Origin of the sequence: Hydrogenophaga sp. NFH-34, assembly GCF_021401345.1 — a bacterium.
Taxonomy (GTDB): Bacteria; Pseudomonadota; Gammaproteobacteria; order Burkholderiales; family Burkholderiaceae_C; genus Hydrogenophaga; species Hydrogenophaga electricum.
Genome location: NZ_JACBGE010000014.1, coordinates 56,058 through 111,439, shown reverse-complemented (window position 1 = coordinate 111,439; position 55,382 = coordinate 56,058). Strand labels below are relative to the sequence as shown.

The following is a 55,382-nucleotide window of genomic DNA, read 5'->3' as shown; positions in this document are numbered from 1 at the left end:
AGGCCGCGATCCAGGCGCTGGTGCTCCAGGCCTTCCGCACACTCGACTGCCGGGGCTGGGCGCGCGCCGACGTGATGATCGACGCCACCACGCGCAAGCCCTGGTTGCTCGAAATCAACACCTCGCCCGGCATGACCGGGCATTCGCTGGTGCCGATGTCGGCCCGCGCCACGGGCGTGTCCTACGAGGACCTGTGCCTGCAGGTGCTGGCCACCGCCGCGCTGGACAACCCGGCTTCCCTGAAGGCCTGACCCCCGCCATGGCTGCCACCGACCTCGACCTGCCCCTGGACGTCCGGCTGATGGCCGTGGCGACACGCGCCCTGGTGGCGCTGTTCGCCGCGCTGGCCGTGGGCGTGATCGGGCTGTGGGCGGTGCGGCACCCGGCGTGGTCGGTGCAGTCGGTGCTGGTGCAGGGCGACGTGGCGCACCAGAACGCGGTGTCCATCCGTTCGCAACTGGCGGCGCCTTTGCGCAATGCGCTGGCCAGCGGCTTCCTGGCGCTGGACCTGCGCCAGGTGCAGCGGCTGTTCGAGTCGGTGCCCTGGGTGCGCAAGGCGGTGGTGCAGCGCGAATTCCCCAACCGCCTGCGTGTGACGATCGAAGAGCACCAGCCGGTGGCTTGGTGGGGCGGCGCCGGCGGCGGTCACCTCGTCAATCACCTGGGCGAAGTGTTCGAGGCCACGCCGGACGAACTGGAGGGGCTGCCGGAGCTGTCGGGGCCGGAGCACCAGTCGGCGCAGGTCTGGGCGCTGTTCCAGCCGCTGAAGGCCGAATTTGCGCGCCACCAGCTGGTGCTGCTGAAGCTGCAGCTCAACGAGCGCGGTGGCTGGCGCGCCGAACTCGAAGGCGGTGCCGTGGTGGAGCTTGGCCGCGGCACGCCCGAAGCCTTGCAGGCGCGTGTCGCCCGGTTCATAGGCTCGCTGGGCCAGATCCAGCAACGCTACCCCGGTCCGCTGCAATACGCCGACCTGCGCTACCCCAACGGTTACGCCCTGCGTGTGCGCGGCGTGACCACCCTCGTCGAAGCCCCCAACACCCCACCGAAAACCCGGTAATCGAAGCAACGCATCATGGCCAAGGAATACAAGGATCTGGTCGTCGGACTCGACATAGGCACCGCCAAGATCATGGTGGTGGTGGCGGAGGTCCTGCCCCAAGGCGAGCTCAAGCTGGCCGGGCTGGGTGTCGCCCCCAGCCACGGCCTCAAGCGCGGGGTGGTGGTCAATATCGACGCGACCGTGCAGAGCATCCAGCAGGCGCTCAAGGAGGCCGAGCTGATGGCCGACTGCCGCATCGCCCGCGTCTACACCGGCATCACCGGCAGCCACATCCGCGGCATCAACTCCAGCGGGATGGTCGCGATCAAGGACCGCGAGGTCACGCCGGCCGACGTGGCGCGCGTGATCGAGACCGCCAAGGCGATCAACATCTCGACCGACCAGCGCCTGCTGTTGGTGGAGCCGCAGGAGTTCGTGATCGACGGCCAGGAGGTCAAGGAGCCGATCGGCATGAGCGGCATCCGGCTCGAAGCCAAGGTGCACATCGTCACCGGTGCGCAGAGCGCGGCGGAAAACATCATCAAGTGCGTGCGCCGCTGCGGTCTGGAGGTCGACCAGCTCATGCTCAACCCGCTGGCCAGCAGCCAGGCCATCCTGACCGACGACGAGAAGGAGTTGGGCGTGGCGTTGGTGGACATCGGCGCCGGCACCACCGACGTGGCGATCTTCGCGGGCGGCGCGATCCGCCACACGGCGGTGATTCCGATCGCCGGTGACCTGATCACCAGCGACATCGCCATGGCGCTGCGCACACCGACCAAGGACGCCGAGGACATCAAGGTCGAGAGCGGTTGCGCCAAGCAATTGCTGGCCGACCCGGACCAGCAGGTCGAGGTGCCGGGTCTGGGCGATCGCGGCCCGCGCATGCTCAGCCGCCAGGCGCTGGCCGGCGTGATCGAACCCCGGGTGGAGGAGATCTTCTCGCTGGTGCAGCAGGTCATCCGCGACTCGGGCCACGAAGAGGTGCTGTCCTCGGGCATCGTGCTCACGGGCGGCAGCGCCGTCATGCCCGGCATGGTTGAACTCGGGGAGGACATCTTCCTCAAACCCGTGCGCCGAGGCATCCCGCAGTACGCCAGCGCCTTGTCGGACATGGTGGCGCAACCCCGCGCGGCCACGGTCATGGGCTTGCTGGAAGAGGCCCGTCAGGCCCGTCTGCGCGGCCACAAGGTGGCGCAGAAGAGCGGCTCCATGCAAGGCGCCTTCGACCGCCTGAAGAACTGGTTTCTGGGGACGTTCTGACATGACCTCGACGCCATCGTCCGCCCCCTGGTCGCCCCGGACCCGCCCGCGATCCCCGTTCCGATGTCGGGACGGCACCGGGCCGCCTGGCTGAACGACCGAATCCCGTTTTCCGCATTTCCCGTCTTACCGTTTTATCTGAATCACCCCGCGCCCCCCCAGGCGCAACCCAGGAGGCCAACATGAGCATCGAAATGATCGAAGTCGAAGAATTCCACATGGGCACGCAAATCAAGGTCATTGGCGTCGGCGGCGGCGGCGGCAACGCCGTCGAGCACATGATCATGCGCAACGTGCAGGGGGTGGAGTTCATCTGCGCCAACACCGATGCGCAGGCGCTGGCCCGCAGCTCGGCCACCCGCACCATCCAGCTCGGCAACACCGGCCTGGGCGCCGGCAGCAAGCCCGAAAAAGCCCGTGACGCGGCCGAGGCGGCCGTGGAGGAAATCCGCACCGCCATCGATGGCGCCCACATGCTGTTCATCACGGCCGGCATGGGCGGCGGCACCGGCACCGGCGCCGCCCCGGTGATCGCCCGCGTGGCCAAGGAAATGGGCATCCTGACGGTGGGTGTGGTCACCAAGCCGTTCGACTGGGAGGGCGGGCGCCGCATGGCCAATGCCGACGGCGGCCTGACCGAACTGGAAGCCAACGTCGACTCGCTGATCGTGGTGCTCAACGAGAAGCTGCAGGACGTGCTGGGCGATGACATCACCCAGGACGAAGCCTTTGCCCACGCCAACGATGTGCTGAAGAACGCCGTCGGCGGGATCGCCGAGATCATCAACGAGTACGGCAACGTCAACGTCGACTTCGAAGACGTGCGCACCGTGATGGGCGAGCCCGGCAAGGCCATGATGGGCACCGCCACCGCCGAAGGCCCCGACCGCGCCCGCATCGCCGCCGAGCAGGCCGTGGCCTGTCCGCTGCTGGAAGGCGTGGACCTCTCCGGCGCCAAGGGCGTGCTGGTGCTGGTGACGGCCTCCAAGGGCAGCCTGAAGCTGAAGGAGTCGAAGGAAGCGATGAACGCCATCAAGGCCTACGCCGCGCCGGACGCCCACGTCATCTACGGTGCCGCCTACGACGAAAGCCTGGGCGACGAGATGCGCGTGACCGTGGTCGCCACCGGCCTGTCGCGCCAGGGCGCTGCCCGCCGCACCGCGCCGCCCCTGCAGGTGCTGCGCACCGGCACCGACAACGTGCCGTTCAACGTGCCCACCGTCAATACCGTGGTCGGCGGAGCCGGCAACGGGGCGGCCACCGGGGCTGCACAACCTGCGTACGACGCCATGGCGGTGCCCAGCGTCTGGCGTACCAACCGCACCCAGGCCGCGGCCAAGGTCGACGCCCTGGCTTCCGGCGGCATGGACGACTTCGAGATCCCGGCTTTCCTGCGCAAGCAGGCCGACTGATTCGGCACCCCCCCTGCGCCGCTGACGCGGCTTCCCCCCTCTGTGGCGCGCCTTTGGCGCTTCGAGGGAGGACGGCAGCTTGGGCCGGCGGAGCCGGACCCTTGCTGCCCTGGTGTCGGGGGGCTTCGCTCTCCGGAGGCTCGTCAATCGCCGGCATAGCCATTTCCACCGGCGGGAGACGGCAGCCAAACTTAAAATCGCAGGATGCTCGCTCAACGAACGCTCAAATCCCTGACCAAGGCGGTCGGTGTCGGCCTGCACAGTGGCCAGCGGGTGGAGCTGACGCTGCGGCCGGCGGCGCCCGACACCGGCATCGTGTTCCGGCGGGTCGATCTGCCGGAGCCGGTGGAGATCCCGGTGAACGCCGAGGCGGTGACCGATACGCGCCTGGCCTCCACCATCTCCAGCGGTGGTGCCAAGGTGCACACCATCGAGCACCTGATGAGCGCCTGCTGCGGCCTCGGGCTGGACAACCTCTACGTGGACATCACGGCCGAGGAAGTGCCCATTCTCGATGGCTCCTCGGCGTCTTTTGTCTACCTGCTGCAAAGCGCGGGCATCGTGGCCCAGAACGCGCCCAAGCGCTTCATCCGCGTCAAAAAGCCGGTGGAAGTGCGCGAAGGCGAGGGGCGTCAGCTCAAATGGGCGCGGCTGGAGCCGTACCACGGCTTCAAGCTGTCGTTCGAAATCGAGTTCAACCACCCGGCGGTGACGGCCACCGGCCAGCGCGTCGAGTTTGACCTCGGCAGCGGCCAGTACACGCGCGAAATCGCCCGGGCACGCACCTTCGGCTTCACACGCGACGTCGAAATGATGCGCTCGCACGGACTCGCGCTGGGGGGTGGTCTAGACAACGCCATCGTGATGGACGACTACAAGGTGCTCAACAGCGACGGGTTGCGCTACCAGGACGAGTTCGTCAAGCACAAGATCCTCGACGCCATCGGTGACCTGTACGTGGTGGGCCACCCGCTGCTGGCCGCCTACAGCGCCTTCCGGTCGGGCCACGCCATGAACAACCAGTTGCTGCGCGCCTTGCAGGCCCAGCCCGAGGCGTGGGATCTGGTCAGCTTCAGCAGCGAGCGCGAGGCGCCCCAGGGTTTCGCGCAACTGGTGCCGGCCTGGTAAGCCGCCGCCATGCTGCTGTTCCGCTGGACCCTGTTCTTCCTGCTGCTGGCGGCAGGCGTGTGTTTCGCCTTCTACATCGGGACCGGGCAGGCGCGTTACCGGCAGTGGGGGCTGATCGTCCTGAAGTGGACGGTGCTGGCTGCGCTGGGCTTTTTCGGCGTGCTGGTGCTCGAACGCATCGTCTGAAGGCGCGGCGCGGGCCCGCGGCCCGGGATCAGTAGACCCGCCCCGACTTGTACGCCGCGTGGGTTCGTGCCTGCAGCGTGGTCACGCGGTTCATGGCCGCCGTGGTGCGGCTGACCTGGGCGTGGGTGATGCCCAGGCCGAGCGCGTCGGCCGCGTCCTTGCCGGGCAGGCCGGGCAATTGCAGCAGGCGGCGCACCATTTCCTGCATCTGGGGTTTGGTGGCGCGGCCGTGGCCGACCACCGCCTTCTTCAGCTGCAGGGCGGTGTATTCGGCCACCGGCAGGCCATTGGCCACCAGCGCTGTCAGGCAGCAGCCGCGCGCCTGGCCCAGCAGCAGGGTGGCCTGCGGGTTCACGTTGACGAACACGATCTCGCACACGGCCACGTCGGGCTGGTAGCGGCGCACGACCTCCGTGATGCCGTCAAAGATGGTCTTCAGGCGCTCGGGCAGCAGCGCACCGTCCCGGGGGCTGGTCTGGATGGTGCCGCTGGCCACGTAGCGCAGGGCCGCACCTTCGGTGTCGATGACGCCAAAGCCGGTGCACTGCAGGCCAGGGTCGATGCCGAGAATGCGCATGGTGGCGGCCTCAGGGCAGCGTCACCGCGCCCATGCGGGCAACGATGGTGGCGGTGCGGCGGGACAGGTAGGCCGAGCCCGGGCGCTTTTCGAAAAACTTGGGGCTGGGCAGCATGACGGCCAGCCGGGCAGCTTCTGCGGGAGCGAGCTTGGCAGCCGGTTTGTTGAAGTAGCGCTGGGCGGCGGCTTCGGCGCCGAAGACGCCTTCCCCCCACTCCACGCTGTTGAGGTAGATCTCGAGAATGCGCTGCTTGGACAGCAGGGCTTCGAGCATCAGGGTCAGCACCAGCTCCTGACCTTTGCGCAGCAGGGTGCGCTCGCCCGAAAGCAGCAGGTTCTTGGCCAGTTGCTGGGAGATGGTGGAGCCGCCGATGATGCGGGCCGGGCGCAGCGCTTTGAGGGCCGCTTCGGCGGCTTCGGGCTTGTGGCCCAGCCGGCGCTCGATCTGCTCGGCCTTCTTCTGCACCTGGGCCTGCCGTTTTTCATTGCGGTTCCAGGCGGCTTCGATGGCGCCCCAGTCGACCCCGCCGTGGGTCGCGAAACCGTCGTCTTCCGAGGCCATGACCGCGCGTTTGAGGTGGGGGCTGATCTGCTCGTAGTCCACCCACCGGGCCGACCAGGTCCAGGGGGTGTCGCCCGTCAGGCTGGCCTGGGCAATGCGCCAGGCCTCCGAGCGCATGAACGCGGTGCTCTGCGGGTCGACCACCAGCATCAGCGCGATGCGCAGCAGGAAGAACAGCTGCAGCGCCACACCGGCCAACAGCAACCACAAGATCCAGCGTCCCAGGGCTTTCATGCGTCTTCAGGGGCTGGCGCTGAGCTGTGTCTGCAGCGTCTCTTCGCGCGTGAAACGAAAGCGCGAGACCACCACGATCTGGTCGGCTCGGCGGCGCATGCCGTCGGAAAAGCGGCCGAATCCCAGGCTGCGAACGATGGACTGGGCACGCCGGTCCAGCGTGGGGTTGCCCGACGTTTCCACCACCTCGGTGTCGAGCACCTGGCCGGTGTGGTTGACCGTGATGATCATGGTCAGCGCGCCGTAGAGCTTGCGCCCACCGGCTTCGGGGAAGTTGCTGGTGCCGCGCTCCTCGATCTTGCGCCGCAGCTCGTCGTAGTAGACGGCGTAGACCTCTTCGCGGGTGGCCGGGCTGATGTAGCGTTTTCGCGGTCGCGCGTTTTCCTCGTTGATGCGGCGCTCGATCTCGCCCAGGATCTTGAGCAGGGCCTTGCGCTTCTCTTCGCGCTCGATGGTGTCGGGGCTGGGGTTGACCGCCTGCAGATCGGGTGGCGGCATCGAAGCCAGGGCCTTGCGCACCTGGGTGAGCAACTGGTTCTGCTGCTGTTTGAGGGCCTCGATCCGGCGCTCTTCGTCTTCGGCCGCATCGCCCACGCGGGTCTGGCCCGAATAGGGCAGGAAGGTGGTGGCGCGGGTCTGGCGTTCAGCCTCGCCACCGCCGGCCAGCGTGGCCTGGGCGATGGCGGCCGCCTTGTCCGGGCGCTCTTCGCTGCGGGCGTTGACCAGGATCACTTCCAGCGGCGTGTCCTTGAAGGCCCGGTTGAAACTTTCCGGGTCGACAAAGCGCACCGTCAGCAGGGCGGCATGCGCGAGCACCGAGACCGCCAGCGCGATCTGCAGGGTGCTGAGCTGCTTGACGAAGGCCAGGAAGGATTTCACGCCGGCATTATCCCCGCTGGTATCAGCCGGCGCCGTCCGCGGCGGCCCCGTCGGGGGTTTCGTTCACGTCGATCGCCAGGGCCAGTGGCGCAGCCGCCAGCGCATCGTCGTCGCTGCCTTCATCGTCGCCGGCCTCGGCGGCCGGGTCGGTGGCGAGATCGAGGCGTTCGATGACGGTGCCCGAGACTTCCAGGCTGATCTCGTCGACGGCGCCCAGGCGCACCCGCACCTGCGCACCGCGCGGCAGCCCTTCGGCGCCCAGCACCGGCAACACCAGGGGCAGCGTGTCGGCGCGCACCAGGTTGTCCTTGATCAGCGTGGCGGTCAGTTCGGTGATGCCGGCTTGCTGCAGGTGGCGCAGCGTCCAGAAGCGTTCCATGCCGTTCTGGAAACCGTTGTAGGCGGTGTAGGCGGCGTCGAAGGCACTGATCACCGCCATCAGGTTGGCGTCCTTGGGCTTGAACGGTGCCACCAGCGCGGCAGTCGCGCCGTGGCGCGCGCAGGCAATGATCTGCCACTGGTTGACCAGGTCGACATAGCGGCGCAGCGGCGAGGTGCTCCAGGCATAGGCGGGCACGCCGATGCCGGCGTGTGGCTGGGCCTTGGTGCCCATGCGGACCTTGATTCCCGGGGCCATGCTGGCCTGGCTGCGGTAGATGCCGGGCACGCCGCAGCCGGCCAGCCACTGGCCCCAGGTGCTGTTGGCGACGATCATGGCTTCGGCGACCATCAGGTCCAGCGGGGCGCCGCGCGAGCGGGTGCCGATGCGCACGGTTTCGCTGCCATCGGGTTCGTCACCGCTGCCGCCTTCCAGCCGGAAGGTGTAGTCCGGGCGGTTGAAGTTTTCCGGCTTGCCGCGCACCACTTCGCGCTGGGCCTTGAGGTGCCGGGCCAGGCGCCAGAGGAAGGCCAGTTGCGGGTGCAGCGCCGCGATCTCGGCCGGGGCGGTGTCGGCAGCGGTTTCGCCATCGAGCCAGGCCGGGGTGATCACGCTGTCGAGCCGGTCGTGGCGCAGGTTGTGAGCGATGGGCACGCGCTCCAGCGTCGTGCGGCTGCCGGTCGCGGCCAGGGTGGCTTCGTCGTAGGTGACGTAGAGCGACACCGCCGGGCAGTCGCGGCCCGCTTCCAGCGTATAGGCCTGCACCACCGCGTCGGGCAGCATGGTGATCTTGTGGCCCGGCATGTAGACGGTGGACAGGCGCGCGCGGGCCACCTGGTCGACCGCGCTGTCCGGCGCGATGGCCAGACCCGGCGCGGCGATGTGGATGCCCAGGGTCACGCTGCCGGTGCCCAGGCCCTGCAGCGAGAGCGCGTCGTCGATTTCGGTGGTGTGCGAGTCGTCGATCGAGAAAGCCTGCACGGGCGCCACGGGCAGTTCGTCGCCGATGGCCGGGGCTTCGAGCGCGGGAAAGCCCGTGCCCTTCGGGAACTGATCGAACAGGAAGCGCTGCCAGTGGAACTGGTAGGCGCTGGTGATGGCGCCGGCTTTCTGCAGCAGCGCCAGCGGATTGAGGTGGCTGCCGCGGGCGGCTTCGACCACGGCCTTGTACTCGGGCGCGTTCTTGTCGGGCCGGAACAGGATCTTGTAGAGCTGCTGGCGAACGGGCTCGGGGCACTGGCCCGCCACGAGGTCGGCGGACCAGGCATCGATCTGTGCCTGGATCTGCTTCTTTTTCTCGATCGCCGCCAGTGCCTGCGCCACGATTTCAGGCGGTGCTTTCTTGAAGCGGCCTTTGCCGGCACGCCGGAAGTAGTGCGGCGCACCCTGCAGGCAGATCAGCGCCGCGACCTGCTGGGCCACGGTGGGCGGGTCGCTGAAATAGTCGGCCGCGAGATCGGCGAAGCCGAATTCTTCTTGGGGGGCGAACTCGTGGGCCAGCGCCAGGTCCATGGTGGCGGCCAGCGTCTGTGCCTCGGGCAGCAGCGCAGCGGGGGCGGGTTTGTCAAAACGCAGCAGCGTATTGGCCAGCTTGACCTTCACGCGCTTGCCCGAGTCAAGCTCGATCTGCAGCGAGCTTTCGGCTTCGGACATCAGGCGGCCGGTCAGCAGCTTGCCGGCTTCATCGAACAGGATAAACATGGGCCGGATTGTCCCATGCGCCCGCCTGACGCTGAGGGCGGGTACCCCGTTTCAGGCCAGATGCAGGAAATCGAAGACGGCGTCGATGTGGCGATCGAAATCGCTCAGAGCGTGATCGCTGCCGTCGAGCAGGCGGATCTCGCCCCCGGCGCAGAAGGCCTGCATCTCGCGCCAGTCCAGCAGTTCGTCGCCCTGGGCCACGATGGCGAGCTGGCTGGCCGGGGTGGTGGCGTGGTCGGCGGCCAGGTGCTGGATGTCTGTTTCCAAGGTGCGCAGTTCGTCGACGAAGGCGGGCGCGAAATAGAAGCGCTGTGCCGGGTCGTGCCAGGCGGTCTGTTCACCGATATGGCGGGCCAGGTCGCGGGCCGGGAACGCGGCGGGATTGAGCAGCACCGTGCGGGCGCAAGCGGCCTGCAGCGCCAGCCAGCGGGCGTAGAAGCCGCCCAGCGACGATCCGATCACCGCCATGCGCGCCCGGGGCCAGTTTGCGGTCGCCTGCCGGATCTGCGCGGCCGCCTGCGCGGGCGAGGGGGGCAACTGCGGGCACCACCAAGTGACCGACGGATGGCTATCGGCCACCCGGGCAGCGACCTTGACCGCTTTCATGGACTGCGGCGATGAGCGGAAGCCGTGCAGGTAGATGACGTGGGTGACGGCGGGCGTGGGCGGAGCGGGAACAGCCATGGTGCGAAGGATAATCGGCACATGGCCGCCGTGTTCGACAAACCCTCTCTGCTGCAGCGCATCGCCCCGATCTTCCAGGGTTTCGATGGCCTGCTGGCGCTGGCCATCATCCTGCTGGCCGGCACCGGCCTGCTGGCCATGTATTCGGTGGGTTTCGATCACGGCACCCGTTTTTCCATGCACGCACGCAACATGCTGCTGGCGTTGGGGGTGCTGTTCGTGCTGGCGCAGATCCCGCCGCAGCGCTTGATGGCGTTTGCCATGCCGCTGTATCTGCTGGGCGTGGTGCTGCTGCTGGGCGTGGAGTTTTTCGGTATCACCAAAAAAGGCGCCACGCGCTGGATCAACCTGGGCATCGTGATCCAGCCGAGCGAGATCATGAAGATCGCCATGCCCATGATGCTGGCCTGGTGGTTTCAGCGTCGCGAAGGCCAGCTCAAGCCGTTGGATTTCCTGGTCGCGGCAGCGATCCTGGGCGGGCCGGCGGCGCTGATCCTGAAGCAGCCCGATCTGGGCACCACGCTGCTGGTGCTGGCTTCGGGCCTGTTCGTCATTTATTTGGCCGGCCTGAGCTGGAAGCTCATCATTCCGCCGGTGCTGCTGGGCGTGATCGGCGTGGTCGCGCTCGTGGTCATGGAGCCCACGCTGTGCCAGCCCGGCGTGGACTGGAAGGTGCTGCACGAGTACCAGCGCCAGCGCGTGTGCACGCTGCTGGACCCGTCCAAGGACCCGCTGGGCAAGGGCTTTCACATCATCCAGGGCATGATCGCCATCGGCTCGGGCGGCGTCTGGGGCAAGGGCTTCATGCAGGGCACGCAGACGCACTTGGAGTTCATCCCCGAACGCACCACCGACTTCATCTACGCCGCGTATTCGGAAGAATTCGGCCTCGTGGGCGTGCTGCTGCTCATGGCCGGCTTCATCTTCCTGGTGTTCCGCGGGCTGGTGATCGCGATGGACGCGCCCACGCTGTTCTCGCGATTGCTGGCCGGGGCGCTGTCGCTCAACGTCTTCGTCTACGCCTTCGTCAACATGGGCATGGTCAGCGGCGTGCTGCCGGTGGTGGGCGTGCCGCTGCCTTTCATCAGCTACGGCGGCACGGCCATGGTCACGCTGGGCGTGGCGCTGGGCATGCTGATGGCGATCGCCAAGTCCAAGCGGTTGATGCAGTCTTGACCCTGCTGGCGGCGTAGCCGCCAGCAGCTCCCTAAAATGGGGCCATGATTGCCCGCGAACCCACCCTGGCCCGTCTGGCCACCGCCGAATCCCTGTTGCTGCAGCCTTCGGGGCTGACGCCCGCCCATCTGCAAAAAGCGCTGGGCGAGATCATGTCGCACGGCGTCGACGATGCCGACCTGTATTTCCAGACCACGCGCCACGAAGGCTGGAGTCTGGAGGAGGGCATCGTCAAGACCGGCAGCTTCAGCATCGACCAGGGGGTGGGCGTGCGCGCGGTCAGCGGGGAAAAAACCGCTTTTGCCTATTCCGACGACCTGTCCTGGGACGCGCTGATCGACGCCGCGCACACCGTGCGCTCCATTTCCGGGCAGGGGCAGAGCCGCCGGGTGCGCGCCCGTGCGGCCAAAGTTTCAAAGTCGCGGTCGCTGTACCCGGAGCTGGACCCCATCGGCACGCTCGACAGTCAGGCCAAGATCGCGCTGCTGGAACAGGTCGAGCGGCTGGCCAAGGCCCGCGATCCGCGCGTGGTGCAGGTCATGGCCGGCCTGGCGGCGGAGCACGACGTGGTGCTGGTCGCGCGTGCCGATGGCACGCTGGCGGCCGATGTGCGGCCGCTGGTGCGCCTGTCCGTGACGGTGATCGTCGAGCAGAAGGGCCGGCGCGAAGTGGGCTCCTCCGGTGGCGGCGGCCGCTTCGGGCTGGCCTACTTCGACGAGGCCACGGTCGGCACCTATGTCGACGAGGCCGTGAACGCCGCGCTGACCAACCTGGAGGCCCGACCTGCGCCGGCCGGCGAAATGACGGTGGTGCTCGGCCCTGGCTGGCCGGGCGTGCTGCTGCACGAAGCGGTGGGCCATGGCCTGGAAGGTGACTTCAACCGCAAGGGCTCGAGCGCGTTTGCCGGGCGCATCGGCCAGCGGGTTGCCGCCAAGGGCGTGACGGTGCTGGACGACGGCACCATCGCCGACCGCCGGGGCTCGCTCAACGTCGACGACGAGGGTCAGGCGACACAGCAAAACGTGCTGATCGAGGATGGCATCCTCAAGGGTTACATCCAGGACGCCATGAACGCCCGCCTGATGGGCGTCAAACCCACGGGCAACGGCCGCCGTGAGAGCTATGCGCACGTGCCGATGCCGCGCATGACCAATACCTACATGCTGGGCGGCGACCGCAGCCCCGAGGAAATCGTTGCCTCCATCAAACGCGGCCTGTATGCCACCAACTTCGGTGGCGGGCAGGTGGACATCACCAGCGGCAAGTTCGTGTTCTCGGCCAGCCAAGCCTACTGGGTGGAAAACGGCCAGATTCAGTACCCGGTGAAGGGCGCGACCATCATCGGCAACGGCCCCGATGCGCTGACCCGCGTGAGCATGATCGGCAACGACCTGCGCCTGGACAGCGGCGTCGGCACCTGCGGCAAGGAAGGCCAGAGTGTGCCCGTGGGGGTGGGGCAGCCCACGCTGCGCATCGACGGGCTGACGGTCGGGGGCACGGTGTGAGCCCGGCGCTGTCCAGGACCGCTGAGCGGCCCAGGAGCCGTTTTGTGCTACATTCTTTCGCCATGCAAGCGCGTCAAGCCTTTTCCTTCGGCTTTTACTTTTGGTTCTCTGTCCCCGGCGGACGAGAGGCCTCGGTGTAAGCGCGCAGCAGAACCGAATCCCCCCAAACCGCCGGGCCCGCAGCCCGGCGGTTTTTTTTTGCCCCCTTTTTTTCCATCTCGCGAGGAGCTCATCGATGAACGCCAAAGCCACCACCGCCAGCGATGCCTGGTACGTCCGGCCTGCCGACAAGACCAGCCAGACCGACGACCAGCGCATCAAGGACATCACCGTGCTCCCGCCTCCCGAACACCTCATCCGCTTCTTCCCGATTGCCGGGACCCCGGTGGAAAAACTGATCCAGCAGACCCGCCAGCGCATCCATGACATCCTGCATGGCAAGGACGACCGGCTGCTCGTGGTGATCGGGCCCTGTTCCATCCACGACCCGGCGGCCGCACTCGACTACGCGCGGCGCCTGAAGCCGCTGCGCGAGCGGTACGCCGACACGCTGGAGATCGTGATGCGGGTCTACTTCGAAAAGCCGCGCACTACCGTCGGCTGGAAGGGACTGATCAACGATCCGTACCTCGACGAAAGCTACCGCATCGACGAGGGGCTGCGCATCGCGCGCCAGCTGCTGATCGAGATCAACCGCCAGGGCCTGCCGGCCGGCTCTGAGTTCCTGGACGTGATCAGCCCCCAGTACATCGGCGACCTGATCGCCTGGGGCGCCATCGGCGCGCGCACCACCGAAAGCCAGGTGCACCGCGAACTGGCCTCGGGCCTGTCGGCGCCCATCGGTTTCAAGAACGGCACCGATGGCAACATCAAGATCGCCACCGACGCCATCCAGGCGGCTGCGCGCGGCCACCACTTTCTGTCGGTGCACAAGAACGGCCAGGTGGCCATCGTGCAGACCCATGGGAACAAAGACTGTCACGTCATCCTGCGCGGGGGCAAGGCCCCCAATTACGACGCCGGCAGCGTGGCGGCGGCGGTCAAAGAGCTCGAAGCGGCTAAGCTCACGCCGCGCCTGATGGTCGATTGCAGCCATGCCAACAGCAGCAAGCAGCATGAGAAGCAGCTCGATGTGGCGCGCGACATCGGGGCACAGATTGCGGGCGGATCGACCAGCGTCTTCGGGGTCATGATCGAGAGCCACATCGAGGCTGGCGCCCAGAAATTCACGCCGGGCAAGGATGCCGTGGACGGGCTGGTGTACGGCCAGAGCATCACCGATGCCTGCCTGGGCTGGGGCGATTCGCTGCAGGCGCTCGAAGAGCTGGCGCAGGCGGTTCGCCGCCGCCGGGGCTGATCGGCCCCTTTTTAAGGCCCCTGTTCGTGCAATGTGTCTCGCACCCGGAGGCCGAACCCGTTGAGACGGGCCGGGAGCACCGCTATGCTGGGGTGCCACAAGCCACGTGATCGCGACAGGGGCATGGTGCCTTGCGAGGCGGGCGAAGAGGAGTCGGTGTGGAGCAGCCGGTATTGCGTCTGGGGTTGTTGGGGTTTGACCCCGCGGCACAGGCACGGCTGACGGCATGGGTGGCGCAGGTGCAGCCAGGCTGGCCGGCCTGGCTGTGTGGCGATCCGCACAGGGCAGACGCCTGGATGATCCGGGGAGGTGCCGTGGCGGTGCACGGGCGGGACGGTGTCGTCATCCACCACCCGTTCGGCAGCGGCGAGCGGTGGTTGCTCAACCGGGCCGAGGTGGATCGGCCGCTGGCCTTTGCCTGCCCGCTGCCGGTGGGCTTTGCCTCCGCCGAGTTCTTCGAGGCCGATGACGAAGCCGCCGTGCGTCAGCGTCTGCAGCGGTTCGAAGCCTGGTTGCGTCCGCTGCGCAGCCAGTTTGCGCTGGGGGGCGAAGTGGTGCGCCGCATGGGCGCCCACAAAGGGGCGGTGGTGCATCTGCTGCATGAGGAGCGCCTGCTGGCCGTGATCGATTTCCGGCGCTGGCAAGCGGGCCTGCTGGTGCCGGCACGTCCGGTGGACTTGGCCATGGCGCAGTGGGTTCGCCAGGCGCCGGGCAGTCCGGTCGAGATTCCGCCGGCCTTCATCCGGTTGCCGCTACAGCGGGTCATGTGGACCTATGCCGTGCGCACGCGGCTCGATATCCTGCCGCCGCGTTACCGGGACCGGCGGATCTACCTGCGCCGTGTGCCCCTCATGCCGGTGCGCTGGTTCGATGAACTGCATCTGGCACTGATGCGCGCCCTGCTGGCGGCGCCAGACACCCTGGATGCCTTGCGCCAGCGGGTGGACGCGCCCTTGTCGTCGGTAGCGCACCATCTGGCCGCGCTCTATTACGCCGGTGCGCTGACCACCGACAGCGACAGCGCCCGGCGGGCCGAGTTGCAGGCCCGGGAGGCCGTGGCGCAACTGACTTCAGGTGCCGAGGGCGCGCTGGCGGCGCCCTCGGCGCGGTCAGCGCCTGCCGGGTCGACCCTGCCACTTTACGATGCCGTGCATTCGCCGCTGCGCCGGCCCCTGGATCCGCCGCCGGCTTGAGCCGCTCCCTGATGGGGGTTCTGTCATGGAGCGGCTGGGGGCGGGGATGTCCCATCCGGAGGAACCCTCAAATAGTCGTGCCAGCGGCAGTCGGCGCGCGCCGCGCGGCCGACAATGGGGGCCGTTCGTTTTGACCACCAAGGATCCCGTCATGCGCAGCCAACTCACCGTGAAATGGAGCGATACCGCCGTCTACCCGTTCGACCTGGAAGAGCAGCAGCCCCTGCCGCATGACCAGGCGCGCGCTTGGCTGGACGAGCAGTTCACCTTTTTCGGGTGTGAACCGATCCGGCTGACGGGCAAGGTGCTCACGGCCGACAAGGTGCTGAGTGTGGCGCAGGCCGCCGGGGAAGCCCGTTTTCGCGACCCTGCGCACCGGGCCTGGGCCATGGCCTTTGCGCGGGCGGCCAGTGCCGCGTTGGCCAAACCCGTGGTGACCGTGGACCTGCCGGCGCTGACCGTCGGCTACTGAGGTTCGGCCCGCGGCAGGTCTCAGGCGCGAGCGAGCGCGTTCAGCAGGCGCTGGTGGATGCCGCCAAACCCCCCGTTGCTCATGCAAACGATGTGGTCGCCGGGGCGTGCCGCAGCGCGGATCTGGGTGATCAGGGTGTCGACGTCGGGCGCCACCTGGGCCCTGGCGCCCATGGGCGCCAGGGCTTCCTCGGCGTTCCAGTCGAGCCCGCCCGTGTGGCAGAAGGCCAGGTCGGCCGGCTCCAGGCTCCAGGGCAGTTGGGCCTTCATCGTGCCCAGCTTCATGGTGTTGCTGCGTGGCTCGAACACGGCGAGGATGCGCCCTGCGTCGCCGTCGGTGCCCAGCTTGCGACGCAGCCCGTCGAGCGTGGTGCGGATGGCGGTGGGGTGGTGGGCGAAGTCGTCGTAGACCGTGAGGGGGGGCTGGCCGTCCCGCGCCACGGTGCCACGGACTTCCATGCGGCGACGCACATTCTGGAAACTGCCCAGCGCCCGAGCCGCATCGGCCGGTGCCACGCCCACGTGTTCGGCCGCGGCGATGGCCGCCAGCGCATTGAGCTGGTTGTGCTGACCGGTCAGTGACCATTCGACGCGCGCCACCGGTTCGCCGCGCCGGTGCACATCGAAGGCGTGAGGCTCGCCGTGGGCCGTGAAGTCGCTGACCGCTGCGCCGAAGCTGCGCACCTCGCTCCAGCAGCCTTGGTGCAGCACGCGGTCCAGGCTCTCTTCGAGGCCGTTGGTCACCACGCGGCCGGTGCCGGGCACGGTGCGCACCAGGTGGTGGAACTGGCGCTCGATCGCGGCCAGATCCGGAAAGATGTCCGCGTGGTCGAACTCCAGGTTGTTCAGGATGGCCGTGCGCGGCCGGTAGTGCACGAACTTGCTGCGCTTGTCAAAGAACGCGGTGTCGTACTCATCGGCCTCAATGACGAACGTGGGCCCCCACGCTGCGCCACTTTGGGGCGATCCGGTGGCGAAACGGCTTTCGCTGGTCGAGGTCTGTCCACCCAGGCGCGCCGAAACGCCGAAATTCATCGGGACGCCCCCGACCAGAAAGCCCGGATGCAGGCCATTGGCTTCCAGCACCCAGGCCAGCATCGACGTGGTGGTGGTCTTGCCGTGCGTGCCGGCCACGGCCAACACATGGCGGCCTTGCAGCACGTGTTCGGCCAGCCATTGGGGGCCGCTGGTATAGGGCACACCGGCGTCGAGGATGGCCTCCATCAGCGGGAATTTGGGCGAACCATCTGGCAGGCGCGCCCGGCTGACCACGTTGCCGATGACGAACACGTCGGGGGCCAAGGCCAATTGATCGGCGTCGAACCCCTCGATGAGATCGATGCCCAGCGCCCGCAACTGGTCGCTCATGGGGGGGTAGACCCCGGCGTCGCAGCCAGTGACGCGGTGGCCGGCCTCGCGGGCCAGGGCGGCAAGGCCTCCCATGAAGGTGCCGCAGATGCCCAATATATGAATATGCATGGCCCCGGATTCTAGGGGCGACCCCAGGCGCTGGCGGGTCTGTCCGGGGTTTCTGGCGGGTGCGTGCCCGAGCCGGCACAATGGCGGGATGGTTGCTCTTCATTCGCCGGCCGACGGCCTGGCTGAAATCGCTGCAGTGGCAGCCCGCCTGGTGGTGGAAGACGGTCTGGAATACGCTGCGGCCAAGCGCCAGGCTGGCCGTCAGCTGGGGGTTTCGCCACGCGGGCCCTGGCCCGACAACGCGCAACTGGATGCCGCGGTGCGTGAGCACATTGCGGTGTTCTGCGCCGATACGCAGCCGGTGCAGTTGCAGGCGCTGCGCGAACTGGCGCTGCACTGGATGGACCGGCTGGCTGAGTTTCAGCCCCATGTGGGCGGGGCCGTCTGGCACGGCACCGCCACACAACACAGTGACATCTATCTCCAACTGTTCTGTGACGATCCGAAATCGCTCGAGTGGCGCCTGATGGATCTGCGAATCGATTACCAGCCTGGTTCGGTGACGGGCTGGAAAGGTGAGCTGGTGGACGTACTGACGGTGCGCGTCCGCAGTCAGGAGCTGGGCCCTGTGCTCATTCATCTCATGGCCCATGACCGCGATGATGTGCGCGGCGCGCTCAAGCCCGATACCCAGGGGCGCAAGCCCCGTGGCGACGCCAGGGCCCTGCGTGCGCTGATGGCGCCGCCGGGAGAGTCCGCATGACGCCGCGTCGGCGCGCCCTCGCTGGCTGGATCGCGGTGGGCGGGGCCGCAGCGGCGGCCGGTGCCGGTGTGGCCTGGTGGCGCTACCGCCCCGGGCCGGTGTTTTCCGAGGCTGAAGCCGCGTTCTGGGCGCTGCAACTGGACGACCCGCAGGGCGCGCCGGTGGCGATGTCGATGTTCCAGGGGCGCCCCTTGCTGGTCAACTTCTGGGCCACCTGGTGCCCACCCTGTGTCGAAGAGTTGCCCTTGCTGAACCGCTTCCACGAGGCCCGGTCGGGGCAGGGCTGGCAGGTGGTGGGCGTGGCGGTGGATCAACCCAGCGCCGTGCGCCAGTTCGTGCAGAAGTTGCCGCTGCGTTTTCCTGTCGCCATGGCTGGCCTGGGGGGCACCGAGCTCAGCCGGCGCCTGGGCAACCCGTCAGGCGGGCTGCCCTACACAGTGGTGTTCGGGGCCGAAGGGCGGGTTCTGCATCGAAAAATCGGCAAAGTGTCCGAGGCGGACCTGGATCAATGGGCCCAATTGGGGTGATGGTTTGCATGCGGCTACCGTTTGTCTATCACCTGCCAAAATCGGCCAAATCGCGGTAAATTCGGCACCCCCTTGCGCGACAAAATCTGTTGCGCCGGAGAGCGCACACCGCACCCCTTGGCGTTCGTGTACACTGCGGCACCCCGTCAAATGCCACTCTTTGTTTCATTTTGCTGAAAGATGCATGAAGATGAGTTGGTTTAAGGGAATTTCGTTGGAGAAATCATGGATCTGAGAAAACTCAAGACACTGATCGACCTGGTGTCCGAGTCGAACGTGTCGGAATTGGAAATCACCGAGGCGGAAGGCAAGGTGCGCATCGTCAAAGGCATGCCCGGAGGCCTGGCCGCGCCGGTGACGTACGCGATGGCTCCCGCCGCTGCGCCGGTGGCCCCGGTGCCCGCTCCGGCGGTCGAGGTGGCGGCCGTGGCGCCGGCAGCGGCCAGCGTGCCGGCTGGGCACATCGTCAAGTCGCCCATGGTGGGCACGTTCTACCGCGCATCCAGCCCCGGTGCTAAGCCGTTTGCCGAGGTGGGTGCCACGGTGAAGGAAGGCGAGACGATCTGCATCGTCGAGGCCATGAAAATCCTCAACGAAATCGAGGCCGACAAGTCCGGCACGATCACCCAGGTGCTGGTCGAAAACGGCCAGGCGGTGGAATACGGCCAGCCCCTGTTCGTCATCGAATAAGGCTTTGCTGAGCCCATGTTCAAGAAAATCCTGATCGCCAATCGAGGCGAAATCGCCCTGCGTATCCAGCGCGCCTGCCGCGAACTGGGCGTCAAGGCGGTGATGGTCTATTCGGAGGCCGACCGCGACGCCAAATACGTGCGTCTGGCGGATGAGGCGGTCTGCATCGGCCCGGCGCAGTCGGCCCAGAGCTACCTCAACATGCCGGCCATTATCTCGGCGGCCGAAGTGACGGACGCCGAGGCCATTCACCCGGGTTATGGCTTCCTGTCGGAAAACGCCGACTTTGCCGAGCGCGTGGAAAAGAGCGGTTTCACCTTCATCGGTCCCACGCCCGACTCCATCCGCCTGATGGGCGACAAGGTGTCGGCCAAGCAGGCCATGATCAAGGCCGGTGTGCCCTGCGTGCCCGGCTCCGACGGTGCCCTGCCGGACGATCCGGCCCAGATCAAGCGCATCGCCAAGTCGGTGGGTTACCCGGTGATCATCAAGGCGGCCGGCGGCGGTGGCGGACGCGGCATGCGTGTGGTTCACACGGAAGCGGCGCTGATCCATGCTGTGCAGACCACGAAGGCCGAAGCGGGGGCTGCGTTCGGCAACCCCGAGGTCTACATGGAGAAGTTTCTCCAGAACCCGCGCCACATCGAGATCCAGATCCTGGCCGATACGCACCGCAACGCGGTCTATCTGGGCGAGCGCGACTGCTCCATGCAGCGGCGCCACCAGAAAGTGATCGAAGAAGCGCCGGCGCCGGGCATTGCCCGCCGTCTGATCGAGAAGATCGGCGACCGTTGCGCCGCGGCCTGCAAGAAGATCGGCTATCGCGGCGCCGGCACTTTCGAGTTCCTCTACGAAAACGGTGAGTTCTACTTCATCGAGATGAACACGCGCGTGCAGGTCGAGCACCCGGTCACCGAGCTGATCACGGGCATTGACATCGTGCGCACGCAGATCGCGGTGGCGGCCGGTGAGAAACTGCCGTTCACCCAGCGGCAGATCCAGTTGCGTGGTCATGCCATCGAGTGCCGGGTCAACGCCGAGGATCCGTACAAGTTCGTGCCGTCGCCTGGTCGCATCACCACCTGGCACGCACCGGGTGGCCCCGGGGTGCGCGTGGACTCGCACGTCTACACCAACTATTTCGTGCCACCGAACTACGACTCGATGATCGGCAAGATCATCGTGCACGGGGACACCCGCGAGCAGGCGCTGGCGCGCATGCGCACGGCGCTGGCCGAGACGGTGGTCGAAGGCATCAAGACCAATATCCCCCTGCATCGCGAGCTGATGGTCGATGCCAGCTTCTCCGCCGGGGGAACCAACATCCACTACCTGGAGCACTGGCTCTCGCAGCACGAGCGCTGATGATCCCGACGCCCCGCCCGCGGGGCGTTTCTCTTTTGGTGTCTGGCCATGTCATCCTTGTTTGAATTGGTGCTTCTGGCACCGGAATCCGCGATCGAGAATCTGGGCGAGGCGCTGGACGCGCTGGACGCGCTGAGCGTGTCGGTCGAGGACGCCGACGCGCTCACTCCGGCCGAGCAGGCGCTGTTCGGTGAACCCGGCATGCCGCCGCCGAAAGAGGGTTGGCAGCGTTCCCGCGTGCAGGCGCTGTTCGCCACGGAGGCCGCGGCCCGCGATGCGGCGCAACTGCTGCAAGCACAGGATTTTTTTGACGGCTGCGAGGTGCTGGGCGTGCAGCCTGTGGCCGAGCAGGACTGGGTGCGGCTGACGCAGTCGCAGTTCGACCCGGTGGAGATCACCCCGTCGTTCTGGATCGTGCCGAGCTGGCACGAGCCGCCGGCTGCCGCGCAGCAGGTCATCCGCCTGGACCCGGGACTGGCCTTCGGGACCGGTACCCATCCGACCACGCGCATGTGCCTGCGCTGGATCGCCGCGCAAGGACACGACCAGCCACGCGTGCTGGACTACGGCTGTGGCTCGGGCATTCTGGCCATCGGTGCGGCCAAATTCGGTGCGCGGCATCTGGACGCCGTGGACATCGACCCGGCAGCGGTGGAAGCCACGCGCCTGAATGCGTCGGCCAACCATGTACAGCTGACCGCCGGGTTGCCCGATGCTGCCCAGGGGGTCTACGACCTGGTGCTGGCCAACATTCTGGCGACGCCGCTGAAAGTGCTGGCACCCTTGCTGTGCGCCCACGTGCGCGAGGGCGGGTACCTGGTGCTCGCGGGCATCCTGTCGCGCCAGGCCGATGAACTGCGCGCGGCGTACGCGCCCTGGGTGTCCCTGTCCGTCAGCGACGAAGAAGAGGGCTGGATCCTGATGACGGCACGCAAGGCCTGAGGGCCGCGTGGCACGTCGGTCGGGATAGCCCTGCTGCAATAATCGCTGCATGGGGTTCATCACGCGTTGCCCGGCCTGCGGCACGGCCTTCAAGGTCGTCCCGGACCAGTTGAAAATTTCCGACGGCTGGGTGCGTTGCGGGCACTGTGCGGACGTGTTCGACGCCACGCTGTACTTGGACATGCTCGAACCCGTGGCCAGGCAGGAGTCCACGCCTGTCCCCCTGGTGGCTGATCCACCGCCCCCTCGGGAAGACGATGCGGATTGGCTGGTGATGCCCCCACCCGAGCCGTCGCCGCCGGCCGTCCCCCTTGCCGAGCAGCCTGCTGCGGCGCACGGCATCGATGTGCTGCTGGATCACGAACCGGAGCCATTGGCCGTGCCACCCGGGGCATCGTGGTCGTCGGGCCCGGTCGCCGAGCGGTCCGCCGCCGACAGCCTGCTTCCCGGTGCAGACGATTTTCACGCAGAGCTGGCGGCCTTTGCCGCCGCCGCGCGTCCCGAGCCCGAGACCGGCTCTGCCCAGAACGCTGCCGAACCTTTTGTGGTGCCGCAGAAGGCGGTGATGGTCGCCGCCGTGCGCCCGCCCGGCATCCCTTCTGTGCCGGAGACGCCGCCCGCGTCGGCGGTGACGTCCGTGACCCGGCCACCGTCGGCGTCGGAAGGTGAACGGCACGCACCCGTGGCCGCCGAGCCGGGTTTTGTGCGCCAGGCCCGCAAGCAGGCTTTCTGGCGCCTGCCCGTGGTCCGTTCGGGGCTGCTCGTTGGGGCGCTCTTGCTCGGCATGGCCCTGTTGACCCAGGTAGCGGTGCACGAGCGGGACCGCTGGGCTGCGGCCTATCCAGGTCTTCGGCCGTGGTTGGAAACCCTGTGCAAACCTTGGCAATGCGCGATCCAGCCTCTGCAACACCTGGACGCGGTGGTCATCGAAAGCTCCAGCCTCGTGCGCCGCGTGGGTGATATGTACGGGTTCGAGCTGGTGCTGAAGAACAACGCGTCGGCCGCGGTGGCCATGCCGGCGCTGGAGCTGAGTCTGACCGATCTGCGCGACCAGGTGCTGGCACGCCGGGTGTTTTTGCCGGCCGAGCTGCCGGGGCGCCCCGAGAGCCTGGCGCCGGGCGAGCGCCTGCCGGTCACGCTCAGCCTGAAGCTCGCCCAGGAACCCACGACCGCCATGACCGGTTATCGGGCCCTGGTTTTTTACCCCTGACTGTCTGATCACGACCCATGTCCATCCTCATCTGCGGCTCGCTGGCTTTCGACACCATCATGACGTTCGAAGGTCGCTTCGCCGAACAGATCCTGCCGGATCAACTGCATATCCTCAACGTGTCCTTCCTGGTGCCGGGCATGCGCCGAGAGTTCGGTGGTTGCGCCGGCAACATCGCCTACGGTCTGCGGCAACTGGGTTCGCCGGCCATGCCGCTGGCGATGCTGGGCAACGACGGGCAGGACTATGTGCAGCGCCTGGTGTCGCTGGGTGTCGACACCCGGGCGGTGGGGGTGAGCGAGCAGGCCTATACCGCGCAGGCGATGATCATGACCGACCGCGACAACAACCAGATCACGGCCTTCCACCCCGGCGCCATGTCGCTGGCCCACCAGACGGCAGTCCCTCTCGATGCCGGGGTCAAGCTGGCCATCATTGCACCCGATGGGCGTGACGCGATGATCGACCATGCCCGGCAGTTGGCCGCAGCCGGTGTGCCCTTCATCTTTGATCCGGGACAGGGGCTGCCGATGTTCAACGGTGACGAGTTGCGCCAGTTCGTCCAGCAGGCACGCTGGGTGGCGGTCAACGACTACGAAGCGCGCATGCTCAGTGACCGCACGGGGCTGTCGCTGGAGGCCTTGGCGGCCGAAGTGGACGGTTTGTTGGTCACCTTGGGTGAGCAGGGCTGCGATGTCTATGCCGATGGGCAGGTGACCCGCGTGCCGGGTGTGTCGGCCGACGCGGTGGTTGACCCGACCGGATGTGGGGATGCATTCCGGGCCGCGCTGCTGCACGGCTTGTTGCAAGGGTGGTCTTTGGTGCGCTGTGCCGAGCTGGGCAATCGCCTGGGTGCTCTGAAGATCGCCAGCCGCGGTGGGCAGAACTACCGGTTGTCTTCCGCGTAAAGACAGGTCCAAAGGCGGTGAGGTCGCGATGGCCTGCACCCAGAAAAAAAGCCCGGCTTGCGCCGGGCTTTCAGGTTCAAACCTGTTGAATCAGGGCTTGCTGGACGTCGGGAACGGCCAGGCAGCCTGGGGATTCAGCTTGGTTTGAGCTGCAGGGGCCGCTGGGGCAGCCGGCTTTTTAGCCGGCGCGGCTTTTTTTGCGGGGGCAGCCTTCTTGGCCGGAGCGGCCTTCTTCGCCGGAGCAGCGGCCTTCTTCGCCGGAGCAGCAGCCTTCTTCGCCGGGGCAGCGGCCTTCTTCGCCGGAGCAGCGGCCTTCTTCGCCGGAGCAGCAGCCTTCTTCGCCGGAGCAGCAGCCTTCTTCGCCGGAGCAGCAGCCTTCTTCGCCGGAGCAGCAGCCTTCTTCGCCGGAGCAGCGGCCTTCTTCGCCGGAGCGGCCTTCTTCGCCGGAGCAGCGGCCTTCTTGGCCGGAGCGGCCTTCTTGGCCGGAGCGGCCTTCTTGGCCGGAGCGGCCTTCTTGGCCGGAGCGGCCTTCTTGGCCGGAGCGGCCTTCTTGGCCGGGGCGGCCTTCTTGGCCGGAGCGGCCTTCTTGGCCGGGGCGGCCTTCTTGGCCGGGGCGGCCTTCTTGGCCGGGGCGGCCTTCTTGGCCGGGGCGGCCTTCTTCGCAGTTGCCATTGTTTTCTCCTTGATCAAGTTGCAAAGAGCACTTCGCGCGAAAACATTTCGCGGAAGCGATTCAAGGCCTTGCCGCCAGGCGGGTGCACCCACGGATGGCGGCAGGGCGTTGAATCTGGTGACGAAACCGCCCAGCCGGTCAGCAGACGCGGGTGGGAAGGTTTCGGTGAACGGGTGTTCATGAAAGCAGCGGAAGAGGCGTCAATCCCAGGACAGGGCACCACCGGACTGGTATTCGATGACACGGGTCTCGAAGAAATTGCGCTCCTTTTTGAGATCGATCATCTCGCTCATCCAGGGGAACGGGTTTTCTTCGTTGGGGAACAGGGGGTCGAGGCCGATCTGCGTGGCGCGCCGGTTGGCGATGTAGCGCAGATAGCCTTTGAACATGGAGGCGTTGAGACCCAGCACGCCGCGCGGCATGGTGTCTTCAGCGTAGCGGTACTCGAGGTCCACCGCCTTGAGGAAAAGCTCCTTGATCTCGGCCTTGAACTGCGGGGTCCACAGCATCGGGTTTTCGAGCTTGATGGCGTTGATGAGGTCGATGCCGAAATTGCAGTGCATCGACTCGTCGCGCAGGATGTACTGGTACTGCTCGGCGGCACCGGTCATCTTGTTCTGCCGGCCCAGCGCCAGGATCTGCGTGAAGCCGACGTAGAAGAACAGGCCTTCCATCAGGCAGGCGAACACGATCAGGCTCTTGAGCAAGGTCTGGTCGGTTTCGGGGGTGCCGGTGTGGAAGTTCGGGTCCATGATCGCGTCGATGAACGGGATCAGGAACTCGTCCTTGTCGCGGATGCTGGAGACCTCGTGATAGGCGTTGAAGATTTCACCTTCGTCCAGTCCCAGCGATTCCACGATGTACTGGTAGGCGTGGGTGTGGATGGCCTCTTCGAAGGCCTGGCGCAGCAGGAACTGGCGGCATTCGGGCGCCGTGATGTGGCGGTAGGTGCCGAGCACGATGTTGTTGGCGGCCAGCGAATCGGCGGTGACAAAGAACCCGAGGTTGCGCTTGATGATGCGGCGCTCGTCTTCGCTCAGGCCGTTGGGGTCTTTCCAGAGCGCGATGTCGCGGCTCATGTTCACTTCCTGCGGCATCCAGTGGTTGGCGCAGGTGGCGAGGTATTTTTCCCAGGCCCATTTGTACTTGAACGGCACCAGTTGGTTGACGTCGGTCTGGGCGTTGATGATGCGCTTGTCGGCCACGTTGACGCGGCGCTGCTCGCTGTGACCGTCGGCACGGGCAGACGGTGCAACTGGCGCACGGGCCGATGACAGGGAGGAAGCGGAGGGCACGGCCGGCGTTTGAGAAGCCGGGTTCAAGGGTGCGGGCTTGGCGGTGGGTGTGACGTGATCGTCCCAGGTCAGCATAGGTCCATCCAATTCAGCGGATTATCGAAGGGTCTCGAAGCCACGGCAACTAAATCCAAGGCATTGCATTCGTGGCGCGAGCGGGGTGTTGCTGTGTCGCATCGATTGCGCGATGGAATCGGCGGATCGTGAACACCCCGTTGCATGGCGTTGGGGCTTATTGGCAGGCCTCGCAGCCCGGGTCGTCGATGGCGCAGAACTTGATGTCGGTGGCCGGTTCGATGGCAGCCTCGACCGCCGCGATCACCGGTGCCGCTGCCGCGACTTCGGCCGAGTGGGCCGAGACCGCGTTGAGCTGGCCCGCGCGGCCCGTGGACTTTTCGGCCTGCGTGGCCGAGGTGGTGCGCAGGTAGTAGGTGGTCTTGAGGCCGCGCAGCCAGGCGAGCTTGTAGGTCTCATCGAGCTTCTTGCCCGAGGCGCCGGCCATGTAGATGTTCAGGCTCTGCGCCTGATCGATCCACTTCTGCCGCCGCGCTGCGGCTTCGACGAGCCAGGTCGGCTCGACTTCGAAGGCGGTGGCGTACAGGGCCTTGATGTCTTGCGGCACGCGGTCGATGGCGCGCAGCGAGCCGTCGAAGTGCTTGAGGTCCATCACCATCACGTCGTCCCACAGACCCAGGCGTTTCAGGTCCTTGACCAGGTAGCCATTGATGACCGTGAACTCGCCCGAGAGGTTGGACTTGACCGACAGGTTGCCGAAGCAAGGCTCGATCGAGGCGTCCACGCCGATGATGTTGGAGATCGTGGCGGTCGGGGCGATGGCGACGCAGTTGGAGTTGCGCATGCCGTCGCGCGCGATCTTCTGGCGCAGCGCGTCCCAGTCCAGGGTGGCGGCGCGGTTGGTATCGACATAGCCGCCGCGCTGCTGGGCCAGCAGGTCCAGCGAATCGAGCGGCAGCACGCCGCGGTCCCACAGCGAGCCCTTGAAGCTCGAATAGCGGCCGCGTTCGCTGGCCAGTTCGGTCGAGGCCCAGTAGGCGTAGTAGCAGATGGCTTCCATCGAACGGTCGGCAAATTCCACCGCGGCGTCGGAGGCGTAGGGAATGCGCAGCTCGTACAGGGCGTCCTGGAAGCCCATCAGGCCCAGGCCCACCGGGCGGTGGCGCAGGTTGGAGTCGCGGGCTTTCTTGACCGCGTAGTAGTTGATGTCGATCACGTTGTCGAGCATGCGCATGGCCGTGTTGATGGTCTTGCGCAGCTTGGCGTGGTCGAGGTCCTTGCCGTTGGGGCCATCGACCAGGTGGCGAAGCAGGTTCACCGAGCCCAGGTTGCACACGGCGGTTTCGGTGTCGCTGGTGTTGAGCGTGATCTCGGTGCAGAGGTTGGACGAATGCACCACGCCGGCGTGCTGCTGGGGCGAACGCACGTTGCAGGCGTCCTTGAAGGTGATCCAGGGGTGGCCGGTCTCGAACAGCATCGAGAGCATCTTGCGCCACAGGTCGGTCGCGGGGATCTTCTTGTAGGGCTTGATCTCGCCGCGCGCGGCCTTCTCTTCGTAGGCCAGGTAGGCCTGCTCGAAGTCGGCGCCGAATTTGTCATGCAGGTCGGGCACGTTGCTGGGCGAGAACAGGCTCCAGTCGCCTTTCTCCATCACGCGCTTCATGAACAGGTCGGGAATCCAGTTCGCGGTGTTCATGTCGTGGGTGCGGCGGCGGTCATCACCGGTGTTCTTGCGCAGCTCCAGAAATTCTTCGATGTCCAGGTGCCAGGTTTCCAGGTAGGTGCAGACGGCGCCCTTGCGCTTGCCGCCCTGGTTCACGGCGACGGCTGTGTCGTTCACCACCTTGAGGAAGGGCACCACGCCCTGCGATTCGCCGTTGGTGCCCTTGATGTGGCTGCCCAACGCGCGCACGCGCGTCCAGTCGTTGCCCAGGCCGCCGGCAAATTTGGACAGCAGCGCGTTTTCCTTGATGGCTTCGTAGATGCCGTCCAGGTCGTCGGGCACGGTGGTCAGGTAGCAGCTCGACAGTTGCGAACGGCGCGTGCCGCTGTTGAACAGCGTGGGCGTGGACGACATGAAGTCGAACGAGGACAGCACCTCGTAGAACTCGATGGCGCGGGCTTCGCGGTCGATCTCGTTGAGCGACAGGCCCATGGCCACGCGCATGAAGAAGATCTGCGGCAGCTCGATGCGGGTCTTTCTGACGTGCAGGAAGTAGCGGTCGTACAGGGTCTGCAGACCCAGGTAGTCGAACTGCAGGTCGCGTTCCGGCTTGAGGGCTGCCGCCAGGCGCGGCAGGTCGAACTGCAGCAGCTTGTCGTCGAGCAGTTCGGCCTCAACGCCCTTCTTGATGGCCTGCGGGAAAAAGTCGGCGTAGCGGGTCGCCAGTTCGGTGCCGGGCACGTCCTCGCCCAGCACTTCCTTGGTGATGGTGTGCAGCAGCAGGCGGGCCGTGGCGTAGGTGTAGTCAGGGTCTTTTTCGATCAGCGTGCGCGCGGCCAGGATGGCGGCCTTGTAGACCTCTTCCATCGGCACGCCGTCGTACAGGTTGCGCTTGGTTTCGGCCACGATGGGGGCGGCCTGGACGTCGGCGCCCAGGTTGGCGCAGGCGGCCTCGATCAGCGCGTTCAGGCGCGGCAGGTCCAGGGGCACGCGCTGACCGTGGTCGATCACATGCAACAGGCTTTCGGCGGGCTGGGTGGCCTCGCCCTGGCGGGCGCGCTCCTGGGTGCGGCGTTCGCGGTAGAGCACGTAGGCGCGCGCCACTTCGTGGTGGCCGCCACGCATCAGGCCCAGTTCCACATGGTCCTGCACGTCCTCGATGTGGAAGGTGCCGCCGCCCGGGCGCGAACGCATCAGCGCACGGACCACGTTCTGGGTGAGGGCGTCGACGGTTTCGCGCACGCTGGCGGACGCCGCACCCTGGGTGCCGTGCACGGCCAGGAAGGCCTTCATCATCGCCACCGCGATCTTGCCGGGCTCGAAATGCACCACCGCACCATTGCGTCGAATGATCTGGTAGTGGGCATAGGGCGACGCCGTGCCCTGAAGCGTTTCGGCGCCAGGCCCTGCCGCCAGGAACGTGGGCGCGACGGACGACGGTGCGGTGGAGGGTGTGGTTTGCATGGTTCCTCTTGTGTTGGTGTTGTCGGGGGCCGGTCCTGGCTGGCAATGGCCGTTTCCGGTGGTCGCTGCGGGCATCGCCGTGAGGCGGTGGCGGACCAAGGTGTTTGAGCAGGGCACACTATATCTGGTGTGTATGCGTGGTTCAAGCCACTACCGGTAGTGTGTGGGGAAATTTCTTTGATCGGTGAGCCGGGCGTCATTGAGACGGGCAAAGGCCCGCGCCGGTGCTTGCTGGAGAGACTGGCCGTGGCGCAGGCGCCGTGCTCCGGGCGCTGTGGCCAGGGATACCTTGCGACGCGTGCGATGCAGGACGATTTGCCCCGGAATGCCGCACCAATGCTGGGTGGTGGTGCCTTCGACGAGGCTCAGCGGGCGCTGGCGGGAAAACGGTGCAGCGGCCAGCGCAGCGACCGTCGCAGCCGGGGCCAGTCGAAGCCCGGTCCGGGGTCCAGCTTGCGGCCGGGAGCGATGTGCTCGTGGCCGGCGACGTGGTCGATGGGGTAGTGCGTCTTGAGGGCGCGGCACAGCCGCACCAGCGCCTGGTACTGCGCCGGTTCGAACCGCTCGCCTTCGAGGCCTTCCAGTTCGACGCCGATGGAGTCGTCGTTGCACTGGCTGCGGCCACGCCAGTGCGACGCGCCAGCGTGCCAGGCGCGGTCGTCCGCGCTGACGAACTGGATCAATTCACCCGTGCGGCGAATGAAAAAGTGCGCCGAAACCTCCAGGCCGCGAATGGTCGCAAAGTAGGGGTGTGCGTCCCAGTCGAGGGTGTTGGTGAAGAGCTGTTCGACTTCGGGCCCGCCATAGATGCCGGGAGGCAGGCTGATGGAGTGCACCACGATGAGATCGATGACCGCGCCCGCCGGTCGCGGCCCGAAGTTGGGAGAGGGGCAGGCACGCGCCTCGGCCAGCCAGCCCTGCTGCCAGTGCGCGCCCCCGCGGCGGGCTGTGGCGGGGTCAGTCGCGGAAGGCATCGGCGCCGTCCGAGGGCAGGGCAATGCCCAGCCGCTGGATGCGGTAGCGGATCTGGCGCAGGTTCAACCCGAGCCGTGCCGCCGCCGCCGTGCGGTTGTAGTCGGTTTCCCTGAGGGCCTTGACCAGCATCTGGCGCTCCTGGTCGTCCAGGTAGGCCTGCAGGTCTGCCGGCAGCGCCGCGCTGGGTTCGGGCAAGGCAGCGTCCGGCGGCGGTGTTTCCTGCGGCGGGGCTGGGTGCGTCGCTGGCGGTTCGGGTGGCAGCGGATCGGGCACGGTGTCCGGGCTGTCATCGCCGAAATCCTCGGGCGCCAGCGTCTGTCCGTCGCACAGGGCCAGGGCGCGCTGCAGGAGGTTTTCCAGTTCGCGCACATTGCCCGGCAGTTCGCGCGACTGCAGCCAGGCCATCGCCTGGGCCGAGATCGCCGGGGCGGGCTGGCCGTATTCGTCGCAGACACGCCGCAGCAGCGCGTGCACCAGGAGCGGCAGATCGTCGCGCCGCTCCCGCAGGGACGGCAGGCGCAACTCGATCACGTTGAGCCGGTAAAACAGATCTTGTCGGAAGCCGTCCTGCCGCACCATGGTGGCCAGGTCGCGGTGGGTGGCACTGACCAGGCGCACGTCCACCGCTTCTTCTTGCACGCCACCCAGGGGGCGGACCCGCCGCTCCTGGATCACGCGCAGCAGCTTGGCTTGCATGGCCAGTGGCAGGTCGCCGATTTCGTCCAGGAACAGGGTGCCGCCGCGCGCGGCCTGGAAGTAGCCCTCGCGGTCGGCGCTGGCCCCGGTGTAGGCGCCTTTGCGGGCGCCGAAGAACTCCGCCTCGATCAGGTTTTCGGGGATGGCGCCGCAGTTGACGGCGACGAAGGGACCGCTGGCGCGGTGGCTGCATTCGTGCACCGCGCGCGCCACGAGTTCCTTGCCGGTGCCCGACTCGCCCAGGATCAGCACCGGCGCCATGCTGGTGGCGACCTTTTCGATGCGGGCACGGATCTGGGCCATGGCTTGTGAGGTGCCGACCAGGCGGGCCAGGGCCTGTTCTCCCGCGCTGGCGGGCGCGGTGGCTTCGGTGGCGTGGCCGGCGCCACGTTGGCTCTGCAGGGCCGCCACCACGGCCGTGCGGAACTGTTTGAGGTCCACGGGCTTGGTGAGGTAGTCGAAGGCGCCGGACTTGAGCGCCTCGACGGCGTTTTCGGCCGAACCGTAGGCCGTGATGACGATGGTGCGTTCCGGGCGTTGCCCGGCCTGGACTTCGCGCAACAGTTCCAGCCCGAGGCCATCGGGCAGGCGCATGTCGGTGATCAGCACATCGAAGTGCCGCGACGCCAGGCTGTGGCGGGCTTCGGCGAGGTCGGCGGCCGAGGTCACGTCATGCCCCTCGCGCAGCAGGGTCAGTTCGTAGAGAGTGCGCAGGTCGGGCTCGTCGTCGACCACAAGGACCGAGGCGCGGGGGGCGGCATTCATGGCGTCGGCGGGGGAGAAGGGGGCAGTTCGCTGGGGCGGCTCAGCATGGGGCGCGAGCGGGGAGGCTGCGAGTCGGCCGGCGGGTAGGCCAGGCTTTGCTGGGCCGGCTGGCGCTGCGACGGGGCGCCGCTGGGCATGAGCACATAGAACTCGTTGCCTTCGCGCTGGTCGAGCACACTGCGCTGGTAGGCGATCTGGGCGCCGTAGCGCTCGCACAGTTCGCGGCAGATGTAGAGGCCCAGGCCACTGGAGCGGCTCTCGGAGGAAAAGAACGGCTCGAACAGGTGTTTGAGCACGCTCGCTTCCAGCGGCAGGCCGTCGCTCCAGACCGAGAGCCGGATGCGTTCGGTGCCGGCCGGCTGGGTGATCACGCGGATCGAGGCGGGCTGGCCGCTGGCGTGCCGGCGTGCGTTGTCTAGCAGGTTCACCAGCAGACGCCGCAAGTGTTCCGGGTCGAAGCCCACGTGGCTGCCGGGCGCGTGCAGATGCACCCCCAGCGCAGGGCCGGCCTGCACCTGGCGGGTCCATTCCTGGGTGATCTGCCGCACCACCGCGTCCAGCGGGGTGAGGGTGGAGGTGTCACCCTGACTGGGCTGGGCGCGGGCCACGTTGAGGATGTCGTCGACGATGCGGGAGAGCCGTTGGGCGTTCTGCTCGATCATCCGGGTCAGGCGTTTCTGGGACGGATCGGCGACCTCTTCGTCCAGCAGGGCATTGGCCTGCGTGATGGCCGACAGCGGGTTGCGGATTTCGTGCGCGACGGCCGCCGACATGCGGCCCATGGAGGCGAGTTTTTCGGTCCGGACGCGGGCCTCCACCTCGCGCAGGTCTTCGAGGAACAGCACACACAGGCCCGTATGGTGTTTGCCGCCGGTCGCTGTGAGGCGGGTGCGGGCGTACAGGCGGTGGCGGGTAAGTTCGTCGATGTCGACGCGCAGTTCGGCCTCCATCGGGTGCCCCAGCAGGAAGGTCTGGTTCACCAGCTCCGCCAGGCTTTCCCAGCCCGGACGGGCCGACAGCAGCAGGCGCGTGTTGGGGGGGTGTCCGTCGCCCATCAGCATTTCGAGGGCGGCGGGGTTGGCGTTGCGCACCACGCCGTGTGTATCGGCCACGAGCACGCCTTCGCTGAGGCTGGCAATCACGAGTTCGTTGACCTGGGCCTGCGTGCGTGCGGCGGCCTGGCTGCTTTGCGCCACCGCCTCTTCCCGGGCCAGGCGCAGGGCCAACTGATGCGCCAGGATCGCCACCAGGAAAAACCCGGTGCCGGTCAGGCCGGCCTGCAGGAAGCGGGACGTCGAGGCATCGCCGACCAGGCCGGCATTGGTGGCGGTTTCCGCCAGCAGGTAGAGCGTGACGAAGGCCGCCGATCCCAGGCCCAGCAGCAGGGTACCGAGAATCGAGGCGAGCAGCACCGGCAGCGCGAACAGGGGCGTGAAGTTGATGCTGCCCTGCTGGAAGTACTGCAGCACGGCAAAGACGACCAGATCGACCCCGATGGTGGCCAGCCATTGCACCCGCAGCGCAGGGCCGATGCCGACGGGCCGCATCCACAGCAGCACGGCCAGCGCCGCCGCCAGGTGCAGCGAACTCAGCAGCACCAGCCAGTCGGGCCCCCCGGTGTTGTTGACCACCACGAACACTTCCAGGGCCAGCACCACCAGCGCGATGAAGACGCGGGCCCGCATGAACGCCCGCCACAGGCGGATGAAGCCGCGCTGGCGTGACTCGCTGCTGTCCGATCCGGCCGGGCCATCGTCGCCGATGAACCACGATGGGGCGAACTGGGATGCGGCGAAATGGGAAGAGGCCTCGAACCGCATGTCGGCGTCTTCCGTCACCGCGGGGTGGCCCGGGCCTGGCGCAAATGTTCCGGGCAGCAGTACGGCCGACCGGTGGTGTCGCGGACCGCTTCGCTGTCGGGCACATGGGTCTGGCAGTGGGTGCAGGCCACCATGGCCTGGAGCTGGCTGCCCGCGCCGGGCTGCTGTGCGCGCTGGTCCGGGGGCTGGCGGTCAAGGCGGTTGTTGCGCCAGATCCAGAACGCAACCAGCAGGACGAACAGAACGAGCAGGTATTTCATGCGTGGGCCACCAAGGGGATCAGGCCCGGTGCAGGACAACCTCGAGCACGAAGCGCGAACCGGCGTAGCTCAGCAGCAGGAAGCCGGCGCCCAGATAGAGCATGCGCACGGCCGTGCGGCCGCGCCAGCCCAGACGCCAGCGGCCCAGCAGCAGGATGCCGATGGTGATCCAGGAAAGCACCGACAGCGCCGTCTTGTGGTTCCAGACCCAGCGCTGGTTGAGCAGTTCGGAGAACCAGCCGCCGGCCACCAGGGTGAGGCTCAGCAGCACGAAGCCGGCGGCCAGCAGGCGGAAGGTCAGGCGCTCCAGCGTGAGCAGGGGAATGGCCTTTTCTTCGGTCTTGCCCTGGCGCAGCGCCTGTTCGGCGCGCTGCATCAGCCAGGCGTGGACCACCGCCGCACCGATCAGGCCGTAGGACGCAATGCCCAGGGCCCAGTGCAGCGGCAGCCAGGGCGACTGCAGGTTCGGGTAGTGCTGGCCGGGGAAGAGCATGGCCAGGATCACTGCCAGCGACCCCAGACCGGCCAGGGCCCAGCGCGCGCGCAGTTGCGGGTACAGACGGCTTTCGATCGCGTAGACCGTGAGCACCAGCCACACGGTGACCGAGAGCGCCGGCGCAAAGCCGAAGCGCGCCGGCTCGGCGAACAGGCCCTGCGCCAGCACCAGCAGGTGCAGCACCCAGACGCTGGCAAGCGCCCAGCGTGAGGCCGACGGCGAGAGCCGCCGATAGGCATAGGCCAGCAGGGCGTAAGCCAGTGCCGTGGCCAGTGACAAAGCGATCAGGGGCGGAAAGGGCATGGAGCAGGGACCGAGTCGCCGCGCAAAGGGAGGGCCGGCTAAAATCCTCCGCACAGTTTAACGGCCCGGACCGCCGGGCGCCCGGTCTGCGGCGTCCCTCCGGTGGACCTTCTCACGGCCTCCTGCCACCCCCGAACCCGATCGCCATGGCCTCAGCCCTTTCCGAACGCCTTTCCCGCATCGTCAAAGAGATGCGGGGCCAGGCCCGCATCACCGAGAGCAACGTCACCGACATGTTGCGCGAGGTGCGCATGGCCCTGCTGGAGGCAGACGTGGCGCTGCCCGTGGTGCGCGACTTCATTGCGCGGGTCAAGGACAAGGCGCTGGGGGCCGAGGTGGTGGGCTCGCTCACCCCGGGCCAGGTGCTGGTCAGTGTGGTCAACAAGGAGCTGGCCGCCACCATGGGCGAGGGGGTGGCCGATCTCAATCTGGCGGCGCAGCCGCCGGCGGTGATCCTCATGGCCGGTCTGCAGGGCGCGGGCAAGACCACCACCACCGCCAAGCTGGCCAAACACCTGATTGAAAAACGCAAGAAGAAGGTGCTGACGGTTTCGGGCGACGTCTACCGCCCGGCCGCCATCGAACAGCTCAAGACCGTCACGGCCCAGGCCGGTGCCGAGTGGTTCCCCAGCACACCCGACCAGAAACCGCTGGACATTGCCCGCAGCGCGCTGGACTACGCGAAGAAGCACTTCTTCGATGTGCTGCTGGTCGACACGGCCGGCCGCCTGGCCATCGACGAAGCGCTGATGCAGGAAATCAAGACCCTGCACGCGGCGCTCAATCCGGTGGAAACCCTGTTCGTGGTCGACGCCATGCAGGGTCAGGACGCGGTCAACACCGCCAAGGCTTTCAAGGAAGCGCTGCCGCTGACCGGCATCGTGCTGACCAAGATGGACGGCGATTCGCGTGGCGGTGCCGCGCTGTCGGTGCGCCAGGTCACTGGCGCGCCGATCAAGTTTGCGGGCGTCAGCGAGAAGATCGACGGGCTGGAGGTGTTCGACGCCGATCGCCATGCCGGGCGCATCCTGGGCATGGGCGACATCGTGGCGCTGGTCGAGCAGGTCACGGCCGGCGTCGATATGGCGGCGGCGCAGAAACTGGCGGCCAAGGTCAAGAGCGGCGAGGGGTTTGACCTCAACGATTTCCTCGACCAGTTGCGCCAGATGAAGCAGATGGGCGGCCTGTCCAGCCTCATGGACAAGCTGCCGGGCAATCTGGCCGCCAAGGCCAGCGAGGCCGACCTGAGCCGCGCTGAGAAGGACATCAAGCGCAAGGAAGGCATCATCTGCAGCATGACGCTGGCCGAGCGTCGCAAGCCCGAGATCATCAAGGCCACCCGCAAACGCCGCATCGCTGCCGGTGCTGGCGTGCACGTGCAGGAGGTCAACCGCCTGCTCAAGGAATTCGAGCAGATGCAGGGCATGATGAAAAAGATGAAGGGCGGCGGCCTCATGAAAATGATGAAGCGCATGGGGGGCATGAAGGGCATGCCCAAGATGCCGTTCTGAGAACGTGTTGACGATCTTTTCCCTCAGACAATGCTGATGTGAAGAGAAAGCCGTACCCAAGCGACATCAGTCGAAAGAAGTTTGCCGAGATTGAGCCGCTGCTGCGCAGCGTTCGGCGCCGCACCAAACCGATCAAGCAGGATTTGTACGAGGTGTTCTGTGCGGTGCTCTACCTGCTTCGCACGGGTTGTCAGTGGCGCTATCTGCCGCCGCAGTTTCCCAAGTGGCACAACGTCTATGCGTACTGGCGCAAGTGGAGCGAGCCTGACCAGCACGGAGTAAGCGTGCTGGAGCAGGCTTTAAAAAAATCAGGTTGGCGCGGCCCGCGAGAAACAGGGGCGCAACGCCTCAAGCACGTTCTTGATCGTGGACGCGCAGAGCGTGAAGAACACGGACACAGCAAGCTTTAAGGGCTATGACGCAGGCAAGAAGGTCTCGGGCATCAAGCGACACATCGCGGTGGACACGCAAGGGCTGCCCCATGCGGTGGCGGTGACCACGGCCAACGTGACTGACCGCCAAGGAGCGCTGACGGCATTCAGGCGCTGCAAGAAGTCGCTGAGGGGAGTGCAAAGCGTGTTGACTGACAGCGGCTACACGGGCGAGCCCTTCGCGCAGGGCGTCAAGGACGTCTTGGGTGAGCTGGTGACGGTGCAGATCGCCAAGCGAAGCGAGCTGCACACCTTCAAGGTGATGCCCCAGCGCTGGGTGGTGGAGCGCAGCTTTGCCTGGCTGGAGAAGAACCGCAGGCTATGGAAGAACTGCGAGCGCTGGCTCAACACCAGCTTGCAGTTCGTTCACCTGGCGTTTCTCGTGCTCCTGCTCAGAAGATCGTGAACACGTTCTGAGCGTCTGGCTGCCCGCCGCTAGGTGGCGGCGGCGGCCTGTTCGAGTTGGGTCAGGCGGCGCGCGAGCCGTCCCACGAAGTTCTGGGTGATCTGGGGCAGGGTGCGCTGGTTGGGCACCACGATGCCCACCTGCAGCCTGTTGAGCGCGGGCAGCTCAAACGGCTTCCACACCAGTTCGCCCCGCCGCAGTTCTTCGATCAGTGCGATCTTGGAAAAGGTCGAAATGCCTTTGCCCGCCTTGATCAGGCGTTTGAGCAAGGGGGTGGAGTTGCAGGTGGCGGCCGGCACCATGGCTTCCCAGAACGCGGTGTATTCGGCCGACAAGGTGGGGCCGAACACCGGCTGGGTTCCCGAGCGCAAAAAGGGGTGGCGTGCGCAGTCCCGCAGCGAAACGCTGGCTTGCGAGGCCAGGGGGTGGCCAGGCGCCATCACGACGCCCAGCGGCAGTTGCGCCAGCGCGACCGTCACGACCCCGGCGGGCAGCCGGGTCGCGAACGTGATGCCCAGGTCCACCTGGCCGGAGGCCACCAGTTGCGGCACTTCCATCGGCTGCGTCGAGATGATGGTGTAGGTGACGGCGGGAAAAATCTGCGAGAAGTCCTCGACCGCCGATGGCAGCAGGTCCTCGAAGCACGAGTCCATGGCCGCCAGTTTGACGTGGCCGCTGCGCTCGCCCCGCAGCGCGTCCAGCTCCGTGCGCATCACCTGGTAGCCGTGCAGCGTCTCCTGCGCATGGCGCAGCAGCCGTTCGCCGGCCGGGTTCAGGCGCATGCCGCCCGGCAGCCGGTCGAACAGTTCCACGCCCAGTTCGTCCTCCAGGTTCAGGATCTGCCGGTTGACGGCACTGGCCGCCACGTGCAGCCGCTCCGATGCCTTGCGCACCGAGCCGCAACGGGCCACCTCGATGAAGTACCGGAGGACGCTGGCGTGCATGGCGGTGTCAGCGCGGCGGCACGCCGGCCTGCCATTGCGGCCAGTGGGTAACGATGTGGTCGACCATGCGCGCGCCCACGCGCTCGATGTTCCCCACCGTCTCGGCAAAGCCGCCGGCCGTTTCGCCGGGTTTGGGGTCCAGGTGGGCCAGCGTGGTCTCGCGCGGGTTGCCCTGGTCGAAATTGACGGCGCCGCGCAGGCTCATCACACGCTCCACCCCGTGGCTGCGCTTGATCACCAGGGTGATGGCCGCAGCTTCCATTTCGGTGATCACGTAGTCGTCGGCGCCGTACAGCTTGGCCATGTACTGCGCTTCTTTGGACAGTCCGGGACCGTGGAAGAAGGTGTCGCCGGTCATGTGCGTCCCCTTGCCCACGGCCGGAGCGCGCCGGGCGGCGGCATCCGGGTAGCGCTGCCGGTAGGCCCGTGCGCTGTCCGAGTCCTGCAGCGGGGTGTCGGCCGAGAGCTGCAGCGCCCAGCCCACCAGCGACGGGTTGAGCTGGAAGCGGCGGTAGTCCTCATAACCCTTGCGCGGCATGAACGTGGGGGCGCCCGGGGTGTTTTCTTCGGGCGCCCAGCGGTGGCCCAGGTCGTAGTCGATCAGCCAGGTGCCCCAGACCACGTCGCCGATGGTGCCGCGCGAGGGCGGCGTGCCCGCCACACCCGTCAGGAGGTAGTAGGCCTGGGAAAAGTCGAACGCCGGGTTCAGCAAAATGGCCTGCATCGAGGCCGAGGAATTGACCTTGCCCATGCCGAGCACGGCGCCGCAGACGCCGTCCGCATTGCAGTACACCGGTTGCAGGGCGCCCGGCACGCGGATGGGCGTGGCGTCCTTCCAGTACCGTTCGTACCAGTGCTGGAATTCGCCCGCGCGGTCACCGGTGTTCTGGCCGATTTCGAACATGGCGGCAACGAAGACCTTGACGCGGACCGGGGTGGCGGCAGCGGGGGCTGTGGTGGCGCTTGTTGCGGCCAGGGAGGGGGGCTGGGGCCCCACCGCACAGCCGGCCAGCAGCAGTGCCGCCGACACCCAGGCCAGAGGGAGGGAACGGGACCAGAAAGATGCCATGGGAGGTGCCTTGCGTGAATGAAATGAATGGGCGATCAGGCGGCGTCGGCCGTGCCGGGCGGTGCCACGGGAGCCGGATTCTAGGGAGGCAGGGCAATGCCGAACAGCATCGATTTTCGCGCTGCCTGTGCGAAAAAAGCGCACGCCTGAGGTGCGCTGGCGCATGTCCCCGTCGCCCGAGGTGGATTGACAGAAATCAACCGTGGCCCACCAGCGCCCCGACATACTCCGGGCCATGTTGACTGTGATCAATGGGGCAATGGCGGCGTTGGCGGGGGCGGTGGTGCTGAGCCTGCGTCCCTGGCGCATGTTGCAGGGCGCTTTGCTCACGCCCGCGCTGGCGGCATTGGCGCTGCTGCCGTGGCTCTGGCTGCTGCCGCAAAAGATGCCGCAGGGACTGCAGGTGCAGTTGTCGGGCGCCTGCCTGCTGGTGCTGATGCTGGGATGGCCCTTGGCGGTGCTGGTGCTGGGCGGGGTGGCGGCCGTGGTCTGGGGGGTGGGCCAGGCCCCGGCAGAGGCGGCTCTTCACCAGTGGGTCTGGATCGGCCTGGTTCCGGCCACGCTGGCGCTGGGCATCGGCGCCGCGCTGCGCCGCTGGCTGCCGGCCAACCCGTTTGTCTACACCCTGGGGCGCGCGTTTCTGGGTACCGCCGTGGCGGTGTTTGTTTCGGGGCTGCTGCTCGAAGGTCTGCAGCAACTGGCGGGCCTGCCGGTGCGTGATCTCTCGCTGGTGGCGCGCTGGCTCATGGCCTGGGGCGATGCTTTCCTCACCGGCATGTTCGGCGCCATTTTCGTGGCCTTTGCTCCACAGTGGCTGGCCACCTGGTCCGATGCCCGCTATCTGAAACCGCCGGCACCGCCGCCATGAACGTGTCTGGCGGGTGCGGTGCGGCTTGAGCAGCAGATTGGGGCGAACTGTCTGAAGAGGTTGTCAGCTGGCCGGGTACATGCTGGTGTCGGCGCCAAACTGAGCCGATAGCTGCCGGGCGGCCGCCAGCAGCGCCGGCACGAAGCTCCGGGTGCCGTGCTCCTCCAGCCGGTAGCGTGGGCCCGAGATGCTGAGCGCGCCCGCGATCTTGCCGTCATGCCCAAAAACAGGAACGGATACCGCGGCCAGTTCGGGGTCGACTTCGTTGCCGAGCGAAGCTGCCCAGAACTCCTGCCTGACCCGGTCCAGGCGGTCGCCCGGGTCGCCGCGGAAGGCCATGAGGATGGTGCCGGCCGCACCGTTTTCCAGCGGGCGCCAGTCGCCCTCGCGCACTGCGTCGCGGATCATGCGCGGCGCATCGACGCGGTGCAGGCAGATGCGCCCGTTTTGTACCGGGACGTAGTAAGAGGCGCTTTCGCCCAGTTGCGCCACGAGTTCCCGCAGGACTGGGGGAACGAACTCCGAGGATCGGAACTGGCGCTGAAAGATGGATCCCAACTGCAAAGGCTTGGGGCCGATCTGATAGCTGCCGTCGGAGATGCGCACCAGGTACTGGGCGCGCATCAAGGATTCGGCCAGGCGAAGCACCGTGCTTTTGTACATCCCCGTTCGCTCGGCGATTTGGGTCAGCGTCAGGCTGTGGTCCTGCGGAGTGAACACACCCAGGATGTGCAAGGCTCGGTCGACGGCGGCAACGCCTGTTTCTTCGCTCATCGGTGATGGTTGGCGGCCCGGCGGCCCGCTGTGCAATGACAGTATTCCGGCGGCGCTGGCTGAACGCCGGGCACCGGTTTCGTCGTGCCATTGTGCCATTGGCATGGGGCTCGACGCCGCCTTGCCGGCCGCGCTTTAACGGCCGGTTTGCAGGCGCTGCATGGCCGAAGCGTTGTAGCGATCGCCAGCTGCCGCGCCCATCGGAAAAACGGCATCCAGTCGGGCCCATGCCTCGCGTGGAATGTCCAGTGCCACCGCCTGCTGCGCGTCGTCCACGTGTGCTGGCAATGTGGCGCCGGCAATGGGACTGGCCAGGCCGTCACGGCGGCACCACGCCAGCGCAAGTTGCGCTGCGCTCACCCCCAGATCGGCTGCCAATTGCTGCAGCGCGTCGACCAGTTCAATGTTGCGCTGAAAGTTTTCGCCCTGGAAGCGTGGCATGTCGCGGCGCTGGTCTTCAGGCGGGAAGTCTTCGGGGCGGCGGACGGTTCCGCTGAGAAAACCCCGACCCAGTGAGGCATATCCAAAGAACCACGAGCCCGCAGCGCGCAGGAGGTCGAGCATGTCCTCCTCGGGGTCGCGGCTCCAGAGTGAGTATTCGGACTGCACCACGGCCACCGGGTGGATCGCCGCAGCCTTGCGGTAGCTGTGCGGACCGACCTCACACAGGCCCAGAGCCCGTACCTTGCCCTGCTCGACCAGCCGGCTCATGGCACCCCAGGTGTCTTCAAGCGGCACGTTGGGGTCCACGCGGTGGAGGTAGTAAATGTCGATCTGTTCCACGCCCAGCCGGCGAAGGCTGGCTTCGCAAGCCGGTTGCACACGTTCAGGGCGCGCGTCCAGACCGCGCTGATCCGCCCGTTCACCGAAGGTGTAGCCGAACTTCGTGGCCAGCACGACGCCTTGTCGGCGACCTTGCAGGCAACGTCCCACCAAGGTCTCGTTGCCGCCGTTCGCGTACAGATCGGCGGTGTCGATGTAGCGTCCGCCCACGTCGAGGTAGCGCTCGATGGTGGCTGCAGCCTGTTCTTCGGAAATGGTGCCGTAGTAGCCGGTGAGGGCCATGGTGCCCAGCACGTAGGGTGGTGATGAATCGGCGATAGGGTGAGAACGCATGTGTGTTGGTGCGCTGACGGTGGGGCGGGGGGCTGGCTGGCTCAGTCGAGCACGACGTTGTTGGCGCGCACGAGCGCGCCATAGGTCGAAATTTCGTGCCGCAATTGTTCGGTGAACTGTGTCGGGTTGCTGGTGGTCACGGGCTCCAGGCCGGCGGCGTTGAGCTTTTGCTGGTAGGCGGTTTGGGACACCGCCTTGACGATGTCGGTGTAGAGCCGGTCGATCACCGGTTTGGGCGTTCCTGCAGGGGCCATGAGGCCGTACCACGAGTCCAGACGGAAGTTTTTGAGGCCCGATTCTTCAAAGGTGGGCACGTCTGGCAGGAGCCGGCTGCGTTGGGGGGCCGCCACGGCAATGGCACGCAGTTGTCCGCTCTGAAGGAGGGGCAAGACCGAGCCCAGCGTGGCAAAGGACATGTCCACCTGCCCGCCCATCAGGTCGGTGACCGCCGGGGCTGCGCCGCGATAGGGAATGTGGACGATGGACGTGCCCGTGAGGCCTTTGAACATTTCCGCTGAGAGGTGAGGCGTGCCGCCATTGCCGGCGCTGGCGTACGTGTATTTGCCGGGGCCGCTCTTGACCAGCGCGATGAACTCGGCATAGGTCTTGGCCGGAAATTTCGGGTTGACCACCAGCACCGTGGGTGCCACGGCCACCGCCGTGATGGGCGCGAAGCTCTTTTCGCTGTCGAACTTCAGGTTCTTGTACAGCGACGCGTTGATGGGGTGGTTGGTGGCCGCCATCAGGATCGTGTAGCCGTCCGGTTTGGCTCTTGCGACGATATCGGCCGCCAATGTGGCATTCGCGCCGGGTTTGTTGTCCACGATGACGGGTTGCCCCAGGGAGCGGGTCAGCGATTCAGCGATCAGACGGGCCGACACATCGGTCGGCCCCCCCGCAGGGAACCCGACAACGATGCGCAGAGGTTGGCTGGGGAATCCGCCGGTGTCCTGGGCCTGGACGAGGCTGGTGGAGGTCAGTGCCAGTCCGGCAGCCAGGCTGGCGAAAGCGCGTCGGGTGGTGAGTCGATCCATAAAAACAGTGTCTCCTTCGATGGGGTGAAGCCAAACCCGGGCTTGTTGATCCGGGCTTGTCCGAGCTTTTTTGCCGCGGTGCTTGAATAATAGAATCAAATTCTGCAGAATGCAACTTTCTGGGCCGATTGTCGAAATCCAAGTGATTTCTGCGCACGGCGATGTCCCTGTCTTCCCTTCTTTCAAGACCGCATGTCCATGACCGCTGACGCTCTCCCTCATTTCACACACTACATTGACGGCCAGGAAGTTCCCCCTGCGACCGGCAGCTACTTCGAGACGCAGAACCCCTTTTCCGGGCAGGCCTGGGCCATGGTGGCTCGCGGCGACGCTGCGGATGTGGACCGTGCAGTGAAGGCGGCCCACAAGGCCTTTGAAAGCGGTCCTTGGTCAGAAATGAGCGCCACACGCCGTGGTGAAATATTGTTCCGTCTGTCGGAACTTTTGGCCCAAAATGCGGCGGCGTTGGCCGAAGTGGAGATGCGTGACAACGGCAAGCTGGCGGCAGAAGTCACCTCGCAGGTGCGCTACGTGGCGGACTACTTCCGCTACTACGCGGGCCTGGCCGACAAGGTGGAGAGCCACGTCATCCCCACAGACAAGAAAGGGGTGACCTGCTTCACCCGCTACGAGGCCAAAGGGGTGGTGGCGATCATCACGCCCTGGAATTCGCCGCTGACGCTGACCAGCTGGAAGCTCGCGCCAGCGCTGGCGGCCGGGTGCACGGCGGTCATCAAGCCCTCGGAGTTCACATCACCGTCTGCCGTCTTGTTCGCGCGGTTGTTCAAGGAGGCGGGTTTCCCGGATGGCGTGGTGAACGTGGTGACCGGGTTGGGCGCCGAAGCGGGTGAGCCGCTGGTGACGCATCCCCTGGTGGCGCATGTGGGTTTCACCGGGGGGGAACTGGCGGGGCAGAAGATCTACGAAGCCGCCGCTCGCGGGCTGAAGACCGTGACACTCGAACTGGGTGGCAAGTCGCCCAACATTGTTTTCGACGACGCGGACCTGGATCAGGCGGTCAAGGGGGTTGTTTCCGGCATTTTTGCGGCAGCGGGCCAGACCTGCATTGCGGGCTCACGTCTGCTGGTGCAGGCATCGATCCATGATGCCTTTGTCGAGCGTCTGATCGACTTCGTGAAAGACGCGCGCCTGGGTGATCCCGCCGACCCGCAAACGCGCATCGGTCCGATCGCCACCCGTCCTCAGTTCGACAAAATTCTGGGGTATCTGGACATTGCACGGGCCGAGGGAGCGCGGTGTGTGCTGGGAGGGCGGGCACGCCCCGACCTGGGGGCAGGCTGGTTTGTCGAGCCCACGATCTTCACAGGCGTGAACAACGGCATGCGCATTGCCCAGGAGGAGGTGTTCGGCCCTGTGCTGTCGGTGATTCCGTTCGAGGACGAAGCGGATGCCATTCGCATCGGCAACGATGTGCAGTATGGCCTGGCGGCAGGGGTCTGGACCCAGTCCCTTCACCGCGCGATGCTCATGTCGTCGAAGTTGCGTGCAGGGACTGTCTGGATCAACAACTACCGAGCGACCAGCTTCACGACACCTTTTGGTGGCTACAAGCGCTCAGGGATCGGGCGCGAGTCGGGTGTGGAGGCGATCAAGGAGTATCTGGAAACCAAGTCGGTCTGGATTTCGACAGACCTGGATGTGCCCAATCCCTTTGTCCGGCGCTGAGTGCCGGGGGCTGCCGGCGCAAAGGCATCGCCGATGCCGGTGTGTGGCAACGTCCCGGGCCTCACTCGGCACGCGGTCGTCGCCCTCCGCCTTCCCGACTCGTTGGGAACAACCGGTCGCCACGCCACCGCCAGGCCCTGGCGAGCAGTGAGCGGCGTTTTTCAACGAAGCCACGACCTCCTGGAGAGCGCGTGGCTTTGAACGTGAGCGGTGCGTGTGTCTGCGCCCTGTGGGGGGGCTGGTGTCTTCAGGCCGCCTTCAGCGCCAGACGGCTGGCATGGCGCCAGGCGCGGCGCAGCACGGCCGGCGACCAGGATTCTTCCGGGATCAGCAGCAGGCCGCGTGCGCGCATCCAGGTGCCCAGGTGCACGTGGCCGGTCAGCACCGTGACGGGCACGGCCAGCAGCAGGGGCAGAGCCACCGGCAGCAGCCAGGGCAGCGCGTCGGGGTTGATCAGGGTCGAGCCCATCACCAGGGCGGCCACGGCGAGCGACACCGGGGCCAGGCGGGCCAGGGCATCGCTCCAGGGCACACCCACAGCTTCCCGGGGCGGCGACTTCCATTCGAGCTTGATGCCGGTGAGCGCGACCACCACGAAGATCGAGTGCGCGACCATGCGGATGGGGGCCTGCAGCACGGCCATCACGCTTTCCAGCACGGCGCTGCCCAGCAGCAGGCCGGTGCCGCCGTAGCTGCGTTGTTCGCCCTTGAGCAGCACGGCCAGCACGCCCAGCACGCGGGGCAGGAACAGCAGGCACAGTGTCCAGGCCCAGAGGCCGCGCACTTCGACCGGCACGGCTTGCCAGGTGGTGGGCAGGTCGGGGCCCGACACCAGCAGGGCCGTGCCCAGCAGCAGGAAGGCCATCCACAGCGGGGCCGAGACGTAGGACATGGCGCCGATGGCGAACATGGCGCGGTGCACGCGGTGCAGGCCGGGTTCGGCCGCCAGACGGGCGTTCTGCAGGTTGCCCTGGCACCAGCGGCGGTCGCGCTGCAGCTCGCTGAGCAGGTCGGGCGGCTGCTGCTCGTAGCTGCCGGTGAGGTCGGACACCAGCCAGACGTGGTAGCCGGCGCGGCGCATGAGGGCGGCTTCGACGAAGTCGTGGCTCATGATGCCGCCGGCCATGCCGCCCTTGCCCGGGATCGGGGCCAGCGCACAGTGCTTCATGAACGGCTCGACGCGGATGATGGCGTTGTGGCCCCAGTAGTGCGATTCGCCCAGTTGCCAGAACTGCATGCCCAGGGTGAACAGGCGGCCGGTGACGCGGCTGGCGAACTGCTGGGCGCGGGCGTGCAGGGTCGCGTGACCGATGGCCTGGGTGGCGGTCTGGATGATGCCGGCCTGCGGATGGGCTTCCATCAGCTTGACCAGGGTGGTCAGGCAACTGCCGCTCATCACGCTGTCGGCGTCGAGCACCACCATGTAGCGGTAGTCCTTGCCCCAGCGGCGGCAGAAGTCGGCCACGTTGCCGGCCTTGCGGTGCGTGCGGCGCGTGCGCAGGCGGTAGTAGACCTCCACCGCCGGCTGGCCGGGTTGCGACACCAGGGCGGCGCGCAGGTTTTCCCAGGCTTCGCGCTCGGCGGCGGCGATGGCCGGGTCGTAGCTGTCGGAGAGCACGAACACGTCGAACTGGCCGGCGTGGCCGGTGGCCGCCAGCGACTCGCACGTGGCGCGCAGGCCGGCGAACACGGTGGCCACGTCCTCGTTGCAGATCGGCATGATCACGGCGGTGCGGGCCTCGGGGTTCATGGGCTGGTGGCGCACCGACGCGGCGGAGATCGAGGCCTTGTCACCGAACAGCATCACCCAGGCGCCCATCAGCGCGGTGACGAAACCGGTGACAACCCAAGCCGAGAGCACCACGAACAGCACCGTGTGCAGGCCACGCAGCCAGGGATTGCCTTCGGCCGGCTGGGCGTCGGTGAACAGCCAGGCCGCCAGCACCGTGCTCAGCACGGCGATCAGCATGAAGGCCAGGCGGCGGCGGTCGGCGGTGTGTTCCCAGGCGGCGCGCGCCGGTTGCGGTGCGCGCGGCTCGCGCGGGGGCAGCAGGTTGCTGGCCGTGGCCAGCAGCGTGGTGCCGACGCTGTTCCAGAACCCGCGCCAGGGCCGCGGCACCATGGCGCCCCGGTGCACGGGCGGTGCGGTCACCGCGTTCGGGTGGCGTTCCTCGCGCAGCGGGCTGCGGGGGGCGGTCGGCGAGGTCACTCGGGCAAGATGACGTGTGTCCATGTTTCGCTCAGGGTGTCGTTCTGGTGTTGGAGATAGGCGCGGAGTTCGACGGGCTGGCTCGGGTCGAGCCGCTCGACGCGCAACGTCACGCGCCAGCCGCGCTGGGCGGGATTGGGGTAGGCCAGGGTCTCGACCACGCGGCCGTTGGCGTTGGCGGAGACCACGGCGCGCACCGGCGCACCAGGGGGCAGGGCGTCGAGCGCGGGGCCGGCGAAATCGAGCACGAACTGGGGCTGGCGGATCTGCTCGTCGGCCGAAAGCCTGGTGTAGCCATACCCGCGGCGCGACTGCACGACCCAGGCGCCCGGGGGCGTCTGCTGCACATCGCCCTGCCAGGACAGCTCGTAGGCGAAATCCAGCGACTCGCCCTGCGCGGGCAAGGTCGCCGGGACCCAGTAGGCGACGACGTTGTCGTGGGTTTCGTCGGGCGTGGGCAGTTGCACCAGCTCGACGCGGCCGGCGCCCCAGTCGCCGATGGGTTGCACCCAGACGCTGGGGCGGCGCTCGTAGCGGGCCTCGACGTCTTCGTAGCTGGCAAAGCGGCGGTCACGCTGCATCAGGCCGAAACCACGCGGCTGGCGCATGGCGAACGAACTGACCGAGATGCGCGACGGGTTTTGCAGCGGGCGCCACAGCCATTCGCCGTCGCCGGTGTGCATCATCAGGCCGTCGGAGTCGTGCACCTTGGGGCGGAAGTCGCGCGCGGTCGGTTGCACCTCGCCGTGCAGGAACATGCTGGTCAGCGGCGCCAGGCCCAGGGTGTTGACCGGGGCCGCGCCCTCGCGCAGGAACACCCGGGCCGTCACGGTCATCGTGGTGGCAGCACCCGGCCGGATCACGAAGCGGTAGGCCCCCGTGGCCCGGGGCGAATCGAGCAGGGCCAGCACCGTCACGCCAGTGGCGCCGGCCTCGGGGCGGCGCAGCCAGAAGTCGGTGAAGCGCGGGAATTCTTCGCCCTGGCCGGCGGGAGCGCCCACGGTGTCGATGGCCAGGCCGCGGGCGGAAAGACCGTATTGCTGGCCCATGCCCAGCGCGCGGAAATAGCTCGCGCCCTGGAACACGACCAGTTCGTCCTTGTAGGCCGGGTTGTTCAGCGGGTAGTGCAGGCGGAAGCCGGCGTGGCCGAGGTCGCACCAGGCCTTGGCGTCCACGGTGTTGCGGCCCAGGTCGAAGTCGTCACCCTGGTACGGCAGCAGCCGCGTGCCTTCGGGGGTGATTTCATGGATGTGCACCGCCTGGCGCTGGTACAGGCCCAGGTGAAAAAACTGCGCTTCGAAGGGCAGGCCGCGGTCGCGCCAGAGCGAGCGGTCCGGGCGGAAGCGGATGTCGCGGATCTGGTCGTAGTCCAGCGCGGCGAGGTCGTCGGGCAGCTTGTCGCTGGCGGCCTCGAAAGGTGCTTGAGCGCGGGTGCGCGCCAGTTCTGCCAGGGCGTCCCAGTCCATCGCCTGCGCCGGGCCCCAGCCCGCGGCCAGCCCCGCGACCAGTGCCACGGCACCGGCCAGACGGCGGTGGCGCTGCCGCGGCAAAAGGGAAGAAATCCGGAAGGTCATGCCCAGATAGGGCAAACCCTATGCCAGGTCCAAAAAACCGTTTCAGATCAACGGGATGCTATGGTTTTTGAATGTAACGACGCCGGCTGACGGGCGTTGGCGCGGGGTTGGAGGGGGTTTTTGTCGCCAGTCGGCGACAAATGGGCGGCGGGCCGGAGCCAAACCCTTGGAAATCAAGGGCTTGGGGTTGTCACGAATCGGCGACAGCGTCCTGCGATTCCCCGTTCGGGCCGTCGCTTTTGAACAGGCCCGGCGTGAGCGCATGTTTCTGCAGCAGGCGGTAGAACTCGGTGCGGTTGCGCTGCGCCAGCCGGGCCGCGTCGGCGACGTGGCCGTCGGTCATCTTCAGCAGGCCGACCAGGTATTCGCGCTCGAACCGCTGGCGCGCGTCGGCAAAGCTGAGCACTTCGACCGACGGTGTGCGCAGCGCACGCTGCACCAGGGCCAGCGACACCAGCGGGGTGGTGGACAGGGCACAGACCTGTTCGACCACGTTGTAGAGCTGGCGCACGTTGCCGGGCCAGCTCGCCATGGTCAGGGCCTTCAGCGCTTCCGGCGCGAAGCCGGAACTGCGCTTGCCGTATTTGGCCGCGAGCTGGGCCAGGAAGTGGTTGGCCAGCAGGGGAATGTCTTCGCGCCGCTCGGCCAGCGTGGGCAGGTTCAGCGTGACCACGTTCAGCCGGTAGTACAGGTCTTCGCGGAACTGGCCCTGCGCCATGGCGGTTTCGAGGTCGCGGTGCGTGGCCGAGATGATGCGCACGTCGACCGGGATCGACTGGCTGGAGCCGAGCGGGCGCACCGCCTTTTCCTGCAGCACGCGCAGCAGCTTGACCTGCAGCGCTGGCGGCATGTCGCCGATTTCGTCGAGCAGCAGCGTGCCGCCGTCCGCGGCCTGGAACAGGCCCTTGTGGTTGGCGTGGGCGTCGGTGAAGGCGCCCTTCATGTGGCCGAACAGTTCGGATTCGAGCAGCGCTTCGGGAATGGCGCCGCAATTCACCGCGACGAAGGGCTTGCGGGCGCGCCGGCTGGCGCGGTGGATGGCGCGCGCCAGCAGCTCCTTGCCGCTGCCGCTGTCGCCGCGCAGCAGCACGCTGGCGTCGCCCTGGGCCACCAGGCGGGCTTCGGCCAGCAGGTCGGCCATGCGGCTGGAGCGGCTGACGATCTCGGCGCGCCAGGTCTCGTCGGCCGGGCTCGCGGGCAGCGCGGGGGCGCTCAGTGCCAGGGCCTGGGTGATGCGCTCCAGCAGTTCCTTGGCGTCGTAGGGCTTGGTCAGGTAGGTGAAGACGCCGCGCCGAGTGGCCTCCACCGCGTCGGGAATGGTGCCGTGCGCGGTCAGCAGGATCACCGGCAGCGACGGGTGGCGGCTGCGGATCTCGTCGAACAGCGCCAGCCCGTCCTTGCCGGGCAGGCGCACGTCGGAGAGCACCAGTTGCGGCCGCTCGATGTCGAGCTGGCTCAGCGCGGCTTCGGCCGAGCCGACGGCCGTGACCTGGTAGCCCGCCGCGCCCAACCGCATCGACAGCAGGCGCAGCATGTCGGCGTCGTCGTCGACGACGAGCAGGCGCGCGCGCGGGCTGGGAGCGGTGCTCATGGCAGGGGGCGGGCCGGCGGGCGGGGCGTCAGGCTGCGCTCGATGGCGCGCATGGCCTCCAGCCGGTCGTTGAGGATGTCGATGCGGCGCTGCGCCTCGCGCAACTGCTGGGCCTGGCGGTCTACCTGTTCTTCGAGTCGGCGGTTTTCCTGCAGCCGGCCGGCCAGCAGCCGGGCCAGCGGCCGCAGCTCCAGCGCCTCGGGCGCGTTGATGGCCATGAGCCTTTGCAGCATCGCCAGCGCCCGGGCCGTGTCGGGGGCCTGGTGGGTCTGCGACAGCACCAGCGCCAGTTGCATCAGGCGCTCGGGCGCGTTGCCCGGTTCGCCGATCTGCACCTGCTCGGCGGCCAGTTCGGCCGCTCCCAGGCTGCGCAGGCGGTCGGCGTACACCAGGGCGCTGACGAGGGCCGGCATCGGGGCGTCCAGCCGGGGCGGCGGCGGGGCGGGCGGGGGCGACAGGTCCACCACGGGGGCGGGGGGCTGTGCGGCCGGCGCCGGGGGTGCGGCCACGGCGGTTTCGGCAGGGCGGGGAGCCGGCGGCGGCGCCACCGGGGTGGCGCAGGCGGCGAGCAGCGTCAGCGAGAGAAGGCAGACGGCGCGGGGCAGGGGGGCAGCGCGCGGCGAAGGCGGCTGCCAGGGGTCAGCTTGCATGGGGCAGTTCGATGCGGAAATGGGCGCCGGGGCCGCCGGGCAACAGGTCGATGCGGCCTCCGTGGGCCAGAATGTACTCGTGCACGATCGACAGCCCGATGCCCGAGCCTTTGACCGCATCGGCCGGCTGGCGTTCTCCCCGGTAGAACGGTTCGAAGATGCGTTCGCGGTCTGCCGGCGCGACGCCGGGGCCCTGGTCCTGCACGTCGATCAGCACCCGGCCGGGCTGGCGTGAGAGCGAAAGCCGCACCGTGGCGCCGGAGGGCGAGAAACGGATGGCGTTGGACAGCAGGTTGCCCAGTGCCGAGGCCAGCTTGTCTCGGTCCACCGGCAGCGAAATCGCCGGCCCATCGACCTGCACGTCCAACTGGTGCGTCTGCCAGCGCAGGCGCTGGGCCTCGACCTGGGTTTCCAGCAGGGCCCGCAGATCGGTCATTTCTCGGTTCAGCTGGCGCGCCTCGAAGGCGGCCGCGTTGAAGCGCAGCAGGGTCTCGATCTGGTGTTGCAGGGCCTGGGTGTTGCCCTGCAGGATGCGCACCACCTCGGCCTGATCGGCGTTGAGTTCGCCGGCGATGCCATCGCCCAGCACGGCCACGCCTTCGTGCAGCGAGGCCAGCGGCGTCTTGAGTTCGTGCGACACATGCCGCAGAAAGCGCGCCTTGTCGGCTTCGAGCTCGGTCAGGCGCAGGCGCAGCCATTCCAGTTGCTGGCCCACGCTGCGGATGTCCGGCGGGCCGGGAATGTCGATCGGTTCGCCCAGGCGGTTTTCGCCCAGCCCGACGATCGCCTTCTCCAGCCGGCGCAGCGGGCGCGTCAGCCAGATGCCGAAACCCACGGCCAGGGCGGCGGCCAGCAGGATCGAGCCGATCACCTGCACCGCCAGTTGCTGGCGGTTGCGCTCGAAGCGCGCCTGCAGGGCCGCGTTGCGGCCGCCAATGATGGCCTGCACCTTCTGGGCGATGGCGCCGCTGTGCATGTCGAGTTCGCGAAAAGCGCGAGCAACCTCGCGTTCGCGCTCCAGGGCGGTTTCGGGAGGGCCGTCGAGCAGGGCGGCAATGTCGTCGAGCTGCCGTTGCCAGGCGGTGGCGAGTTCCGGTGGCAGCTCGTTGTCCTTGAGGCGCACCAGAATGCCGCGCGCCAGCACGGCCGCTTCTTCGAAGCGCTGGCGCAACTGGGCGTCGCGCAGCACCAGCGACTGGCGCGCGGCGCGTTCCATGGCCACGCTGCGCTCGGCCAGCGACTGGGCGGCGGTGCTCAGCTCGATGGCCTGGGTGGCCCCGTCACGGCTTTGCGCCATGAGGTTTTCCAGCGTGAACAGCGCCCGCAGCGCGGTGGCGCCGAGCAGCGATCCGATCAGCAGGAACGCCACCAGCAGCAGTTGCGGAAACGAGAACCGGAAATTCACGATTTCACCCTCGCCACGCCGCGCGTGCCCCCTTCAAGCAGGCGATATGGGTGGTCCGCCAAAGCCGGTGCCACCGCATCCTCGACCAAGGCACGCACTCCGGATGCAGACGGTGGACTCATCTCACTTCACCAGGACTTCGCCTCGGAGGGAGTGCGGCAGCGCCTGCGTGATCTTCACGTCGATCATCTGACCGACCAGGCGGGCGCTGTTCGGGCCGCCGTCGAAGTTGACGATGCGGTTGCACTCGGTGCGGCCCATCAGCTCGGCGGCGCCGTCCTTGCCCGGCCGGCGCGACGGTCCTTCGACCAGAATGCGCTGCACCGTGCCTTCGCGGCTGGCGCTGATGCGGCGCACGTTTTCCTCGATGGTGGCCTGCAGGTGCTGCAGGCGCTGGAGCTTGACGGCGTGCGGCGTGTCGTCGGGCAGGTTGGCCGCGGGCGTGCCGGGGCGCGGGCTGAAGATGAAGCTGAAGCTGCTGTCGTAGCCGACGTCGGTGATCAGCTTCATCATCTTCTGGAAGTCTTCTTCCGTCTCGCCGGGGAAGCCGACGATGAAGTCGCTGCTCATGGCAATGTCGGGCCGGATCGCGCGCAGCTTGCGGATCGTGCTCTTGTATTCCATGGCGGTGTAGCCGCGCTTCATGGCCATCAGGATGCGGTCCGAGCCGTGCTGCACTGGCAGGTGCAGGTGGCTCACCAGCTTGGGCACCTTGGCGTAGGTGTCGATCAGGCGCTGGGTGAACTCGTTGGGGTGGCTGGTGGTGTAGCGGATGCGCTCGATGCCGGGGATGTCGGCCACGTATTCGATGAGCATCGCGAAGTCGGCGATCTCGTCGGTGTCGCCCATCTTCCCGCGGTAGGCGTTGACGTTCTGGCCCAGCAGCGTCACTTCCTTGACGCCCTGGTCGGCCAGGCCGGCCACTTCCACCAGCACGTCCTCGAACGGGCGGCTGACTTCTTCACCGCGGGTGTAGGGCACCACACAGTAGCTGCAGTACTTGCTGCAGCCCTCCATGATGGAGACGAAGGCCGAGGCGCCTTCCACGCGCGCGGGCGGCAGGTGGTCGAACTTCTCGATCTCGGGGAAACTGATGTCCACCTGCGGCTGGTTCAGCCGGTCGCGCGCCTTGAGCATCTCGGGCAGGCGGTGCAGGGTCTGCGGGCCGAACACCACGTCCACGAAGGGCGCGCGCTTGATGATCTCGGCGCCTTCCTGGCTGGCGACGCAGCCGCCGACGCCGATCAGCACACCCTTCTTCTTGAGGTGCTTGACGCGGCCGAGGTCGGAAAACACCTTCTCCTGCGCCTTCTCGCGCACCGAACAGGTGTTGAACAGGATCAGGTCTGCCTCTTCCGGGTCCTGGGTTTTCTCGAAGCCTTCGGCGGCGCCGAGCACGTCGGCCATCTTGTCCGAGTCGTACTCGTTCATCTGGCAGCCAAACGTCTTGATGTAGACCTTCTTGCTCATGGGGTGGGTTTCCAATGGCCCCCGGCCGCGCGGTGGTGGCGCCTGCTGGCGGGAGGTCGTCCCCGAAGCCGGCCAGGCCGGTCCCGGGTGCGTCGGGGGCAGGTTTTCGGGGGGGGGTTATTCGCCGGCGCGGGCGCGCTTTTCGGCGGCTTCGGCGTCGGTCAGCACCCAGACTTCGTGCACCAGACCGTGAGCTTCCACGGTGTAGTTGACCGTCAGCTCCTGATTGACCAGGGTGGACGACAGCAACAGGGTGTTGTTCGGGCCCTTGATGCGGGCGCCGGGCGAGAGGCGGGCGGCCTGGCCGTCGATCGTGATCGCCGGCGGTTGCGTCACCACCAGGGTGCCGCGCCAGGCGTTGGCGGGAAAGTCGCGCACGGCCTGGGCCGATGCGCTGGTGGCCAGGGCCGCCAGCGCGGCGGCGACCAGCAGGCCGGCAAGGCGCGGGGCGTGTCGGGATGGTGTGGGGCAGCGGTTCATGGTGTAGATCCAGAGGCTGTGAACGGCCGTCCGGGCGGCGGCCAAAGCAGGTGCAATTGTCTCACGCGGCCCGGCGCGTGCTGCGTCTCACTTCCAGCGCACGGGCTCCAGATGCACGCTGCCCAGCGGGCTGGACAGGGTCAGCGCACCGTCCTGGATCAGCGCCTGCAGCTGCATGCTGCGCTCGGCCAGCGACACCAGCGCCTGGGCCTGCTCGGCTGGCAGGCGCCAGACCTGGAGCTTGTCCAGCCGCGTGAGCTTGGTTTCGATGCCACGCCACCAGACCTCGGCCGCGTGCCCGAAGGCGTAGACGATGACCGCGTCGGACTGGCTGCAGGCTTTGGCCAGTGGCTTGTCTTCAGGCTGGCCGACCTCGATCCACAGGCGTTTGCGGCCGGTGAAGTCGGTCAGGTGGGCATCGGGGTCGGACGGGTCGCTGAGCCCGGTGCCGAAGGCCAGCGTGCCGTCGCCACCGCAGGTGTCCTGCAGTTCGTGTGCTTGCAGCGCCAGCGCCACGAGGCGCACCATCATGCGCTCGTCGGTCTCGCTCGGGTGGCGGGCCAGGGTGAGCGCGTGGTCGGCGTAGTAGCCGTGGTCGATGTCGGCGATCGACAGCTGTGCCTTGAAGATGGTGGATTTGAGGGCCATGGTCGCTCCGGTGTCGCAAGAAAGCCGGGCAAGAAAAAACCCCTGAAAACGGCGTCTTCAGGGGTTTCTTGTCTGGTGGCGATAGGTGGACTTGAACCACCGACATCAGCATTATGAATGCTGCGCTCTAACCAACTGAGCTATATCGCCGAAAGACGCGCATTATAGCCAGTTTTTTGGCGCGCGCTCAAGCATGTTTGAACACGGCCGCCCGCTTGTTCACGAACGCGTCCATGCCTTCCTTCTGGTCGGCGGTGGCGAACAGGGCGTGGAACAGGCGCCGCTCGAACATCACGCCGTCCGAGAGGCCGCTTTCAAACGCGCGGTTGACCGATTCCTTGGCGGCCATCACGGCCAGCTGCGAGAAGTCGCAGATCTGCAGGGCGGCGCCCAGGGCTTCGTCCATCAGCTTGTCCAGCGGCACCACGCGGCTGACCAGGCCGGCGCGTTCGGCTTCGCTGGCGTCCATCATGCGGCCGGTGAGCGCCATGTCCATGGCCTTGGCCTTGCCCACCGCGCGCGGCAGGCGCTGCGTGCCGCCGGCGCCGGGGATGATGCCCAGCTTGATTTCGGGCTGGCCGAACTTGGCGTTGTCGGCGGCGATGATGAAGTCGCACATCATCGCCAGCTCGCAGCCGCCGCCCAGGGCGAAGCCGCTCACGGCGGCAATCACCGGCTTGCGCACGCTGCGGATGGTTTCCCAGTTGCGGGTGATGTAGTCGCCCTTGTAGACGTCCGAGAAGGTGTAGGTGGCCATGGCGCCGATGTCGGCACCGGCGGCAAAGGCTTTTTCGCTGCCGGTGACGATCATGCAGCCGATGTTCTCGTCGGCGTCGAAGGCCTTGAGCGCGGCGCCCAGCTCGTCCATGAGCTGGTTGTTCAGCGCGTTGAGCTGTTTGGGGCGGTTCAGGGTCACGATGCCCACGCGGCCCTCGGTGCGCACGGTGATCAGTTCGGGGGAGGTGGTCTCGCTCATGGTGTCCTCGGTGGGTGGGGATGATTGACGTAAACGTCAACTATAGCGGCCCGTTTGACGGGCGGATGTCTCAGGGAAAACATTAGCCGACCGATTGGTCGGTCAATGGTAGATTGGCACATTCCCTTCGAACCACGCCGCCGGGTACGGTGGCCCAGGAGACCCCTTTTCATGAACACCCCCGCTCCGGGCGGTACCGTGCTGTACGAAGCACGCGGTGCCGTCGCCCTGCTCACGCTCAACCGGCCCGATGCCCTCAACAGCTTCACCCGGCAGATGCACCGCGACCTCTGGGCGGCGCTGGACCGCGCCGAAGCCGATCCGGCCATCCGCGCGGCGGTCCTCACCGGCGCCGGGCGCGGGTTCTGTGCTGGCGCCGATCTGGCCGAGTTCGACTTCGAGCCCGGGCCCGATCTGGTGCAGCGGGCCGACCCCGGGCCGGTGATCGACCAGGCCTTCAACCCCACGGCGCGGCGCATCCAGTCGCTGCGGTTCCCGGTGGTGGCGGCGGTCAACGGGGTGGCGGCCGGCGCCGGCGTTTCGCT

At 67.3% G+C, this 55,382-nt stretch carries 51 protein-coding genes and 1 tRNA gene (2 of these 52 cut by a window edge); 23 read left to right on the top strand and 29 right to left on the bottom strand.

Annotation, left to right across the window (positions count from 1 at the left end; genetic code table 11):
• The 6 genes from L0977_RS14795 to L0977_RS14770 all read left to right on the top strand — a co-directional run.
• Positions 1–251, top strand: partial view of a D-alanine--D-alanine ligase gene (locus L0977_RS14795; protein ID WP_234265618.1) — the 3' portion only. Its footprint begins 712 nt before the window's first position; only the last 251 of its 963 coding nucleotides appear in the window; the start codon falls outside the window, past its left edge; its stop codon occupies positions 249–251.
• A gap of 8 nt (positions 252–259) precedes the next feature.
• Positions 260–1,057, top strand: coding sequence for a cell division protein FtsQ/DivIB (locus L0977_RS14790; RefSeq protein ID WP_234265617.1), 798 nt, complete (start codon positions 260–262; stop codon positions 1,055–1,057).
• A gap of 15 nt (positions 1,058–1,072) precedes the next feature.
• Positions 1,073–2,302: a cell division protein FtsA gene (gene ftsA / locus L0977_RS14785; protein ID WP_234265616.1), complete on the top strand. Its 1,230-nt coding sequence runs from the start codon at positions 1,073–1,075 to the stop codon at positions 2,300–2,302.
• A 182-nt stretch (positions 2,303–2,484) separates the two neighbouring features.
• Positions 2,485–3,714: a cell division protein FtsZ gene (gene ftsZ, locus L0977_RS14780; protein ID WP_234265615.1), complete on the top strand. Its 1,230-nt coding sequence runs from the start codon at positions 2,485–2,487 to the stop codon at positions 3,712–3,714.
• 204 nt (positions 3,715–3,918) lie between these two features.
• On the top strand, positions 3,919–4,842 hold the full coding sequence (gene lpxC, locus L0977_RS14775; protein WP_234265614.1) for a UDP-3-O-acyl-N-acetylglucosamine deacetylase: 924 nt from the start codon (positions 3,919–3,921) through the stop codon (positions 4,840–4,842).
• Between the two features lie 9 nt (positions 4,843–4,851).
• A complete protein-coding gene (locus L0977_RS14770) occupies positions 4,852–5,028 on the top strand; it encodes a hypothetical protein (RefSeq protein ID WP_234265613.1) in 177 nt (58 codons plus the stop codon).
• Positions 5,029–5,056: 28 nt separating this feature from the next.
• On the opposite strand, the gene ruvC is transcribed toward L0977_RS14770, so the two are convergent.
• The 5 genes from ruvC to L0977_RS14745 are packed head-to-tail and all read right to left on the bottom strand — an operon-like array spanning position 5,057 to position 10,044.
• On the bottom strand, positions 5,057–5,605 hold the full coding sequence (gene ruvC / locus L0977_RS14765) for a crossover junction endodeoxyribonuclease RuvC (RefSeq protein WP_234265612.1): 549 nt from the start codon (positions 5,603–5,605) through the stop codon (positions 5,057–5,059).
• A gap of 10 nt (positions 5,606–5,615) precedes the next feature.
• Positions 5,616–6,401 (bottom strand): transglycosylase domain-containing protein, encoded by a 786-nt coding sequence (locus L0977_RS14760; protein WP_234265611.1) that lies wholly within the window; start codon positions 6,399–6,401, stop codon positions 5,616–5,618.
• A gap of 6 nt (positions 6,402–6,407) precedes the next feature.
• On the bottom strand, positions 6,408–7,280 hold the full coding sequence (locus L0977_RS14755; RefSeq protein WP_234265610.1) for an energy transducer TonB: 873 nt from the start codon (positions 7,278–7,280) through the stop codon (positions 6,408–6,410).
• Positions 7,281–7,302: 22 nt separating this feature from the next.
• Positions 7,303–9,360, bottom strand: coding sequence for a ribonuclease catalytic domain-containing protein (locus tag L0977_RS14750; protein WP_234265609.1), 2,058 nt, complete (start codon positions 9,358–9,360; stop codon positions 7,303–7,305).
• A 51-nt stretch (positions 9,361–9,411) separates the two neighbouring features.
• Positions 9,412–10,044, bottom strand: coding sequence for a YqiA/YcfP family alpha/beta fold hydrolase (locus L0977_RS14745; RefSeq protein ID WP_234265608.1), 633 nt, complete (start codon positions 10,042–10,044; stop codon positions 9,412–9,414).
• A 21-nt stretch (positions 10,045–10,065) separates the two neighbouring features.
• Here L0977_RS14745 and rodA point away from each other — a divergent pair, with 21 nt between their 5' ends.
• The 5 genes from rodA to L0977_RS14720 all read left to right on the top strand — a co-directional run bounded on the left by rodA (position 10,066) and on the right by L0977_RS14720 (position 15,747).
• Entirely contained in the window at positions 10,066–11,220 is a 1,155-nt protein-coding gene (rodA, locus tag L0977_RS14740; RefSeq protein WP_234265606.1) for a rod shape-determining protein RodA, read from the top strand.
• A 44-nt stretch (positions 11,221–11,264) separates the two neighbouring features.
• The gene (gene tldD / locus L0977_RS14735; protein ID WP_234265605.1) at positions 11,265–12,725 is read left to right on the top strand and encodes a metalloprotease TldD; all 1,461 of its coding nucleotides are present in this window, start codon (positions 11,265–11,267) and stop codon (positions 12,723–12,725) included.
• 235 nt (positions 12,726–12,960) lie between these two features.
• On the top strand, positions 12,961–14,082 hold the full coding sequence (locus tag L0977_RS14730; RefSeq protein ID WP_234265604.1) for a 3-deoxy-7-phosphoheptulonate synthase: 1,122 nt from the start codon (positions 12,961–12,963) through the stop codon (positions 14,080–14,082).
• A 158-nt stretch (positions 14,083–14,240) separates the two neighbouring features.
• Positions 14,241–15,275 (top strand): hypothetical protein, encoded by a 1,035-nt coding sequence (locus L0977_RS14725; RefSeq protein WP_234265603.1) that lies wholly within the window; start codon positions 14,241–14,243, stop codon positions 15,273–15,275.
• A gap of 151 nt (positions 15,276–15,426) precedes the next feature.
• Positions 15,427–15,747 carry a hypothetical protein gene (locus tag L0977_RS14720; RefSeq protein ID WP_234265602.1) on the top strand — a complete coding sequence of 107 codons (321 nt, stop codon included), beginning with the start codon at positions 15,427–15,429 and terminating at the stop codon, positions 15,745–15,747.
• 20 nt (positions 15,748–15,767) lie between these two features.
• Here the strand turns inward: L0977_RS14720 and mpl are convergent, their stop codons facing one another.
• Positions 15,768–17,225 (bottom strand): UDP-N-acetylmuramate:L-alanyl-gamma-D-glutamyl-meso-diaminopimelate ligase, encoded by a 1,458-nt coding sequence (gene mpl, locus L0977_RS14715; RefSeq protein ID WP_234265600.1) that lies wholly within the window; start codon positions 17,223–17,225, stop codon positions 15,768–15,770.
• Between the two features lie 88 nt (positions 17,226–17,313).
• On the opposite strand from mpl, the gene L0977_RS14710 reads away from it, so the two are divergent.
• The 7 genes from L0977_RS14710 to L0977_RS14680 all read left to right on the top strand — a co-directional run bounded on the left by L0977_RS14710 (position 17,314) and on the right by L0977_RS14680 (position 23,570).
• On the top strand, positions 17,314–17,928 hold the full coding sequence (locus tag L0977_RS14710) for a hypothetical protein (protein WP_234265599.1): 615 nt from the start codon (positions 17,314–17,316) through the stop codon (positions 17,926–17,928).
• Positions 17,925–18,455: a TlpA family protein disulfide reductase gene (locus L0977_RS14705; RefSeq protein WP_234265598.1), complete on the top strand. Its 531-nt coding sequence runs from the start codon at positions 17,925–17,927 to the stop codon at positions 18,453–18,455. The genes L0977_RS14710 and L0977_RS14705 overlap by 4 nt, the downstream gene beginning before the upstream one ends.
• Before the next feature lie 225 nt (positions 18,456–18,680).
• Entirely contained in the window at positions 18,681–19,145 is a 465-nt protein-coding gene (accB, locus tag L0977_RS14700; RefSeq protein WP_234265597.1) for an acetyl-CoA carboxylase biotin carboxyl carrier protein, read from the top strand.
• A gap of 15 nt (positions 19,146–19,160) precedes the next feature.
• Entirely contained in the window at positions 19,161–20,510 is a 1,350-nt protein-coding gene (accC, locus tag L0977_RS14695; RefSeq protein WP_234265596.1) for an acetyl-CoA carboxylase biotin carboxylase subunit, read from the top strand.
• A gap of 57 nt (positions 20,511–20,567) precedes the next feature.
• The gene (prmA, locus tag L0977_RS14690; RefSeq protein WP_234265651.1) at positions 20,568–21,452 is read left to right on the top strand and encodes a 50S ribosomal protein L11 methyltransferase; all 885 of its coding nucleotides are present in this window, start codon (positions 20,568–20,570) and stop codon (positions 21,450–21,452) included.
• Between the two features lie 49 nt (positions 21,453–21,501).
• Positions 21,502–22,662: a DUF3426 domain-containing protein gene (locus L0977_RS14685; protein ID WP_234265595.1), complete on the top strand. Its 1,161-nt coding sequence runs from the start codon at positions 21,502–21,504 to the stop codon at positions 22,660–22,662.
• Between the two features lie 17 nt (positions 22,663–22,679).
• The gene (locus L0977_RS14680) at positions 22,680–23,570 is read left to right on the top strand and encodes a carbohydrate kinase family protein (RefSeq protein ID WP_234265594.1); all 891 of its coding nucleotides are present in this window, start codon (positions 22,680–22,682) and stop codon (positions 23,568–23,570) included.
• Positions 23,571–23,660: 90 nt separating this feature from the next.
• On the opposite strand, the gene L0977_RS14675 is transcribed toward L0977_RS14680, so the two are convergent.
• From L0977_RS14675 to L0977_RS14640, 8 genes are all read right to left on the bottom strand, one after another.
• Positions 23,661–24,242 carry a histone gene (locus L0977_RS14675; protein WP_234265650.1) on the bottom strand — a complete coding sequence of 194 codons (582 nt, stop codon included), beginning with the start codon at positions 24,240–24,242 and terminating at the stop codon, positions 23,661–23,663.
• 201 nt (positions 24,243–24,443) lie between these two features.
• Positions 24,444–25,613: a ribonucleotide-diphosphate reductase subunit beta gene (locus tag L0977_RS14670; RefSeq protein WP_234265593.1), complete on the bottom strand. Its 1,170-nt coding sequence runs from the start codon at positions 25,611–25,613 to the stop codon at positions 24,444–24,446.
• Between the two features lie 157 nt (positions 25,614–25,770).
• Positions 25,771–28,680 carry a ribonucleoside-diphosphate reductase subunit alpha gene (locus L0977_RS14665; RefSeq protein ID WP_234265592.1) on the bottom strand — a complete coding sequence of 970 codons (2,910 nt, stop codon included), beginning with the start codon at positions 28,678–28,680 and terminating at the stop codon, positions 25,771–25,773.
• Positions 28,681–29,045: 365 nt separating this feature from the next.
• Positions 29,046–29,654 (bottom strand): 1,6-anhydro-N-acetylmuramyl-L-alanine amidase AmpD, encoded by a 609-nt coding sequence (gene ampD, locus L0977_RS14660; protein ID WP_234265591.1) that lies wholly within the window; start codon positions 29,652–29,654, stop codon positions 29,046–29,048.
• On the bottom strand, positions 29,638–31,116 hold the full coding sequence (locus L0977_RS14655) for a sigma-54-dependent transcriptional regulator (RefSeq protein WP_234265590.1): 1,479 nt from the start codon (positions 31,114–31,116) through the stop codon (positions 29,638–29,640). The genes ampD and L0977_RS14655 overlap by 17 nt, the downstream gene beginning before the upstream one ends.
• Positions 31,113–32,936: a sensor histidine kinase gene (locus L0977_RS14650; protein WP_234265589.1), complete on the bottom strand. Its 1,824-nt coding sequence runs from the start codon at positions 32,934–32,936 to the stop codon at positions 31,113–31,115. The genes L0977_RS14655 and L0977_RS14650 overlap by 4 nt, the downstream gene beginning before the upstream one ends.
• 14 nt (positions 32,937–32,950) lie before the next feature.
• Positions 32,951–33,196 (bottom strand): PP0621 family protein, encoded by a 246-nt coding sequence (locus L0977_RS14645; RefSeq protein WP_234265588.1) that lies wholly within the window; start codon positions 33,194–33,196, stop codon positions 32,951–32,953.
• Positions 33,197–33,215: 19 nt separating this feature from the next.
• The gene (locus L0977_RS14640) at positions 33,216–33,995 is read right to left on the bottom strand and encodes a cytochrome C assembly family protein (protein ID WP_234265587.1); all 780 of its coding nucleotides are present in this window, start codon (positions 33,993–33,995) and stop codon (positions 33,216–33,218) included.
• 146 nt (positions 33,996–34,141) lie between these two features.
• Between L0977_RS14640 and ffh the strand changes: the two genes are divergently transcribed.
• Together ffh and L0977_RS14630 are read left to right on the top strand one after the other, a co-directional pair.
• Positions 34,142–35,506: a signal recognition particle protein gene (gene ffh / locus L0977_RS14635; RefSeq protein ID WP_234265586.1), complete on the top strand. Its 1,365-nt coding sequence runs from the start codon at positions 34,142–34,144 to the stop codon at positions 35,504–35,506.
• A 38-nt stretch (positions 35,507–35,544) separates the two neighbouring features.
• Positions 35,545–36,343 (top strand): IS5 family transposase gene (locus tag L0977_RS14630; protein WP_234265585.1). Its coding sequence is split into 2 segments (ribosomal slippage): positions 35,545–35,816 and positions 35,815–36,343, totalling 801 coding nucleotides; the frame shifts between segments, so codons are not numbered across the junction.
• Positions 36,344–36,372: 29 nt separating this feature from the next.
• Here L0977_RS14630 and L0977_RS14625 read toward each other — a convergent pair.
• Together L0977_RS14625 and L0977_RS14620 are read right to left on the bottom strand one after the other, a co-directional pair.
• On the bottom strand, positions 36,373–37,287 hold the full coding sequence (locus tag L0977_RS14625; RefSeq protein WP_234265584.1) for a LysR family transcriptional regulator: 915 nt from the start codon (positions 37,285–37,287) through the stop codon (positions 36,373–36,375).
• A gap of 7 nt (positions 37,288–37,294) precedes the next feature.
• On the bottom strand, positions 37,295–38,356 hold the full coding sequence (locus tag L0977_RS14620) for a purine-nucleoside phosphorylase (protein WP_234265583.1): 1,062 nt from the start codon (positions 38,354–38,356) through the stop codon (positions 37,295–37,297).
• A gap of 235 nt (positions 38,357–38,591) precedes the next feature.
• Between L0977_RS14620 and L0977_RS14615 the strand changes: the two genes are divergently transcribed.
• Positions 38,592–39,224 (top strand): hypothetical protein, encoded by a 633-nt coding sequence (locus L0977_RS14615; RefSeq protein WP_234265582.1) that lies wholly within the window; start codon positions 38,592–38,594, stop codon positions 39,222–39,224.
• Between the two features lie 63 nt (positions 39,225–39,287).
• Here L0977_RS14615 and L0977_RS14610 read toward each other — a convergent pair whose 3' ends face one another.
• Genes L0977_RS14610 through L0977_RS14600 form a run of 3 tightly spaced genes read right to left on the bottom strand, consistent with a single transcriptional unit; the run spans position 39,288 to position 42,148 of the window.
• Complete coding sequence (locus L0977_RS14610) at positions 39,288–40,097, bottom strand: IclR family transcriptional regulator (RefSeq protein WP_234265581.1); 810 nt, start codon at positions 40,095–40,097, stop codon at positions 39,288–39,290.
• 36 nt (positions 40,098–40,133) lie between these two features.
• Complete coding sequence (locus L0977_RS14605) at positions 40,134–41,114, bottom strand: aldo/keto reductase (RefSeq protein WP_234265580.1); 981 nt, start codon at positions 41,112–41,114, stop codon at positions 40,134–40,136.
• 41 nt (positions 41,115–41,155) lie between these two features.
• Entirely contained in the window at positions 41,156–42,148 is a 993-nt protein-coding gene (locus L0977_RS14600; RefSeq protein WP_234265578.1) for a Bug family tripartite tricarboxylate transporter substrate binding protein, read from the bottom strand.
• A 198-nt stretch (positions 42,149–42,346) separates the two neighbouring features.
• Between L0977_RS14600 and L0977_RS14595 the strand changes: the two genes are divergently transcribed.
• On the top strand, positions 42,347–43,834 hold the full coding sequence (locus L0977_RS14595) for an aldehyde dehydrogenase (RefSeq protein ID WP_234265649.1): 1,488 nt from the start codon (positions 42,347–42,349) through the stop codon (positions 43,832–43,834).
• Between the two features lie 247 nt (positions 43,835–44,081).
• Here the strand turns inward: L0977_RS14595 and mdoH are convergent, their stop codons facing one another.
• The 10 genes from mdoH to L0977_RS14545 form a co-directional block, all read right to left on the bottom strand.
• Complete coding sequence (gene mdoH, locus L0977_RS14590) at positions 44,082–46,067, bottom strand: glucans biosynthesis glucosyltransferase MdoH (protein ID WP_234265577.1); 1,986 nt, start codon at positions 46,065–46,067, stop codon at positions 44,082–44,084.
• Complete coding sequence (locus tag L0977_RS14585) at positions 46,040–47,617, bottom strand: glucan biosynthesis protein G (RefSeq protein ID WP_442786638.1); 1,578 nt, start codon at positions 47,615–47,617, stop codon at positions 46,040–46,042. The genes mdoH and L0977_RS14585 overlap by 28 nt, the downstream gene beginning before the upstream one ends.
• 190 nt (positions 47,618–47,807) lie before the next feature.
• Complete coding sequence (locus tag L0977_RS14580; RefSeq protein WP_234265576.1) at positions 47,808–49,208, bottom strand: sigma 54-interacting transcriptional regulator; 1,401 nt, start codon at positions 49,206–49,208, stop codon at positions 47,808–47,810.
• Positions 49,205–49,858: a hypothetical protein gene (locus L0977_RS14575; RefSeq protein ID WP_234265575.1), complete on the bottom strand. Its 654-nt coding sequence runs from the start codon at positions 49,856–49,858 to the stop codon at positions 49,205–49,207. The genes L0977_RS14580 and L0977_RS14575 overlap by 4 nt, the downstream gene beginning before the upstream one ends.
• A complete protein-coding gene (locus L0977_RS14570; RefSeq protein ID WP_234265573.1) occupies positions 49,848–51,263 on the bottom strand; it encodes an ATP-binding protein in 1,416 nt (471 codons plus the stop codon). Before L0977_RS14570 ends, L0977_RS14575 begins: the two co-directional genes overlap by 11 nt.
• A gap of 123 nt (positions 51,264–51,386) precedes the next feature.
• Positions 51,387–52,733 carry a tRNA (N6-isopentenyl adenosine(37)-C2)-methylthiotransferase MiaB gene (gene miaB, locus L0977_RS14565; protein ID WP_234265572.1) on the bottom strand — a complete coding sequence of 449 codons (1,347 nt, stop codon included), beginning with the start codon at positions 52,731–52,733 and terminating at the stop codon, positions 51,387–51,389.
• 117 nt (positions 52,734–52,850) lie between these two features.
• Positions 52,851–53,213: a hypothetical protein gene (locus tag L0977_RS14560; RefSeq protein WP_234265571.1), complete on the bottom strand. Its 363-nt coding sequence runs from the start codon at positions 53,211–53,213 to the stop codon at positions 52,851–52,853.
• An 87-nt stretch (positions 53,214–53,300) separates the two neighbouring features.
• On the bottom strand, positions 53,301–53,861 hold the full coding sequence (locus L0977_RS14555; protein ID WP_234265570.1) for a YaeQ family protein: 561 nt from the start codon (positions 53,859–53,861) through the stop codon (positions 53,301–53,303).
• A gap of 73 nt (positions 53,862–53,934) precedes the next feature.
• Positions 53,935–54,011, bottom strand: a tRNA-Met gene (locus tag L0977_RS14550).
• Between the two features lie 37 nt (positions 54,012–54,048).
• Positions 54,049–54,837 (bottom strand): enoyl-CoA hydratase, encoded by a 789-nt coding sequence (locus L0977_RS14545; protein WP_234265569.1) that lies wholly within the window; start codon positions 54,835–54,837, stop codon positions 54,049–54,051.
• Positions 54,838–55,008: 171 nt separating this feature from the next.
• Here L0977_RS14545 and L0977_RS14540 point away from each other — a divergent pair, with 171 nt between their 5' ends.
• Positions 55,009–55,382, top strand: partial view of an enoyl-CoA hydratase-related protein gene (locus tag L0977_RS14540; protein WP_234265568.1) — the start only. 433 nt of this gene lie beyond the right edge of the window; 374 of the gene's 807 nt are visible here — the first part of the coding sequence; the start codon lies at positions 55,009–55,011; its stop codon lies off the right edge, out of view.

What these genes read in the sequence shown, in the direction of transcription:
- mpl (WP_234265600.1), bottom strand. Translation starts at nt 17,225, where the DNA reads ATGCATATTCATATATTGGGCATCTGCGGCACCTTCATGGGAGGCCTT.
- L0977_RS14710 (WP_234265599.1), top strand. Translation starts at nt 17,314, where the DNA reads ATGGTTGCTCTTCATTCGCCGGCCGACGGCCTGGCTGAAATCGCTGCA.
- L0977_RS14625 (WP_234265584.1), bottom strand. Translation starts at nt 37,287, where the DNA reads ATGCACGCCAGCGTCCTCCGGTACTTCATCGAGGTGGCCCGTTGCGGC.
- ampD (WP_234265591.1), bottom strand. Translation starts at nt 29,654, where the DNA reads ATGCCTTCCGCGACTGACCCCGCCACAGCCCGCCGCGGGGGCGCGCAC.
- accC (WP_234265596.1), top strand. Translation starts at nt 19,161, where the DNA reads ATGTTCAAGAAAATCCTGATCGCCAATCGAGGCGAAATCGCCCTGCGT.
- L0977_RS14595 (WP_234265649.1), top strand. Translation starts at nt 42,347, where the DNA reads ATGACCGCTGACGCTCTCCCTCATTTCACACACTACATTGACGGCCAG.
- L0977_RS14560 (WP_234265571.1), bottom strand. Translation starts at nt 53,213, where the DNA reads ATGAACCGCTGCCCCACACCATCCCGACACGCCCCGCGCCTTGCCGGC.
- L0977_RS14600 (WP_234265578.1), bottom strand. Translation starts at nt 42,148, where the DNA reads ATGGATCGACTCACCACCCGACGCGCTTTCGCCAGCCTGGCTGCCGGA.
- rodA (WP_234265606.1), top strand. Translation starts at nt 10,066, where the DNA reads ATGGCCGCCGTGTTCGACAAACCCTCTCTGCTGCAGCGCATCGCCCCG.
- L0977_RS14670 (WP_234265593.1), bottom strand. Translation starts at nt 25,613, where the DNA reads ATGCTGACCTGGGACGATCACGTCACACCCACCGCCAAGCCCGCACCC.
- accB (WP_234265597.1), top strand. Translation starts at nt 18,681, where the DNA reads ATGGATCTGAGAAAACTCAAGACACTGATCGACCTGGTGTCCGAGTCG.
- L0977_RS14760 (WP_234265611.1), bottom strand. Translation starts at nt 6,401, where the DNA reads ATGAAAGCCCTGGGACGCTGGATCTTGTGGTTGCTGTTGGCCGGTGTG.
- L0977_RS14620 (WP_234265583.1), bottom strand. Translation starts at nt 38,356, where the DNA reads ATGGCATCTTTCTGGTCCCGTTCCCTCCCTCTGGCCTGGGTGTCGGCG.
- L0977_RS14675 (WP_234265650.1), bottom strand. Translation starts at nt 24,242, where the DNA reads ATGGCAACTGCGAAGAAGGCCGCCCCGGCCAAGAAGGCCGCCCCGGCC.
- ffh (WP_234265586.1), top strand. Translation starts at nt 34,142, where the DNA reads ATGGCCTCAGCCCTTTCCGAACGCCTTTCCCGCATCGTCAAAGAGATG.
- L0977_RS14730 (WP_234265604.1), top strand. Translation starts at nt 12,961, where the DNA reads ATGAACGCCAAAGCCACCACCGCCAGCGATGCCTGGTACGTCCGGCCT.
- L0977_RS14640 (WP_234265587.1), bottom strand. Translation starts at nt 33,995, where the DNA reads ATGCCCTTTCCGCCCCTGATCGCTTTGTCACTGGCCACGGCACTGGCT.
- mdoH (WP_234265577.1), bottom strand. Translation starts at nt 46,067, where the DNA reads ATGGACACACGTCATCTTGCCCGAGTGACCTCGCCGACCGCCCCCCGC.
- L0977_RS14650 (WP_234265589.1), bottom strand. Translation starts at nt 32,936, where the DNA reads ATGCGGTTCGAGGCCTCTTCCCATTTCGCCGCATCCCAGTTCGCCCCA.
- L0977_RS14610 (WP_234265581.1), bottom strand. Translation starts at nt 40,097, where the DNA reads ATGGCACAATGGCACGACGAAACCGGTGCCCGGCGTTCAGCCAGCGCC.
- L0977_RS14770 (WP_234265613.1), top strand. Translation starts at nt 4,852, where the DNA reads ATGCTGCTGTTCCGCTGGACCCTGTTCTTCCTGCTGCTGGCGGCAGGC.
- L0977_RS14665 (WP_234265592.1), bottom strand. Translation starts at nt 28,680, where the DNA reads ATGCAAACCACACCCTCCACCGCACCGTCGTCCGTCGCGCCCACGTTC.
- ruvC (WP_234265612.1), bottom strand. Translation starts at nt 5,605, where the DNA reads ATGCGCATTCTCGGCATCGACCCTGGCCTGCAGTGCACCGGCTTTGGC.
- L0977_RS14580 (WP_234265576.1), bottom strand. Translation starts at nt 49,208, where the DNA reads ATGAGCACCGCTCCCAGCCCGCGCGCGCGCCTGCTCGTCGTCGACGAC.
- L0977_RS14575 (WP_234265575.1), bottom strand. Translation starts at nt 49,858, where the DNA reads ATGCAAGCTGACCCCTGGCAGCCGCCTTCGCCGCGCGCTGCCCCCCTG.
- L0977_RS14615 (WP_234265582.1), top strand. Translation starts at nt 38,592, where the DNA reads ATGTTGACTGTGATCAATGGGGCAATGGCGGCGTTGGCGGGGGCGGTG.
- tldD (WP_234265605.1), top strand. Translation starts at nt 11,265, where the DNA reads ATGATTGCCCGCGAACCCACCCTGGCCCGTCTGGCCACCGCCGAATCC.
- ftsZ (WP_234265615.1), top strand. Translation starts at nt 2,485, where the DNA reads ATGAGCATCGAAATGATCGAAGTCGAAGAATTCCACATGGGCACGCAA.
- L0977_RS14790 (WP_234265617.1), top strand. Translation starts at nt 260, where the DNA reads ATGGCTGCCACCGACCTCGACCTGCCCCTGGACGTCCGGCTGATGGCC.
- miaB (WP_234265572.1), bottom strand. Translation starts at nt 52,733, where the DNA reads ATGAGCAAGAAGGTCTACATCAAGACGTTTGGCTGCCAGATGAACGAG.
- L0977_RS14605 (WP_234265580.1), bottom strand. Translation starts at nt 41,114, where the DNA reads ATGCGTTCTCACCCTATCGCCGATTCATCACCACCCTACGTGCTGGGC.
- L0977_RS14555 (WP_234265570.1), bottom strand. Translation starts at nt 53,861, where the DNA reads ATGGCCCTCAAATCCACCATCTTCAAGGCACAGCTGTCGATCGCCGAC.
- L0977_RS14705 (WP_234265598.1), top strand. Translation starts at nt 17,925, where the DNA reads ATGACGCCGCGTCGGCGCGCCCTCGCTGGCTGGATCGCGGTGGGCGGG.
- L0977_RS14645 (WP_234265588.1), bottom strand. Translation starts at nt 33,196, where the DNA reads ATGAAATACCTGCTCGTTCTGTTCGTCCTGCTGGTTGCGTTCTGGATC.
- L0977_RS14685 (WP_234265595.1), top strand. Translation starts at nt 21,502, where the DNA reads ATGGGGTTCATCACGCGTTGCCCGGCCTGCGGCACGGCCTTCAAGGTC.
- L0977_RS14655 (WP_234265590.1), bottom strand. Translation starts at nt 31,116, where the DNA reads ATGAATGCCGCCCCCCGCGCCTCGGTCCTTGTGGTCGACGACGAGCCC.
- L0977_RS14585 (WP_442786638.1), bottom strand. Translation starts at nt 47,617, where the DNA reads ATGACCTTCCGGATTTCTTCCCTTTTGCCGCGGCAGCGCCACCGCCGT.
- L0977_RS14720 (WP_234265602.1), top strand. Translation starts at nt 15,427, where the DNA reads ATGCGCAGCCAACTCACCGTGAAATGGAGCGATACCGCCGTCTACCCG.
- ftsA (WP_234265616.1), top strand. Translation starts at nt 1,073, where the DNA reads ATGGCCAAGGAATACAAGGATCTGGTCGTCGGACTCGACATAGGCACC.
- L0977_RS14545 (WP_234265569.1), bottom strand. Translation starts at nt 54,837, where the DNA reads ATGAGCGAGACCACCTCCCCCGAACTGATCACCGTGCGCACCGAGGGC.
- L0977_RS14750 (WP_234265609.1), bottom strand. Translation starts at nt 9,360, where the DNA reads ATGTTTATCCTGTTCGATGAAGCCGGCAAGCTGCTGACCGGCCGCCTG.
- L0977_RS14745 (WP_234265608.1), bottom strand. Translation starts at nt 10,044, where the DNA reads ATGGCTGTTCCCGCTCCGCCCACGCCCGCCGTCACCCACGTCATCTAC.
- lpxC (WP_234265614.1), top strand. Translation starts at nt 3,919, where the DNA reads ATGCTCGCTCAACGAACGCTCAAATCCCTGACCAAGGCGGTCGGTGTC.
- L0977_RS14680 (WP_234265594.1), top strand. Translation starts at nt 22,680, where the DNA reads ATGTCCATCCTCATCTGCGGCTCGCTGGCTTTCGACACCATCATGACG.